This is a genomic window from Paenibacillus sp. SSG-1 (assembly GCF_002224835.1).
GTDB classification, from domain to species: Bacteria; Bacillota; Bacilli; order Paenibacillales; family Paenibacillaceae; genus Paenibacillus_AQ; species Paenibacillus_AQ favisporus.
In genome coordinates this window covers 5,277,685-5,335,355 of sequence record NZ_MBRK01000001.1, presented here as the reverse complement: position 1 = coordinate 5,335,355, position 57,671 = coordinate 5,277,685, and the positions used below count along the sequence as shown (strand labels likewise).

The following is a 57,671-nucleotide window of genomic DNA, read 5'->3' as shown; positions in this document are numbered from 1 at the left end:
CCTTAAAGAATACGATTATCAATCAGGCAAACCAAGTGATCTTGCTGGATTGGAATGCAAAAGTAAGCGTGGTACCACATGCAACTGTTGCTCAATTGATGCATTACCAAATCCTGGGGCTGGATGAAAGCCCAAATGCTGAAGAATTCGAAGCGTTTATAGATGGGTACGGAATAATTGGAGAAGACCTTTCTGGCATAAGGAATTATCTGTTATTACGGGCTTTTGATAACCTTAGGTGGTCTATTGATCAAAGGCCGGACCTAGTCAAACCCTATGCTGCATTCGCGAAACAAGTAGTAGATATTACGATGGATTAGCAGATTGTGCGGAACACGATAGCTTAATGAAGACATTTTAAGGCAGCCGACCCAAAAGCGGCTGCCTTATTCCTCATCTAACGGGTAGGATAGATCAGTAAAAGGATCGAAAAGTAAAACTATTCCATAATCTACGGGTTTATATATTTCGACTGTATACTTTCAAAACGCTCTAAAGGTAGTTTGGCAACTTAGTAATTGGAGTTGGTAAATTATCGAGAAAAGAGGAGAAGTATGGCCATCTTAAAGGATGCAGCGTACCCATTTAATGGTTGTGAATTTGAGATTATATTAAAAGAAAAAGAAGAAGAAGGGATAATCAGCACTGTCTTTTTTCGTTTTGGTACTAACTTTCCAGAATTGAAAGCCGATATTTCTTGTTTACAGAAGGATCTAATTTCTGCTTTTTTGGATATGAAAAATATAGATACAATCACTCCAAAGGTATTTACAACACAAGATCCTGGCCTATCTATATATTACACTCCTGAATCACCAAGAAACGGTATAGATGATGTTCTTTATAGGCTAATATTTGTACTAGATGCAGGAGAAATAAATCAATATATAGCTACTGAAACTGGACCGGCATTATGTTTACTAGTTACAAAAAAACAGATTGATAGTTTTGTTCAAGAATATATTAATGAAATGAAATAATAATATAATAAGTCATTGACGAGTCAGGAAGCGCAAGAGCAGAGACTGAAGGGTTAAAGGCAAGGCATCCATTTATTAGGCATTATCGCCTTAGATGTACATATAAGTGCTTCGTAAGAATGAAGGATAAGTTAGAAGATATAATAACAGGGTAAAGATGAACCTGGTCGAAGATCCAAGTGGAATTGAAATTCTTCATTAAATTCCTATCAGAACTTTTTTATTCTGCCGATAATGAAGGAGCATATATTTTTTCTTCAGGAGGAATCTTCAGTGAAAAAAACAGTCATCTTGCTAACCAGTCTGGCATTAATACTTGCGTCCGCAGGCACTACCTCAGCCAAATCGGGAAACACTCCACCCGGGAAAACAAAAAACGAGGTATCGTCAAAAGCACCTGAAAAAAAGGAATCTCAAATTGAGGTGAAACAGACCCAGGAAGTCGAGTCTCCAGTAACGGTGGTCACTGACGATGGCCAAATTAAGGATTCATCAACATCGGAGACCGAGAAGTCGGACAACAACACATCAGAATCTGAGAAGAAGGGTTCCCAAGGATACAAGGGTTTGCTAAATGCTATTCAACATGTGAAAGATAAACCTGCAGGTGCCGTATTGGCAGACATATTGCTTACAACATATGCGACTGAGCTGACAGAAGAACAAAAAAAGGAACTTGAAGTCATCAAAGAACAGGATAAAGCATTGGAAACAGCAGCGAAAATGCTTGAAGAAAATGGTAGCGTGACGGACGCAGTGTATTTGCAGGAAGAAGCCATTAAAGCAAATTTTACAAATTTGGACCTGTACAAAACCATGGGAAAACTTCAAGAAAAAGCGGGTGATCAGGAAAAAGTAAAGCTATATGTGAATGGAGAAGCTTCTGCCACTGAGCCTTTTCTCAAAAAAGGCAATACGTTTGTTCCCTTTCGCACCATAGCTGAGTCTTTGAATGCGGAAGTAGCATGGAATCCTGAAGAACGCTCCATTATGGTTATGAAGGATGGGGTGAGCATCAAACTGGTGGTTGACAGTAAGACTGCAACAGTCAATGGCACCAACGTCTCTTTGGATGCGCCAGCCACTATTACAAAAGGCAGTACTTATGTGCCAGTGCGTTTTATAAGTGAGGCATTGAGTGCAACCGTCCAATGGGAAGAAGAAAGTAAAACCGTTGTGGTTTATGATGAACCAAAGGATGAACGTTAAGTGAACCGCCTCGTCTCCAAGATGGCCCCGTATTTTGATAAGATTAACGGAACTGCCAAGCCATAAGAAAAGAAGCAAGGGACCATTCGAAATGAAAGGGGCCCTTTTTTTACTCTGTTCCTTTATTCATCATCATGTCCACACCATACAAAATGTTGTCTCGTTCGTTCAAAGAATGATGTCGTTTGGGCGTTTATCATATCAGATAACACGATCAAAATTCATATTCTCGTTAGTAGATATTCACGACGTATGATGACTAAGAAAGGCGTGAGGATAGCAATGAAAAAAATCTATGTGGTCAACAAAACTCATTTGGACATTGGTTTTACCGATTTAGCAGAAAATGTCCTGCACAAGTATTGCCATGAATACATTCAAAACGCAATCACTTTAGCGGAAGACTTAAGAAAAGAGGGCAAAGACTTTGTTTGGACAACAGGCAGCTTTATTATTGAATATTACTTCAAAAACATGGATGAAGAAGCTTGTCAAAAGCTGGACGACGCCATCAAGAAAGGTTACATACGCTGGCACGCCATCCCGTGTACGTTTCACTCTGAAGCGATGACACCTCAAACTTTACATTACATCATTTCAATCTCAAAGAAGTTAGATGCTCGTTATGGATACACAACAACAAGCTCAAAAATGACGGACGTCCCAGGACATACGATCGGGATTGTGGATGAGTTATATCGTCAAGGAGTTAAATTCCTGCACATTGGTGTAAATGGCTCGAGCTCCATTCCAGAAGTTCCAGATACATTTTTATGGAAGCATGGCGAAAGTGAGATCATTGTCTCTTATTCAGACGACTATGGCGGCGTCATCGGAGTGGATTGCATGGATAACAAGCTGGCGTTTATGCATACTCATGATAATAGTGGTCCAGGAACAAAAGAGAAAATTAACGCATACTTGTCAAAAATGGCGAATGCGTATCCGGACTATGAGCTTGAAATGACTTCCATGGATCAGTTTGCCAATGAACTTTGGGAAGTACGTGACCAACTGCCAGTGATTACAGAGGAGATTGGGGACACCTGGATTCACGGAACGATGTCTGATCCGAAAATCATTCGGGATTACCGGATTTTAACGAATTACATGTCTGATCACCAAATCGAAAATGATGAAGCGAATTTCTATGCGATGTTAGTTCCAGAGCATACTTGGGGAATGGATATCAAACGCTATTTCAGTGACTATACGAATTATGAAAAGAAAGACTTCCAGCGAGCGCGCAGTTTAGACCAAATTACCGATGCTGATTTAACCTACGCTTATGGCATTGTTAAAGATGCAACGGTTGGCGAAATGAAATTCACTTATAATGAGTGGAGTGATCGTTCGTACAAATTTTATGAGTCTTCATGGAAAGAACAACGCAAGAACATTGATCGTGCAATCGCTTGTTTGGAGCCTGAAGATCAACATAACATTAAAAAACGGATCGAAGTTCCATATCATATTTTTGAAAACCAAGGGACTGAATGTGGTTTGGAAGAATTGATTTCGATAAACGGGTATCAATTGATGTTTGCTAGCGATGGTTCTATCAACCACTTAGAAAAGGATGGAATCCTCTACTTTGATCAGGACAACAAACTCGGGGTTCTGAGCTATACCATTGCCGGGCAAAATGACTATGATAACCTGCGTTACAACTATTTGCGTGAGCTGCAGCATAATTGGTGGGCCATTGACTTTTTAAAGCCAGGAATGGAGATTCAAAAACGCATTCAATGGAATGAACATTTCACACCACATGTTGTTAACTTAGTTAAGGAAAATGATTCGATAATTGCCACTTTAAAATATAGCCAAAGAGCTGTGGAGGAGTATGGTGCTCCAAGAGTGGTGAAGGTTAAATATCAATTTGGAGATAAAGTTGAAATTGCACTTTTATTACAGGATAAAGATGCCATTCGTTATCCGGAAATTTATTCTTTTGACATGACACCACGTCTGAATTCGCCGTACTTAACGAAGATTCGTAAAATGGATACCGTGATTTCACCTTTTGCTGTGGTAGGTCACGGAAATAAGCTGCAGCACATGATTGAAGAGTTAATTTACGATGGCAGCGATAAAAAAATCAATATTAAACCTATTGATGCCCCTCTTTTGGGAATCGGAACACATAACAATCTAAGCTATAACAACAAATACCATCCAGACAACCATAAATTTACGTTTACACTATTGAACACCACATGGGGAACGAATTTCACGATGTGGTATGAAGAAGATATTTTTGCTCGGTTTGAGTTAGTGCTGGGATAGAAAGTCCAAAAGAAAAGAAGACAACAGGATCCTCCTGCGTGTCTTCTTTTTGGTTTAGTTGCAGAATCAGGCACCCAGGAACATGTGCATGTCATCTTCCACATTGGTAATGCCGCCGATCCCGAAGTTGTCCACGAGGACCTTGGCGACGTTAGGCGACAGGAATGCAGGAAGCGTAGGGCCCAGGTGGATATTTTTGACGCCAAGATACAGCAGGGCAAGCAGCACGATCACCGCTTTTTGCTCGTACCAGGCAATGTTGTAGGAAATCGGCAGTTCGTTGATATCCTCAAGGCCGAATACTTCCTTCAGCTTCAAGGCAATGACGACTAGGGAATAGGAATCGTTACATTGCCCGGCATCCAGAACCCGCGGAATGCCGCCGATTTCGCCTAAGTCCAGCTTATTGTATTTGTATTTGGCACAGCCTGCCGTCAAGATGACCGTGTCCTGTGGAAGTGCAGCCGCAAAATCGGTGTAATAATTCCGGGATTTCATCCGTCCATCGCAGCCGGCCATGACGAAGAACCGGCGGATCGCGCCGGATTTCACGGCATCGACGACTTGATCGGCCACGTTCATCACAGCGGCATGGGCGAAGCCGCCGATGATCTCGCCAGTTTCAAGCTCCGTTGGGGGCGGGCACTCTTTTGCCTGCTCGATCAGTGCGGAGAAGTCCTTGGCAACGCCGTTCGTCCCTTCCGGGATATGGCGGACGCCCGGAAAGCCGGTGTTGCCCGTCGTATAAATACGGTCCTTATAACTGTCCTTCGGCGGAATGATACAGTTGGTGGTCATCAGGATCGGTCCGTTAAAAGAGGCAAATTCGCTGTTCTGCTTCCACCAGGCATTTCCGTAATTGCCTACAAAGTGCTCATATTTCTTGAAAGCCGGATAATAGTGGGCAGGCAGCATTTCACTGTGCGTGTACACGTCCACGCCGGTTCCTTCCGTCTGCTTCAGCAGCTCTTCCAAATCCTTCAGGTCGTGGCCGCTGATGAGAATGCCGGGCCGGTTTCGAACCCCGATATTCACCTTCGTAATCTCCGGATTTCCGTACACGGATGTGTTTGCTTCGTCCAGCATCGCCATGGCGTTTACGCCGTATTTGCCGGTTTCCATCGCCAAAGCGACCAGATCCTGCACTTCAAGGCTGTCGTCCAGCGTAGCCGCAAGCGCACGGCGCATAAACCGGTTCAATTCGATGTCATCTCGCTCCAGATGAAGCGCGTGATACGTATAAGCAGCCATTCCCTTCAAGCCGTACGTAATCAATTCGCGCAGCGAGCGGATGTCTTCGTTGCGGGTGGAGAGGACACCAACCGTACGCGCTTTTTCATCCATTGCGGTTTCATGATCATCCGCTTCCCAGACGGCAGCATCCGGGAGATGAGCCGTTCCTTCCGGATATTGTTCGTTATAATAGGCACGCACCTCGCCGCGGAGCGCAATCGCTTCCCGGATTCTCCCCACAAAAACCTCGCGGTCAAAGTTGGCGTTCGTAATGGTGGCAAACAAGGAGTCCATGATAAACAGCGATACGCGCTGTTCCAGCGCTTCCGGCAGCCGGACATCCAGACTGAGATAAGAGATCCCTTTCAGTAGATAAATCAGCAAATCTTGCAGGTTCGCTACGTCATGCGGTTTGCCGCATACGCCGACAAGGGTGCAGCCGGTTCCTTTGGATGCTTCCTGGCATTGAAAGCAGAACATGGACGGCTGATGATTCAAGGACGGTTCTGTCGCGTTGTTATTCATGATTCTCCCCCGTTTCGTGAGTGATTGGTCGCCTAAGGTCAACATACTTCCACGTTGTCATTGGACTGTCAGAAACAGTATACTCCGCTGCGATCACCGGAAAAGTGATAAAAATCACTAGGAGACAAACGAACATGACATACGATCCGGGGGCGAAGAACAAACGGGTACTGCTCGGCGACTGGCCGAAATATACGGGCAATCAAGACCCTGCTTAAGGAAGAAAATAAAGAAATGCTCGGCAAATTTGAAAAAGAGGTGGAGCGGCTTTGGTTGATTTTGAAGCGAGGGGCCTTGATGTTTGTTACGGTTCGTACTGAAAAAGTGTGACACCGAAACGAAGGAGAATAAAAGTGCAGGCTTTGTGGGTTGTTTTTTGGCATGGGGTTATTCATACTGAACAGAGGCACAATGAAACGAGAGTTATTTTTAAATAGAAGAAAGCTTAGTTGAGAATATAGGAGGAACCATGTCCTGGAGTAAATTGAAGCAGCAGCTGGAGAGTTTTCTCAGTCCTGCGTTAGTTGGAAGGGTTGAATACCGTGCAACGGGTTATCGTTATTTACCGGATAAAGCAGGGCTTTGTTATATTTCTGTAGATAAAAAGGACGTCCTCCGAATGAATGATAAAGCGAGTCCAATAAGGTGGTACCAGACGGAGCTGGAAATTAAGAATGACCCCGATATCCAAATTCCGATCAGCGATGAAGAAATGGAAGCGGTCAGAAAGGATACCCAGGGAAACGTTCCGGAGGATCGTCTAAAAGTCATTGCCAGAAACCGAAAAATAACAGGATATGCCAAGGAGCTTATGTCAGCACAGGCTTCATTAAGCAAATCCAATTTTGTCGCTGTAGCTAATCAATTTTTATCTACTTCTATAGAAGAAAACATCGAGAGCAAAGATATCCTATTGAATATTCTAGCTTTGGTGGACAGACGCGTTGGGAAAAAGCGGATTTTGAACATGTCCGAGAAAATGAAGTTAAAGCATCCTGTTGTGCAGTATTTTTATGAGCTGCGGCGCAGCACGTGTTGAGAATCCATAACTTTCGTATTTGACGAGAACCCCGTCTATATCGATTGAACTAGAGTTTGGCATCGAACTTCTTGTTATTAGCGCCGGATCGCGGCCTATAACATGGCTTTAGTTCATTCTATATAGCGAAGGGTTTTTGTTTCGTTTATACTGATATAGCCAATTTTACTTTCTAGGAGTTGTCTGACGAACTATGAACAAGAAAGAAATCGCGCACATCCGCAAGCAGTTTAAGATGGATAATGAATTAATGAAGATTTTCGATATTCTGAACGTGTACATTATGAAAGAAACGAACGAAGTTTATCATTGGGAGCGAAATCCTTTTGAGTTAGTGGACCGGGAGAAGCAGGAGCTGTACATGGGCAATTTTAAAAAGCTGCTGACCGGTGAATTGGATCATAAACTGTTCGAGCTCAAGTTTCAGGAGGAAGCGGAGGACCCTTCGAAGGTGCTGCTTCACCAAGCGATCCAGACGGGAGATCCGGAGGAGTGGCAGGATCTGATGATGCTGCTCGTGAACAAAATGTTGGCGGACACGACGTATGAACGGGATACGGTCATCACGTTCGTACGCGGACAATACTACCGGCCGACCAAGGCGAGGAATGATGAAGCGGAGGAGACCGGGAACGACGAAGTGTTCGGGCATCCGTTCATCCTATGCAGCGTGAACTCTACGGAGAAGCAGCGGAAGGCGCTCTTGTTCGACTATGTGGAGAGAGAGTTTAAGTACAATGTCATTGTCGATCCCATTATCAAGCTCAGCACACCGGAGCAAGGGTTCTTCTATCCCAGCGTAACGGACAATTATTCCGACGTGAACCGGGTTCTCTATGCTACGGGGAAATCGAATGATCCGAATGAGCGTTTCATCTCTGATGTGTTGAATGCGGAACGGTCTGTGACCGCCATGGAAGAGAGAGAGATCTTTGAAGACATCGTGAAGGAAGTGGCAGGTGAACAGCTGGATTCAGCCACGATCGCACATGTGTACGAGGAGATCCATCAGGTGATTGAATCCCACCAGGATGAGGAAGAACCGGCGAAGCTGGATTATACCGACGTGGAACGCGTACTGACGGCAAGCGGCGTGGATAACGTGACGAAGGAAGCCGTGGAACGGGCATTCGAGACCATCGTTGACGATAAGAACTACGAACTGAAGGCGAACAGCGTGATCCCGAAATTCACGTCCAAATCGATCAAGATCGATACCAAGGTAGCCACGATTACCATCAGTCCACAGGATTTAAGGTACATTAAACAGGTGAGCTTTCAAGGCAAACGCTGCATTATGATTGAAGTTGACGAAGATGCTGTTATTGAGGGTTTTACGCTTACGACTGAGACGTTGTTGGAGAAGGCGGATTGAAGCAATAAGACACTAGTGGCTAAGGGGATGCTCTTCTTACGGGGATAGGTTTTATGGTTTCACCTGTCTAGCGTAAGGGGAGTATTTGTATACTTTTTATTAAGTCTGTTAATTAGTTGGTCTTTAGCTCTTAGTGTTTGTAGTGGATCTTCAAATGATAGTAATGCGTCTGCCACCAAACAAACGACATGCAGATTATGTCTTCGACATTCGATGAAAAATCAACAGGCATATTTGAGCAAGAGTTTGCAGATGAATTTATGAGGCAAAATCCAGACATTAAGATCGTAATGGGTCTGTCACAAAATTGATGCATTCACGAAGATTACGACTTTTGCTACAGGAATCAACTTCTGGATATCTTCGTAAATACTTCAGATTTCTACGCAACAGCAGAGGATATAGGGATCACAGTAAATCTAACCGTACTTTTGGGAAAGAGTATATAGGGATTATATCCTAATGTCTTAGTTGAGGCGATGATCAAATTTCAGGTGGGGATGACATCCGCGGACGCCCCTAACTGCGATCCAAGCTACTACGATTTTGGAGAGGAAGCTGAACCCGGTCGTATGATGTGAGCTGCAACCCTTCTAGGCTGGCGCGGGACTTGTGGGTACGAGGACGCGTACCGGAGGTGGAAGTGATGCCGATGGATATGTTCTCGCATATGTACATGTGGATGTACAGTGTTACTTAAAGGGAAAGGGACTTTTGATTAAGCTCCCCCCATAATAAATCGCCCATCCCCTGAGGGCGGTTGCCCTATGACCGATATGAATGAAGAAGCTAGATAAGGCAATAAAGCTACCCGAGAGCGGAGAATTTACTGTATTGAAGAAATAACGGGAGAAAGTAATGGTCACTATACCGCGAGTTAAACAGACGGATATAAGAAAGTAAACAATTAAACTGCTGGGTTAAGTAAGTTCCCGTTGAGTCGGCCAGAGAGACATTTAGGGGTAGAAAAAAACTAAAAGCAGGAAGCAAGATATCACTTCAATATTTCCTTTTGTTTAATACTCAGTCTGGGGATATAATTGATCATAGTGAGTCATTAGAGTTTAGAGATGGAAATGCTCTAATTCCAGACTAACTTTTATAAAGTTTATGAATACCTAATATCCCAATGTTATATCTTCGGGAAACGTTGGTTATGTTACATATTATTATTTTAATTCGATTCCCCAATACCGTTATTATCAACGTTTTATTAAAAAAATCCTTAGTCCTTTTTATTTAAAAAAGATAAAATTTATATAAGGGCTGTGTTACATGAATAAATATAATAAATTTCTTACTGATTTATTTAAGGAGCATTCTAATGTATTAGTTGCTCATGATTTGATTGAAAAATTAGTAACTCAGTTTGAAGTTACTAATAACTATGCACGTCAACTAATTAGTCGAGCAGTTAAAGAAAAAATCATTAAGTCTAGCGAGCCATTTAGCTTTGAAAAAAGACAGTATTTTTACATGAATCAAAATAGAAGTATTGATGTAAGAGCATTGCTTGATATCAGCCAGAAGTATCGCAAGCCATTGTACAGATTGCTTACACTTCTTTATCGTACAGGTGGTATTTGTTCTTATTATGAAGCTGTCAAAATTACAGCAACACCGATGACAAATAAAGAAAAGTATCGCGCTATTTCTTTAGAAGATGATATAAAACGATTAAATGATAACAAGATCATTAAAAAGATTGAAGATAAGGAAACTGGAATTCCTTTTTTAGTATTATTACAAGATCAAATGGATGTTGAAGATTCATTCGTTATAAGACAAAAAATAAAAGCTCATATTGCTAACATGAAGCGGGATGTCATGTTTATAAACGATATTATTAGATGGCTTGTTAATCATGGATTTATAACCGATAAAGTATTTTATCGGAGAAAAGATAATCCCAATTTGGGAGCTATTAGAAATGATTTTCCTTTTGATGCTACAACCATTTCTAAAACCACGGGTTTTACCATAAATACAGGTAAAATAGATGAAGATTATACAATTGTCGTTATGGAAGTTCTGATTTATCGTACCTACGAAAAAATAGATTTAGAAGCATTTTATGAACGTATTCAGTCAATCAGACATAGTACAAAACAAGAAGGCGCTCGTAAAGTAATGCCAATTATTTTTTATCTAGATGTAGATGATAACGTAAAAAGGGAAATGAATAATTTGCATATTCTAAACTTTTCACTTAAGTCAATAATGGGAAGTAATATTGTTCAGGTTATTGAAAAGTACAGAGATGTGAAAAAAATAATTGATGAAGCATTCATGATAGATGAAGAATCTAGTAGTTCAGTTATTGAAAAGATCGGAGAATCCCTAACAGTTATTGAGGAGTCAGGACAAACGGAGAACTTGCAAAATCTTAAGGGAGATTTATTTGAGACATTAATGTATACTGTTTTATCAAATTTATTTAAAGGAGCACACTTAGAACATTCGAAAATCATTAAAAGTTTTAATGATACTAATAAATCGTATGAGTTCGATGTCATCGTTCACGATAACAATGAGGATGAAATTATTATTATTGAATTAAAGGGATTAAAAAACTCCACTATTATTAATTTAGGAGATACAAATACACCAAATTCTATACGTTGGTTTTTTGGTAAGACATATCCAATTGCCAAAGCGTATTACGAAAAAAACTCCGAGTATGATAAGGCAAAAATAAAAGGTTGTTATATTACAAGCGCTAACTTTTCACAAGAAAGTTTACAAAAGTTAGATGAATTAAACAAGAGCAATAAAATTAAACCTTCATTTTTAGATTGTTACTACGATAGAAAAAAATTACTTGATTTATTGAAAAATCATATTAATTTGAAATCATTAAGAAACAAAACAGGGTTTCTAGAGATTTTGGAAAAATATTATTTAGTAGATCAAATTAAAATTTGATATCGTGGTAATATTTTAATTAAACACTATTCAATGGGCATTTTTGTTGTCACTGTATACTCTTCACATGTAGAGTGTTACTCACTGTTGGTCAAGAAAGTGTAACCCGCAAATTCGTGGCATTACAAATAAACTCATGCTAAAAATCGAATAATAGAATCGGGGGCGCAGTTCGTTTGTGAGAAGTTCATTATATGCTTGTAAAGATTAGAAGGGTTAGAGCTGCTATGTAGAAATTAAAGAATACTCAGGGATTTATAAAAAATTGTGTGTGTGCTATGTAGAAAGGCTGATATATTATCTAAGAATTAATGTCATTACTAAAGGAGCTAATATGATAAAGAATTGGACATTAAAACAATTTAAATCTGTATTTGAGCAAACCAATTTAGATATAGCACCTCTGACTATCTTTACTGGCGCAAATAACTCGGGGAAAAGTACAATAATTCAGAGTATGTTATTAACTGCTCAAACCATACAAAATCCAGTTTATTCAAGGGCAGTTGTATTAAATGGTCATATTGCCCGATTAGGTACATTCGAAGACATTGCAACTAATAAAAGTGAAACAAAAGAAATATCGATTGGCTTCGAGTTATCTCCCACAGCAAAAGGACCTAGAGCAGCAAGAGTTTTTATGGGGAATCAACACAAAAAAAATATAGATGAAACATTTATAAGCTGTAACTATACCTTCACCACGGAAGGTACTGAAGATGTTGAGGTTGTGAATCTAAATCCAATTTTAAATTCATGTAGTATAAAACTACATTCTGATTCGGGTAATCGCGTTGAAGAAGTTAAGATTGAAAGAAGAGATAATCTGGATTTTGTAAAGGGTCTTGGGGTAACGGAGAAATACATAGATTCATTTGAAGATGCGCTACAGTATGAAGTAATTAAAATGCCATCATATAATAGGGATAGGATGCGTTACTATAGAAAATTTCCGAATAACGGAAAAACCGTTGGTGCAAGTTTGCAACACTTTTTGCCGAATAAAATTACACTTATTTATGACTTAATAGAAGAAGATATCGATAATTTGGTGAGAATGTGTATATACCCTGGCAGCTATTATTATAGGAGTACTGAAGTTAAGGAAGTGAATGAGTATCTAAATGATAAGTTATGTAATTTTATATTGGATGTAATAAAGGACATTTTTAAAACAAGTGAAGAGAAATATTCGCAAAGACGATATGAACAGGTGGAGAAATCTATTGAACGATTAACATCAGATTTTAAGCTGGACAGATTAATTCGTTGTTATAATACTTTAATGGCTCATGATCAGAAAAAATATAGTTCCCTAATGGAAGAAAAAGAGAGTAAATTAAAAGATTTAGCTAAAGCGAATAAATTATCTGAACTTGCATTGTTTAGTGCCGATCTACCGGATTATGCATACTTTGCTACTGATTATATAATCGAATTCTTTGCTAACAATGTAAAATATTTAGGGCCATTACGCGATGAACCTAAACCTATTTATCCTCACACAGGGACAACTGATTCACGTGACGTGGGTTATAGAGGGGAGCATACTGCTGCAGTACTCGAAATACATAAGAATACAAAAGTAAATTATATCACTCCACCAGAATTTAATCAGAGTGCTAACGTCCCAGAGTTAAAAAGTGATGAGCTAATTAACGCCGTACTTGATTGGTTAAATTATATGGGTGTAGTTAGTAATGTAAAAACAATTGATCGAGGAAAATTAGGGCACGAATTAAAGGTCAGTACTAATGATGATGATGAATGGCATGATTTAACACATGTTGGTGTGGGGGTAAGTCAGGTCCTTCCAATATTAGTGCTATCTTTGCTTGCACCAAAAGGGTCAACTTTAATATTTGAGCAACCAGAATTGCATTTGCATCCAAGAGTACAAACAAGATTAGCTGATTTTTTTGTCTCGATGTCAAACTTAGGAAAGCAATGTATTGTAGAAACTCATAGTGAATATCTAATCAATAGACTTAGATATCATGCTGTCGTTTCAGAAGATAGCAATTTTACAGAAAAAATTATTATGTATTTTGTTGAGAAAGAACTTGGGAAATCTAAATATAAGCCTGTAAAGATTAACAAGTATGGGGTTATTGAAGAGTGGCCAAAAGGTTTCTTTGATGAAAATGAAGAAACATCGGCTGCAATTATAAAAGCAGCAATGAATAAAAGAAAGAAGGAGTCTCAGCAGAAGCAATGACAAACATTTACTTAGATTCATATCTTTTAGCTTACCCTTCCTCCAAGAATGAGAGTGTGACAATAGAAGATTTCGAAGAATATTTGGAAAACCTTCTTTCGTGGAGAGAATTAAGAGATGTTAATTGGTCTGATATACTGATACCCAAAAACACACCTAATATCCTAATGCAATATAATAATTATCCGCATTGGGATGATTTGAAAATCTCACTTTCCCAGACAGGATTAAATCAAATCTACCAACCTAAAGATATCATTGAATTAGTTGATAATTTTCTGCATTTAAAAACAATTGAAGATGCTATAGGGATTAATGATATTCTATTTGATAATGTTGCAACTTCTGTTGATGAAAATGTTGGACAAAGACCAGCAACATATCTACACGAACTAAATAGAGTGTTGATGCTAATATCACTTAACAAATATTTATTTCCATCTCAGAATGAGAATTATCTGATAACAAGAAATATTGGGAATTCATTAGTAGAAGTTAATGGTGAAATACACGATTGTGAATTCGTTAATGAAGGATTAATAAATTCGTTTCCTTTAACGATTAATGGTGAAATTATTTCTTGTGCTACATTAAAAGATATTATATTAAATATCGATCCTGTGAATATGTGGAAAAATTCAAGAAGCATTGCGGGATATATCGATGCTTTGTTTATACATGTATATCAAAGAATGTGTTTTACGGGACTTGATCCTGAGAATATGCCGAACTGGTCATTTGGAAAAGAATTCATAGAGACTTGTCGGGAACATGGTTTTTTAAATAATGAAACCAAAATTCGAACATTATTAAGGACATGTACGGATACTATTCTTGAAGTAGATTTACCAGCTACTCATGCTCTTAGAACTGGTAGTGGTGGGGATAATCCACAAAGAAAAAGAGGAGAAGACAAGGCATGGAGAAGAGATGTTGACTACGAATACCACTTACATTACTGGCAAACAGGTAGGGGACATGAATTAGCATCCGTTGTAGTTCATAACGATATGTCTATACCTGCTTAGTGTATACTTCTATGGTCAAGATTTGGTCAAGATTCTCTAACAGTTCAGAAATTGAAATTCGCTGAGATAACGGAACCGGGTCGGCATTTAGCAAGTACGGGGATATCAAGAATCAGGTCCAGGATTATATTATTGATTGGCAGTACAAGGAACGGATCCAGCAGAAGCTGGCCGGCAACTGAGATGAAGGTAGTGACTATTTTGGTATCCCGCTCTAGAACGGCGACCCGGACATCGGCGCGTTCGAGTATCAGGTAACGGGCACCTGCCATCGGCAAAACGCGGATTCATCTATACACCGGCTTCAGTGATCCCGATGCTGAAGCTGCACGGACCGTACTATGGGAACCTAGCGCCGCTTGCGACAGCAACAGCCCCCGTGGCAACGATGTCCGACATCTCCGTCAAGGGCCTGACCGACGGATCGTATGACAAGGCGTAGTGGGCAAGAGGTGAACGTTATTGAACGAATTCAGGCCGGATTTTAGCACGGAGTCCGTCACGGCTAACTAGTTGAAAGTGTTGACGAGATTCAGAAAGAGCCAAGGGGCCCGACCTGGATTATTGTACCGGCACCGCCGGGGTACCGCTCAAGCAGGGAATCCAGCGCATACGGTGGACTTCGCGCGAACGACTGTGTTGACACTCCGTCTCAAAATCCAAGCGGCCAATCTGAAATGGGGCAAATTCGCGATCAACGAGCTGGAAATGTACGATAGACCTAGAATGAAGCAGAGAATCCTGTGAGGAAGTTCCCTTCTCGGATCTTTCATGTATAGATTGAATCTTCCATAGGGATGGTTCTTTTTTTTTAATATCTATAGTTAGGATATTGCGATATCGATGATAGCGGAACATGAAAGACAAGCGGGGGGAAAGTACTGAAGCTGCAGGCTGCAAGAAAATCGTCCATTGGTGTACCAAAAAATCGTGATCGTGTTCGTTTATTTTTGCTTCCTGAATTTCTCATAGGCAGGCGCATCTTTTTTTTTCAAACAGCTCGACAAGGAAGTTTAATTCATCCGGAATTTGCAGCTTCAGCTGCCGAATGACAAGGATCTCCAGAAGCTCGGATTCAGAAATAAGAGGAAGTGTAACTAATCGGACCCTGGTCAGGGACACGCCGGCGCTAACAGTAATAATGGCGAAGATATCAAAAATGAAAAAACATTTAAGGTTAATATAGAGATAATTGATATAAATATGTAATTTATTACCATCAGAGGAAGTTGCTGATTCTATCCGTGGCGTACACAAGAATGCTTGGGTATAGATGGTGACCGCGGCATCTTCACATTGCTTTAAACGAGTTAGAGATAGTTTAGAGGAATGGGCCATGAACAAAGAAAGCCTTTTACAATTGTACCTGATAGAAGGCATAGACTGTGACCGTACTTTGATTAACAGTATCGAGTCAGATAAGAATTTTATTCAAAAGAACTACGAAGTTCATCTAGTAAAAGAAAAATGAAAAATGAACTTCGGTTTGAATAATTAATCACTGAGAGCTTTCAATTAGGCGCAGGCAAACTTGTACTGAAGGATGAACAAGTTTTTTGGGTCAGCCACCTATTTAACAATCTCATTTTGTCCTTCAAATTTTTCACATTGATCTCATTGCTCTAGGTCGATTCATTGATATGCCATAGATAATAATAGTACATCTGAACTTAAAGTAAGTTCATTAAAATAATTTCCATCTAATTTATTCTTTATATTTAATATCTTGGGAGGGTACTATAATGGATGAGCTTACAACAAAAATACTCAAATTTAGGGATCAAAGAAACTGGGGACAGTTTCATAACGCTAAGGATTTAGCTATATCACTATCACTTGAAGCGAGTGAACTGCTAGAGCTTTTTCAATGGAAGCGAAGCGAAGATGTTATTAAGGATAAAATAGAAGATATTAAAGATGAACTTTCGGATGTCTTATATTATGTGCTTTTAATGAGTCATGACCTGGGGATTAATATAGAGGAAGCTCTTGAATCTAAACTTGAAAAGAATGAAAAGAAGTATCCTGTGGATAAGGCGTATGGTAGTAATAAGAAATATTCTGAGTTATAGTGTATAAGTTAATTAGAAACCGTTATATTGCTTTATTCCACGATAGCACTGAGATAAGCTGTTTGATTGTTTCTGTACTTTCTATGAATATGTAACTTATTACTTATTTAATTCCAATTGAAGGATATGTCAATGCTCTGTCGAAGTGTGTAATTTATTAAAACGGAACTATTGATCTATTTCTTTAGCAACACAAAATGAAGAAAATTAAAAGAGCATTAAGGCGGTGCCAACAACTATGATTATCTACAGCAGTAACGCATTACAATTTAGAGAGGCTGTTGAGACCAATCAAATCACTCTAGATATTGAACAGGCTTATATTCAGAAAATGGGGAAACGGCCAATCCAAGGTGAACGGATGGCATGGAATAATTCCATGCAATTTATGGAGCGAGTGATTCGAAACTCGGAAATACCAGATGATTGCGGCATTCTAATCGAATATAATATTCCTTCAACAAGCAAGAGAATTGACTTCATTATTGCAGGTAAAGATGTACAAGAACAAGATAATTTTGTCATTATTGAGCTTAAACAATGGGATTCTGCTAAAGCTACAGATAAAGAAGATGTTGTAGTTGCATTTATTCGTAGCCGAAACCGAGAAACACCTCACCCATCTTACCAAGCATGGTCCTACCGACAGTATTTAACAGACATGAATGAGGCCATCCGAACCAATGACTTAAAGGGACACTCATGCGCTTACTTACATAATTACCATGAACCTAAAACGTATGATCCTCTTAAAAACGAAGTTTACAATTCTATTATTAAGGAAGCTCCGTTATTTTACGCAAATGATACGAAGGAACTTCAGAAGTTTTTGTATAAACATGTTGGTAAAGGGAATGGAATTAACCTACTTTATTTAATTGAAAATGGGAAGATACGTCCCTCGAAGAAATTGATTGATCATATAAACGGACTGTTCAAAGGTAATTCAGACTTTATTATGCTGGATGAACAGAAAGTTGCTTATGAAACAATAATGTCCTTAACTAATGATCTAACATCTAAAAGGACTATTATCGTTAAAGGTGGACCAGGAACAGGTAAATCCGTTATCTCAATGAACGCACTTGGGGGAATACTTTCTAAAAAGAAAAATGTTAAATTTATCGCTCCTAACGCTGCTTTCCGTACTGTAATGGTGGACACGTTAGCTAAACAGCAAATTAGAGATAAAACTAGGACTAGAGTGTTATTTGCTGGATCTGGACAGTTCTATGATTGTGAATCAAACTTTTACGATGTTTTAGTCGTAGATGAAGCGCATAGACTGAAGGGGAAAGGAGCCTATCAGTATAAAGGTGCTAATCAAATCGAAGATATCATTAAAGCCTCTAAATTAAATGTATTTTTCATAGATGATAATCAAAGAATTAGGCCAGATGATATCGGCTCAGTCGAAGAGATTAAAAGAATAGCAGCGCTTCATGAGTCGGAAATTCATGAAATTGAACTTACTTCCCAGTTTAGATGTGCAGGGGCTGATGGTTATTTGAACTGGGTTGATGATGCTCTTCAAATTAAGGAAACAGCTAATTTTAATGGTTGGGATAAATCAGCCTTTGACTTTCAACTATTCGATAGTCCCCATGAGTTGTTAAAACAAATTAAAGAAAAAGAAGATAATGGATTCAGGTCTCGAATGCTGGCTGGATTTGCTTGGACATGGACAAAAGTAGATGAAGGAAACCATAACGGTGAAATCGATGACGTCATTATCGAAGAGCATGATTTTAGCATGCCTTGGAATGGACGAGCGATTTCAACTACTTGGGCTATTCATCCCGATGGTATCGATCAGATTGGTTGCATCCATACTTCCCAAGGCCTTGAGTTTGATTATGTTGGTGTCATTATTGGCAAAGATCTTAAGTTTGATCCCCAAACTATGACGCTTTATGCCGATTATGATGAATATAAAGATACGGTTGGCAAGAAGGGATTAAAGAAAGATCCCGCAAAGTTAACTGAACTGGTCAAGAATATTTATAAAGTGCTATTATCTCGGGGGATGAAGGGGTGCTACGTTTACTGTAGAGATAAAAACCTTCATAACTATCTATTGGAAAGAATTCAACTTACCAACTCTTAAATTACAGATACGAAAATTGGTAGATCCATTGAACCATATTAGTAGTTCTAATGCACCCGTTGAAGGGTGTATTTCTTTTTACCTAAATTAGAGGGAATGTAGGATCAATTGTCGAAAAATGGATATATACATAACCGGAAGGATGAGTGGCAAATGGCTAGGACATACAAAGCAGAAGGCAGGCAGCTTGCATACGTTTTGAGAGGTTTATTTGTTATCGGTGGACTTACGCTTTATTTTAGTATTCCAGGATTACATTGGGGTTTCTTCTTTGGCATTATTCTTGTTGCTGTTCTAGCAGCAGAAATTCTGGGTGCGATGTGGACAAGGAAGAGACGTACGAATAAAAAGCAATACTCTGCTAAACCAAATCAAAAGAAAAGCCCAACCACAACAAGACGTGCCAGCAACTCAGTGAGATCAGACGAGATTATCCTTACAAGCCAATTAGACGATTTAACTGGAGCTGAATTCGAAAGATTACTTGCTCTTTATTTCCGCGATCAAGGTTATACCGTTAAGGAGGTCGGTGTGGGAGGAAGCGACGGCGGAGTGGATTTAGTCGTTATTGACCGTCACGGTGAAAAGACCGCAGTGCAAGCAAAATGTTATGCGGACCATAACCTGGTTCCCGTCACGACCATACGTGAACTAGTTGCAGCAAAAAGAAATCATGATTGTATTTTATCCTTGCTTGTCACCACCTCCGACCTGACTCCTCCTGCGAAGAAGGAAGCGGAACAGTTTAAAGTGGATTATTGGCATGGCGGTCTTGTAGAGCATAAGCTCAGAGCTTGGGGAAGGTGGCAGCCTAGTAAAAAACGAGGCCCAATTGAAAAAAATGTAGCCACGGCTAAATCCGAAATAGTTAAGACAAAAAGAGAGGTGGCGGCAACCAGCAGTATAACATGCAAATGTGGTGCCCCAATGGTTAGAAGAAAAGGAAAACAAGGTACGGAATTTTGGGGTTGTAGTAACTTTCCGAAGTGTCGAAATACAAGAAGTGTCTAGCCAAGGGAATAGAAAGTTTTGGAATTGCTGAAAAACAAATACTTGGGGGTTGACTCAATGAAGATTAGCGACATATATAAGTTGGGAGTAACACAGGTTCAGTTGGATTTTGTCGATATTAATATTAATCAGGATTATCCAATATAAATTGATCCCTACTTAATATCAACTAGAAGTGATCCTTGGTCAGTTGAAGTGAATAGAACTATAAAAAACTTTTTCTCTAAAGTAGCAGAGTATATTCGTAATGATAAACATGAAATGGCTATTGAATTATTTCAATTTATGTCTGAACCAAAAGAAACTTGTTTAGGGATTAGCAAAACAGGTACAGACAATGGAAGAGGGGTTGGTGTTGAAAACGCAACTGATATTATTAAAGAAATTATTAGAAGTAAAGCAATTGAGACAGGTATTGTTCAGAATATAGAAGACATTATTGTATTTGTGGATGATGTTGACAAAGATAAATTATCAGATATGACTACAAATATTATTCGGAAGCATCTTATTGATTACACAAAAGAACAATGTAATATTTGGGGAATTCCATTAACAATAAATGAAACTCTCCCTTACTGGGATCCTGTTAGTGAAGATTGGACAACATCCAATGAAGAATTACTTTACTACAAAGGAAGAGAATTATTATTAGTACCTAAAGCTATTGTGACATTTATTTCTGAATATAATGCGCAAAAATATGGGTGGCACTATGTAATTAGTGATGAAAGAGATGATCAATTAAGAAGACGCTCGGTACTTGTTAAATATAGAAAATACAAAAACGGTAGAGAGGAATATTATCTTCCCAAAAAAGATGTAGATAAAGATATAGGGAACAGGATTGAAAATGGTGAATTTGAAAGTAGGAAGGATTTTCTAAAAATATACACAAAGAAAACCTGAACTGTTTGAGAGGTTTAGAAAGTCAAGATCAGGAGCAGTGAAATCGCTCTCTAATGATGAAATTATGCAATTTACTGGATTTGAGGACATTAATAATATAGTTGATGCTTTGATATTAAGTTTAAAGAGTATTCCAGTTGGAACCAAAACTGCGTCAGAATATCATAAATTCATAAAATCAATTCTCGAAATTCTCTTTTATCCTCATCTAAACAACCCAACGATTGAAGAAAAACTGCATCAGGGTAGAAAAAGAGTTGATATAGTAATGAATAATATTACGCAAAGTGGATTTTTTTATAGATTGCAAGATATTAATAAAATTTTCTGTCCATACATCTTTATAGAATGTAAAAATTATGGAAAGGATATTGCAAATCCGGAAATAGACCAACTCTCCAGCAGATTTGCATTTAACAAAGGAAAGTTTGGAATACTAATGTGCAGAAAAATTGGAAATAAGGATTTATTATATCAGAGATGTTCTGACACTTACAAAGATGATAGAGGACTTATTATTCCATTAGATGATAAAGATATTGTCGAAATGCTCGAATCAATCAAAAATAATGAGAAAGACGGCATAGAAGAAAAGCTAGAAAGTATTAAAAGGAAGATAATATTGAATGGATAAATGTATGGAACATCAGCTAACAAGGTGCGAGAGCAGTTGCAATACAATTCATTTGTATATTTATCATCATGAAAATAAAAAATCACGATAATAATGGAAGTATTATCTTTGACTGATCCAGCATGATAGAACTAAACTCAGCCTGGAGGAATTCAATATGCTACCTAATGAACTTTCTACAATCTTTAGAAACAAACAAAAATCCTATAAAATGGTCCTTATCCTTTCTCTACTAGAATTTCACAATCAAACCCAATTCTTTAACGCCCCGCTTAGCAACATTGCTGAGCGGTTTTTGGCGTATTACCAGCAGAAATCAAAAGAAGGTCTTAAAATAGATACCCCGCCGCAAAACGAGGCTGTTAGTTGGGATCAGTTTACGTTAGGACAGACCAAGTCACTACTTAGAACGCCTATAGATGCTCTATCTTCCATCCTTGAGGTAGACCAAGAGAATCAGACTATATCATTCACAACTGAGTTAATCGAAAGGCTTAATGAGGATGTGCTAGAAGAGTTGGAGCAATACGCTCAGACAGAATTACATCATTACAATGAAAAGCTCGAGTCTACTGGCATTCAACCCGCCTTTTCACTCCATGAAGCTCTTTCCGAAATTTTAAACAACTACCTGACTGCCCGAACAGAATCTTTTGCCGGACATTCACTAGGAATGCTTTTTAGACAGACAATCCCAGAACAATTAAGAGCTCTTCCTTTCATGGACGAACAATACAAAATTCAGGGTTCGATTGGCCAAGGCAATTGGGCGAACATCCCGTGGATTGCAATCATGGATAAGCGTATAACTGAAACAACGCAGCAAGGTGAATACATAGTGTATTTGTTTTCCGAGGATATGAAGTCTGTATATCTCACCCTAGCCCAAGGGGTCACATTACCAACTAAAGAACGTGGGAAGAAGGATGGATACCAGTATCTCATAGAAAAGGTAAATGAAATCAGGGGCCTACTTCCCCTCGAAAACATGCAAAAAGACGACCAGATTCATCTTACCACTAGTGGCTTAGGACGCGACTATCAGGTCTCCACAGTAGCCTATATACGTTATGATCGAGACGCTCTACCAGATGACGAACAGCTATGGACTGATTTAGAAAATTTCGTGTCAAACTACAAGATATATGTGGAGCATGTCCTGAACAACAATCATGACGAGCATAACTCTATTACGAATAAAGAGGAGGCAGAGCTCTTGAGTTCATTAAGCGTGCCTGGGCAAGTGCAGCAGATTAAAGCCTTCATCGAGCAAAAAGGATTCCACTACCCGAAGAGCTTAATCGAGAACCTATACCTCTCTCTGAAAACCAAGCCTTTCGTCATCTTAGCAGGGGTGTCGGGTACCGGCAAAACCAAGCTCGTGAAGCTATTTGCCGAAGCGCTTGGCGCTACGGGGGATAACCATCAGTTTACCCTGATCCCAGTACGACCGGACTGGAGCGATCCTTCGGATTTATTAGGATACAAGGACTTATCGGGTGCATTTCGGCCCGGTCGTTTAGCTGAGGTACTCGTTGAAGCTTCTCAGCCGGCGAATCAGCATAAGCCATATTTTATCTGTCTGGACGAGATGAATTTGGCTCGGGTGGAGTACTACTTCAGCGATGTACTCAGCGTGATTGAGACGCAGGAGTGGAAGCAAGATCGGATTGTCACGTCCAAGCTTATCAACCGGGAGTCCTTGCTACAGGAGGACCAATCGGTTTATGGGGACTTGTCCATACCGGATAACGTGTATTTGATTGGTACAGTGAACATGGACGAGACGACGCATCCTTTTAGCAAAAAGGTACTGGATCGTGCGAACACGATAGAGTTTAACTATATTGATCTCCAGCAATATCCGAGCCTTGCGTTGCAAGAGGAGGAGACGCTGCTTCCCGTGCATAACTCATTTCTGCGAAGTGAGTATTTGCAGCTAGTTGACGTGTACGCCGATTATACGGACTTGGTTCACGCGACGACAGAGAAGTTAGTCAAGATTAATCATATTTTAGAAGAGATCCATTCCCATGTGGGATTCCGGATTCGGGATTCGATCTGTTTTTATATGGTTTACAATCAACGCTATGAATTACTTGCTCCCGACGAAGCTTTTGATCTACAGTTGTTGCAGAAAATCTTACCACGCGTTCAGGGGAGCAGTTTATCCGTGAAACGCGTCCTATTAAAGCTTCTAGAGGGGGCACTAGGAAGAAAGCTCTCTTCGTTCTCCGACCTCATGGAAGATGCGTCTAACATCGACCAAGAATGGAATGACGATCAAGAAGAAAAGAAGGCTAAACATCCACTTAGCGCCCGGAAAATCGCCTTTATGCTGCGGAGGTTAGAAGAAGATGGATTCACCTCTTACTGGCTCTCTTAATCAGAGCGTTGAATTGCTGCGCATCGAAACCAACCTCTTCAATCTGTATATTCAAGGCAAGCCCTATCATCCTACGGTGGAGTCATTGCAGTTGCATCGCTGCCAGGATGGAGAGTGGATCGATACCAGTCTTTTGGTTCGCTCTCTTTCGAGTAAACTTCAGATCGAACAAATTTCGATATTTTCACCGGAACAAGGGGGGCTTATCCCATGGCAGGTGGGAGAGCGGAGTTGGCCGCTATTTTTCGAAACGCAGTCTTATGAACTAGTGGTGGAGAAGAAGCAGACGTTGGCGATGACCTTTCATCACGATAATGCTAGCGTCAGACAGGCGATTAAGCCGCTGGGTCAGACGATCCTATCGGGGATCCTGAATTTTCAGAATGAGGTAGGGCTAACCGATCTGGAGCTTCGGTTGAGTGGGGAGGCGATTTTTCAACTACAACTCGAGATCTTCCCTTCTAAAATGGATTACAAACAAGATTACCAAATGATTCTAAACGATGTGAATCGGCAGATCTATAACTTGTCCTTTGATTTTCTACGGAAGACGTACCATTTAACCGGGTTAAAAGAAACGAAGCATCAGAGTTTGACGGAGTTTTTTACGATTTTGCAGCATGTATTTGACCAGCTTGTCCAGGCCGTGGCACGAATTGAGACTTCGCCTAATTATAGGTTAGAGAAAGAGATGAGAAGGGTCGAGGCAGCTAGAGTAAAGAAGACCGGGAAGGAGAACATCGCTTATCTGACGAAGCATCCTCAGTTGCTTAGACCCGATGACAAGATCGGATTTATTCCCATCAACGGGCAAACGTTATATCCAAGCCATGCGTTGGAGACGAAACGGCGGATTCAATATGACACGTTGGAGAATCGTTTTGTAAGGTGGGTTCTCGAACGCATATCAAGTAAATTGAAGGAGCTGAAATCCAGACTATCGGGAAAAACGCGGATGCAGGATCCTCTCCTAATGAAGCGAATCGACTCGATGCAGAATCAATTGCAGCGGCTGCTGAGGCTCGATTTTCTCAACGTTGGCGGAATGAAGCAGCTCTCGGTGTCCTTAGTGTTACAAATGGCGCCCGGGTATCGGGAGGTATATCGCAATTATTTGATGCTGATGAAAGGCCTATCGATCCAAACCGACCTGTTCCGGCTCTCGATGAAAGACTTGGCGCAGCTGTATGAGTATTGGTGCTTCCTGAAAATTCACGATCTTCTCAGCCAGAAGTACGAGCTTCTTAAGCAAGATATTATTAAGGTCCAGCGGAATGGGATTTTTGTGACTTTGGACAAGTCTGCGAAAGCCAAAATGGTGTACCGCAACCCGAAGAACGGAGAGCTATTCACCCTATATTACAATGCCCTTCCGAAAGGCGATAAAAGCGAGACGCTCGGCCAGAGGCCGGATAACGTACTGACGCTAAAGAAAAATGAGGCTTCGGTAGAGTACAAGTATATTTTTGACGCGAAATATCGTTTGAACCCGGCATATGAGGGGACTTCCTATTATGATAAATACAGTCAGCCCGGTCCGGAGGAAGACGATATCAACACCATGCATCGGTACCGGGACGCGATTGTGTATGCGGATGGGGAAGGACAAGACCGAGAGTATGAACGGAGCATGTTTGGAGCGTATGTGCTCTTTCCATACCATGATGAGGGGCAATTTCGGGAGCACCGTTTTTATAAAAGTATCGAGCTCGTAAATGTAGGGGCCTTTCCGTTTCTTCCGAACTCAACAAGTCTGATGGAAGCCTTCGTGGATGAGATCATTATGGACAGTCCCGAAAAAGCCTACGAACGCTCCACAAGACCACGAGGCACGAAGAGTTACTACCAGGATAAAATGTCTGGCAAAAATGTTTTAGTAGGCTCGCTGCGAGAGCCTTCACAGTTGGAGCAGGCGCTGGAGCTTAGGTTCTACCATATGCCGCTTGAAAACATCACGGATCACAAGATCCTAACGCAGATCGAATATATTGCGCTCTATCAATCGAAAGGGAAGTTTGCTTCTACTGGGGAGACCGGTATCCATTGGTATGGGCGCATTGTGGATTGGAAGGTTCTACGACGCAAAGAAATCACTGAGCGTCCTGCGAGGAGAGGTTCAGAAGAGGAGCTTTACGTCAAGTTTACGATCGAGCAATGGATCAGGCGGGATAAACCGATCGTTCCTGGTGGGCGGGGGATCTATACGGCGTTGTATACATCGAAGTACATCTTTGACCGGGCTGCGGAAATTGCTGAGCTAAAATTAGAGACAGAAGAGGATATCATCAAATGGCGTGAGCAGAGACGTACAGGTTCGGTGAAGGTGGAGCTGGATCATGAGCAGGTGGATTTGGCGAAGCGGGTGTTGGGGATTCGGGGATTGGAAAAATAACGATGTATTTAAAAAGCTGCGTGTTTACGCGGCTTTTTTGTTTGAAGGATTAAAGGACTCGAATTATTGTTAACTGCACACGCAACGGCAAGTTCTTGCAAGCCTTTAGCTTCTTGAATTCGTCATATTTAGATGGAAATTATACACATAAAGTTAATGATGGAGGATTCATTTAATATTAAAACTCACAAGAGAATTAAATTCAGTAGGGAGGAGCTTTTCACTTACAAAGGATAAAAGATTACTATTTAAAAATAATTTCACAAAAAAATAATGACGGCATATTACCATTTCCAGCTTTCCATTATCAATATTCGCCAGAGTAAACGTAAGCGAGTATGTAAACAATTTATTAAATAGACATAAACTAACAACATTCGACATGTATAGGGGATTATAATGGATATATGTAATTTGTCCTAGTTATTAAGAACTGATTATTCGTTTGGTGTAAGTGATAAACAGGTCAAAATGGCTATGGAAAGAGGTTGGGTATATGTCTAGATGGGAGGAATATATATCAGATAATTCATGGCTTTAAATAATTATTTAATAATGGAGGGTTCGCATGGGAGCAGTACTATTAAGTCCAAATCTTACAATTGGAAATGATACGCTAACAGATACGTTTTACTATTTGTTGCGTTCGGAACTAGAAGATTATGTAGATGTACGAAGTCTCAAAACCACAATGCATCTTCATGAAATTTCATTACAAACAGATGATGTGTTGGTTATCTTTAACAATCAAAGTCAGGAATATTCTGAAAATATTTTACTTCTTCTTAATTGTGCTTTAGAAATAGGGTGTCAGATCATTCCGATATCATTATATGAGCCAACAAGAACACCTGCCTCGGTAATCTCTCACATTCAAAGTTTTGAAGTGGTTGATCAATTACGTCAAAGGAGATTGACAGATAAAAATATAGATACAGTTGCCTTTGCTCTTGTTCGATTAATCATGTCTAAAATCCAACCAACTATGTCAGTTGAGCAAATGAATCTTTTCATCAGTCATCGTAGAATTGATGGCGAAGAAATTGCTTCAAAATTTTACAATGAATTTAGAAGACGTGCCAATGAAGTAGAGGTATTTAGAGATCTAATTAGTATTAATGTAGGGCAAGACGCACAGGAAGAAATAGAGAAGAGCTTGTATAACAGCGACGCTGTTATATTACTTGATACTCCCCGATGTGGCGAATCAAAGTGGATAAAGAGAGAACTACAAATTGCTTTAGGTTTAAATTTGCCTATAGTTTGGGTAAAGTTAGGGCCTAACTCAGATAGAACTAATCTCGAAGTCTTACCGGGAGGAAGCCCCCATTTTAGTTTTGAGAATCTGGATGGTGTTGATTTAGAGGGATCACAAAATATTATTGATGACATAATTCATAAAGCCTTTCAGATAAGCAGAAATAATGCAATGACTGTAATTGATCACTTTAACCGTCTTCAACAGCTTGCTAGTTCAAAAAGAATAAAGTTAACTCCTATAAATAAAAAAAATATGGTCTATCGAGTGGAAGTCCCTAGAAAGGTAGAAGTATTACAATATTATCAGCGTCCACTAAGTCATATTTTTCAGTTATTTGGCCGTAATCCTAAGGATGTGGACAAAAGGAGTTTTGAACCGTTACTTTCGGAACTAGGTTATCAACCACATCCAGCTCTAGGTTATCACTTTGATTCTGGGTTACTTTTAGGGCCGAATACATCTCTAGATTCTTTAAATGTTAATGGTCCAATTTGTGTTGATTCGATTGATGGATATGTAACCTTCCTCCAAAAATATCTATTGTCGGACAAAAGAACTGCAACTAAAAAAGGAATTATTATTTCAGGGGCATTTCCAGATTATGAACCTGAATTCCAAAAACAATTGACAAATGCAGTTTACTCCTTTGCTAAAGCTGTATTAGACAAAGGTGGGACTATTATTTTTGGAAGCCACCCAACTTTTCAACATATGATTCTTGAATTGGCAAGAAGATTGCGTCCTAATGACTATATAAATGCTGTTCATATGTATATCTCGAAGCATTTTGTTACTCAAGCAGCAATAAGCGAATTAACTAGTCATGCAACTGTATTTGCAACGGAGAATATTAATAATGATCGAGAAGAGAGTTTAACTGCTATGCGGCAAGCAATGATATCAGACGAAGAAGCAGCTGGTATTGTTTTAATTGGAGGAAAACAACATAAGCATATTAAGCCAGGTATCGATGAGGAATTGGAATTGGCTCAGAATAACGGCATTCCAGCATTTATCATTGGTTCTGTAGGTGGACGTTCCTCAGAATTGGCTAAAGATAAGATCGAAAACGGTGATAATCTAATAAATGGATTGACTGAGGAACAAAACAAAAAGTTACTTACAAGTTTAGATTACAGGTCGTTAGCAGATGAAATTTTACAATCTTTAGGCTTCTGATTTGGAAAAAGTACCTTGTACCATTTTTATTAAAAAGAGGTGGAAAAAGTGGCATATAAAACATTTATTTCTTATAAATACTCCGAAGCTAGTCATCTTAGGGACCGAATTGTAGATTCTTTGGGGGAAAATGCAAGATATTATCAGGGTGAAACAAGTGATTCCCCTGATTTTTCTGATAAAACTACTGATTATATTAAAGAAAAGTTAAAGGACATGATTTACTCTACATCAGTCTCAATAGTTATAATCTCTCCAAATATCAAAAAAAGTAAATGGATTGACTGGGAGATAGAATATTCATTAAAACAAATTAAGCGAGGGGACAGGACATCAGGAACAAATGGCGTTCTAGGTGTTGTTATGAAATATAATGAAGACTATTCCTGGCTTAGACAAACTGTTATTAATGATGATGGTCATACATCAATTCAAACAAATAATCAATATCTCTATGACATTATTATTAATAATCGATTTAATCAAGATCCTACGATTTATGAATGCGACGCTTGCCAGACTATAAATTCTCTTAGCGGTTCTTATATTTCATTAATTAATGAAGAAGATTTCTTGGAGGATCCAAATAAATATATCGATAACGCTTATGAAAAAAGTAAACAACTTGATAATTACATAATCTCAAGAACTAGATAATGGAATAATTTCTTAGTTTACCAGACTAATCAGATTTTTTAACCAAAATGAAGAGTGGAGGATTCATAGTGATGAAAAAACCGCACTATGATATTACAAGGTATTTATGTGCAGCAGCAGAGATTAGTTCTAAATTCAGGACCAAAGTATTTGAACAAATAATCGACAATACCATTCGGTATATAGCACCTTCATATGGAGTTGATGTTCCTCTTGTTGCCAGACACTGTTTAAGAGCACATATGAGAGATTTTATAGTGGAGACCTTATTGTCCCTTGTGTTATTTGGAGCTCTTTTTTCATCGTTTAACTCCTATGGAGTTGTTCTTGGTATTTTGCATTTTGTAATGATTATTTTTACTTATCCCTGGTTAATATCAATCTTTTTACGTTGGGCTAATTTATATGTTGGGTATCGAATCGTTGCAAAAGATTTGAAAATCAATGATGCTCAGAGCGAAAAGAAATCCTGGATTGAATTGAAATATGAAAAACGTATTCAAGATTTGGAAAAAATTCAAGATGGTAATGTAGTATATTACAGCGGTTATAATCCATTTGTAGGTTCGGGAAATAAAGTGGATAGTTGGTCGTTTGTTTGTAGTATTGAGAGAAAAGAGGGAGAAGTAACAGACCAGGTCTCTTTATATACTTTATATGACCTTATTCGCAGGAATATGGAGTCTCTAGTAATTCCGAATCTAACAGTTAAAGATATGCTATACGTAAATGGGAGAGAAATTCGGGATGACGGACGGTTTCTTTTTGACCCCTACCATGCTCCTCTTTCTGTAGTATCGGATGCAGTAATTGATCAGTATAAAGAGATACAGGAAGAGAATATTCGTTATTACCAGTCGGTACAAGTGGTCGGATGGCAAGGCAATCTCGTATTCTCTTCTTTTTTTAGAGTGAGTAAAAATGACAAACATCTATTTGTAGAGGCTAATTACTATGCTTTACCACCACTGAAATCTGAATATTATGAGATTGATAAGTTTAGTTCTTCTATTCCTTTTGGACGCGTTCTGAAAATGGGTATATCTTCAATATTACCCGCTCTTTATTATCTACCATTATCTCCTTATCGGGCCGTTAGGAGTGGTATGGCTTTCTTTGCCGGCTGGAAGGATAAAAGGAATTTTGCTAAACAGGTAGATGATACTCATAAATTTGATTATGGCGCTTTCGAAAGCATTAGGGAAATGGCCGCGAATGAAAAAATGCAAAATTACTTTCAAAAAACTGACTCGGACATGTACAAAAAACAAATAGAGCGTTGTTATACAGACAGCATTGTGGAGTATCTAGAGAGCATTGGCGTCGATGTATCTGAGTTTGTTCAACGAAAAGAAACTGTTATAAACAAGGGCGTTATGATAAATGGCGGGGAGTTCAACGGAGATGTGGTTTCAGTAGGGGATCAAACAAACAAATTTATAAGGCAAGTGAAAAATGCTTTTCAAAGTAGTTAAAAAAGGAGTGGCATATGAAAACTAACAATGGGATTGTAATTAATGGAGGGCAGTTTCATGGGAAAATAGTATCCGTAGGAAATATGAATGTAAATAATTATCGTAGCGAACAAGCTCCAGATAAAGTCAACAGTCAAAGTCATAAATATGACGTTGCCTTATCCTACGCTGGAGAAGATCGGAGCTATGTGGAGATCATCGCAAAAGAATTAAAGGATAAAGGCATTAGGGTGTTCTATGATGAGTTTGAAGAAGTATTCTTATGGGGAAAAGATTTACCAGTATACCTGGACCAATTGTTTAGCGATAGCGCTAATTATTGCGTAATGTTTATATCTGAAGTATATACAAAAAAGGCTTGGTGTAATCTTGAACGCAACAGTGCTATGCATCGGCAATACAGAAATGGCGAATACATATTGCCTATTTGTTTAGATCATACAACAATTCCAGGAATTACGGACAGGTATGGGTATCTTGAAGCTAAAGATTACAGTCCTGTTCAATTGGCTGAAATGATAACTAAGAAATTGAGTGAAGGTTAAAATACTCATTTATAGAGGGGATTTCCTAGCTGGGCAAGTTCAGATTTGAAGATTTTGCGACCTGAATAAATTAAGAGCACCCCGCAAAGAAAGATCTGAAGAAAAGTTGTATGTCAAATTTATAATCGGCCAATGGACCAATCGCGATAGCCGATCATTCCTGGTGGGCGAGGGATCTATACGGCGATGCTAGTGAGCTAGACTCTCCATTGGTATTTTATTGAATAGGAGGGTTTATATAACTAGTTTGATGTTAGTGAAAATAAATTCTAGGAATATGAGGGAGAACATTGAGAGGACACAAAAAAATTATTGCAACATCAGTATCTTTAATAGTATTAGGAAGTTCCTTTTTAGGGATTGGAAGCCCCAAAGTTAGTGCTGATGTAACGTTTGAAAATGAGCCATCTAGTCAAGCTATTTCATTAAACGAGGATTCTAGTCTTACAAATGCGAACTCTTTAACTCAACTACCAGACAAACCGAATTATGTTCCGTTTGGTGAGATACAAGCCCATACCACTAGTGTGGAACTTTCTTGGAAACCAGTCATAAATGCAACTTCTTACGTACTAACCCGTGATGGAATTATAGTTTATCAAGGAACAGATCTAAGCTTTAAAGATATCGGACTTATTCCCAATACGCGTTATACATATGAAATATCGGCATTGAACGGTAATATTTCTAGTGATACCAATGGAACTGCCGTTACAACATTAGTTGAGGAGCCTTTATTGCCCCCAACCGATTTTCGAGTTTACCCTCAATCTCCGAGTGAAATTATGATGCATTGGGATCCCGTAAATGATGCTACTTATTACGAACTTAAACGTGACGGGGCTGTTATTTATACTGGGCCTCAAAATTCTTTTGAGGATATAGGTCTTAGCCCAGAAAAGGAATACACATACACACTGATAGCAAAAGATGCTAAGCGAACTAGCGAAGAAAAACTTGTTAAAGTATTCACGATTTCACCTGACAATTTACCATTCCCAACTGAGATTCCAACGAATGTTAAAGCAGAATGGGATGGGAGTAAAGTCGTGATAAGTTGGATACAACCCGATACATCTATTGGTATCCAGGTAGAAAGGACTGGTGGCCTCGTAGTCGAGACAAAATCCAGCCCTTATTACGATAGTAATGTGGCAAAAGGTTCTACAGTCAGTTATAAAGTCCGTGCTTTAAACGGAACGATTTATAGTGATCCTGTTGAGGTACATGTAAATATTCCAAGTAGTTCGACGGATCCACTTCCCGAAACCATTTCTGCACCAAGTGAATTAAAATTATTAGGAAGAACACCTACATCCCTCAAGTTGGGGTGGGCAGCTGTGCGTGGGGCAACTAGTTATGAATTGAAAAACGGGGATAAAATTGTATACACGGGAACAGACATGGAGTATAACGACACAGGGCTTGTTCCGGGACGAATGTATCAGTATTCGGTAGTGGCAATAAAGAATGGAGTCAAAAGTATTGAGAGAAGGTTGAATGAGCTAACATACACAGAAGTTGTTTCTGCGCCCGTGGGACTAAAGCCTATTGATATAACTTATAATACCGTAACGATGGCTTGGGATGAAGTTAGTGACGTAGAAAATTATACTATTCTCCGTAACGGTGAAGAAGTCACTACTGTGACATCAACAACGTATAAAGATAATAGTGTTAGCGAAGGTTTAACGTATGTATATGGTGTGATCGCCAACAAAAGTGGTATTAAAAGTAAGAAGGCGATTAAATCAGTTTCAGTTCCGTTACACGCTAATCCTGGCGAAGCCCCAAGCATTCCAACAAATATTTCAGTAACTAGTGTATCCAATGACACAGTTGAAATTAAGTGGGATAGATTATCAACAGCAACCTCATATAAAGTAATTAGGGACGGTAAAACATTAGTTTATCAAGGACAAATAACTGAGGCTATAGATCACACAGTTGTTCCAAACAGAATGTACCAATATGAAATAATTGGATTAAACAGCGAAGGTGAGACCTCAAGTGGTCCATTACTTGTACACACTTCTGGATTGCCGCTATCTATTAATGTCTCTCCAGCTGATTTAGAGCCAGCCACGGTTACATTTAAATTTAGATTAGTCGATTCAAGTGCAAATTATGTGGTAGATAGCCCATTCAAAACGACTTTTGTACCTATTAATGACGGTACCAATAGGTTTCTTGTTTTAAGATATGATACAGAAACTGATAGAAACCAACCTATTGATAGTATTGTTCCTGATAAGAACGGATATTTATCTTATAAAGAATTTGGGATCGCCCCTGGTAAAACCTATAACTATACTGTTTCTGCTTTGAGTATAAATGCCTACGGAATGCCTGAAGTTATTGCTAGAAACAGTGTAAGTATTTTAGCACCGGCCGATGGAAGTGGAGCTACTATAAATGTCAATACCACACCAAATCCTGGTCCAGTAACTACCGATCCCGGAAACGAAAGTAAGGATACAAATCCAGAATCTTCTACATCTCCACAAAATGGGCACGGAGGATATGATGGGGATTTATCCGAAAAGGCTCTTACTGATTCAGGTGAAACTGGTTCTAATAAAAATTCGACTGAAGAAGACGATAAAGTTCCATCGATAACTACTGTTCAGTTTACTGATGTACCAACAACACATTTTGGATATGAAGCAATAATGGCCCTTGCAAAAAAAGGAGTTGTTAAAGGCTATTCAGACAATTCCTTCGGTATCAACAAAAAAATTACTAGGGCTGAGTTTACTGTTATGCTAACCCGGGCAATGAATTATAATCCAAATGAAAAATATAATCTTAATTTTTTGGATGTGGAAGCAAATGCCTGGTATGCATCTGATCTGAATGCTGCTTTTAACAAAGGTATAATCCAAGGATACAATAAAAATAGCTTCAAACCCGATGAATTTATTACCCGGGAACAGGCTGCCGTTGTTTTTTCTAATACTGCTAAAGAAAAGTTAATTTCGTTTAAACCTTCGGTTACATTGTATGCCGATAATGATTTAATTAGCAGTTGGGCTCGGAAAGATGTTGATAATATAAGTGGAATCGGGGTAATGAGAGGATACGATGATGGGTCCTTTGGGCCTAAGGGAGAAATTACAAGAGCTGAAGCGGCAACAGCCATCTACAAACTTACACAGATGTTGCAGTGATTTTGGCAGGTAGGCTTTTATAAATATTAAAAGCTGCGTTTTTACGCAGCTTTTTTGTTTGTTAGATTAAAACTATTAAATTTATCACGCTATAAAGACTTAATACATTTAACTATTTGCACTCCCTCGAACAAAAGGTATTAATATACTGGCTTCATAAACTGCTTATCCACATACTTATAAGAGTCGAATAACCCTTGCGATCCATAGGGTACCATAAGTTCCTTGCCAACAAGCTCTACATAAGACTGCCCAGTAATTGAAAGCTCTTGGTTAATAGGGTTAATTTTTCTCAAGTCCCCGACAGTAGTAAAGGAATATACCCAGATGCATTCATCAATTAAAGAGTCGCCAGCTGCAACAATTAACTCATTTATACCATCCTGGTCGAAGTCATGGAGAGCAGCCTGCATTTTGTAACCTTCCTGCAAATCACCGTAATCATCGAATGCCTCAGAGCCATCAGCACCAGACATATCAAGAGACCAACCTACCGAAGATGAAGGGAAGTAAACAATGGCTTTAGTTCCATTGGGGTGATCCAAACCAATCACTAATTCCGCTTTCGTTTTACCAAATTTCATTGGCAAAGATACATCGGGCGCACCGGGAGTCCACTTTACTTGAGATAAATTTTTCCCTTCAGGAGATCGGATTAATGAGTCAGTGGCGGAAATATCCATGGAGGTATTCTCTGGTTGTGATTCACTATCCGACGTCTCAATCTCTTGCTGATCGTGTCGTGATGCAGCCATATCGGTCTCTTTATTAGGCGAATTGGCCGCATCATCGTTACTTACCTCCACTCCTTCTTGTTTATCTGTAGTATCTAGTGGTTGGGATGTATTTGATTGGACTGGTGAGATAGTACAAGCTGATGATAATAGTACGGTGCTAATCAATGCAATTAACAAGGCCACCTTTTTCATTCTTTAGATTGTTCCTCTCTGGTATTATAATAGGTATAATTGCCCAAAAGTTTATTGAGTCAGCAACTCCTATTATATGTAAAACATCGTACTTAGTGTAGTGTTACATGAAAAATACTCCAGCTAACTTTATCTATTATTCAAAACGAAAGGAGCATTCCCATGCCCATCGAACTAGGAGTCTGGAAAATTAACGGAGTTGTTGAAAGAATTCATTTTTCCAGTATTGAAACGGAGCGTAAGCTTGAGGATATAATTACTCATGATGTTAGCATTATCGATCCGTCCTTAATGCTAATAGGGAGACAGGTCCTCACAGCGTTTGGCAAATTCATTGATATCCTGGCCATGAACTCCGAAGGAAATTTGGTCGTAATCGAGCTCAAGCGTAACAAAACCCCACGGGAAGTTGTGGCCCAAACGCTGGATTATGCTTCATGGATTCAACAGTTAACTTACACGGAAATCATCCAAATCTATAGTGAGAAAAATCCAGGCGGGCAATTGGAGCAGGATTTTGTGGATCATTTTCAGACCGACTTTCCGGGAACCTTAAACGAATCTCATCAATTGATTATCGTTTCTGCTGAGCTGGACCCAGCAACGGAAAGAATCATCGACTATCTCACGGGCTTTGCAGTACCGGTAAATGCAGTCTTTTTTCATTATTTTAAAGATGGAGATAACGAATATTTGGCCAGAAATTGGCTCATTGATCCCCATAAATTGGAGGCTAAGTCATCCAGTGTGAACAGCCGGAAAACGGGAAAAGCCCCATGGAACGGCAAAGATTATTATGTGTCCTTAGGAGACGGCATTCACCGGAACTGGGAGGATTGCAGAAGATATGGCTTTATATCGGCAGGGCAAGGGAAGTGGTACAGCAATACGCTGAACCTCCTGAAGCCAGGCGCTAGAGTTTTTGTATGTATTCCTAAAGTGGGATACGTGGGCGTTGGTATCGTTACCGATGAAGTCGTGCCGATCAAGGACTTTCAGGTCGAGATCGATGGCGAGAGCGTGCCGCTGCTGGAAACGGACTTACATGTCAAAATGGATAAAGATGTCGATGATCCTGATCTGTGCGAATACGTCGTACGGGTAGAATGGCTCAAGACGGTTCCTAAGCAGGAGGCCATCTGGGAGAAAGGCATGTTTGCGAACCAAAACTCTGCTTGTAAGCTGAGAAACCAGTTTACGATTGAACGTCTCACAGAACATTTTCAACTCGAAGAAGAATGATAGATTTGAAAACATAGAGGGAAGTATGAATGATGAACACGGCCAGCTCGATGAAAGTCAAGAGATATACATACCTATAATATGATCTTGAGACGGATAAGAGGGGGATTTCGGTTATGCATTACAGTGGAATAGGAGCCACTAACGAGCATGCAAGATTGATCATGGAGAGCTATCAAAGATTGACCGGACAATCGCTTCTGGGTGAGACAGCCTCAGACAGCCAACCGTTCGAATAATTATTTAACGCACCCTGTGTGGTGCTTTCCCACGGAACAGAGACCGACCCGGTCCTGAACTTCGGCAATCGGGCGGCGCTGGAGCTATGGGCAATGGATTGGGACAAGTTCACGAGCACTCCGTCAAGACTCACCGCGGAACCGATGGAACGGGAGGCGCGGTCGGTTTTTCTTAGAACGGTAGGCGAACAAGGCTATATTGATAACTACACGGGAATCCGCATATCCAGCACAGGCCGGAGGTTTCATATCTTGGAGGCAACCGTATGGAATTTGTCGGACGAAACCGAAAAGATTCACGGGCAGGCCGCTGCATTCCGAGAGTAAGGTATTTTTCTTTTTTTTGATTTGGAACTAATTAGCTTGAATAGTGGTTATTCAGAATATTTAAAATTATTAATATTACCTCTTATGCTACAAACAAGAGTAGTTAAAGCAATTATTGGAGTTCGGCTTAAATTAATATTTAAAAGAATAAATTCATAACTTAACTGACAACAAATCTATATTTATTTCAGTAAGTGGACAGGATGCCGATTACATCTGATAACACCAGATTCAAGCTGCGGGCTACGCCCTTGGTTGGAAGAAGATATAAAAGCGAAAAAGTAGCTCACCAACACATTCGTTTCTGTGGGATAAAGAGCTAACTAAGGGAAACGAAGGTCGTGAATCCAAGAAACATTATCGGAAATATTCAGAAAGATTATTTCAAACAATTCTAAAATACATTTTGAAAATCTTGAAAATTCAAAGTTCAAGATTAATTATCAAAACTAGAGAGTAATCTTATATGAAGTCAAAGAGTAGCTATTAGAAAAAAAAGTTAGTTTAGTAACTATAAAGGATTAATTATAACCTTTGATATCATATTTTAATTTGTTCGAAAGGGGGTGAACAAGTTGATCAAAGGAAATAAAGCTGACTTTATTGAAATTATTAAGGAATTAGAAAAAAGCTTGGTTGAGTTTTCAAAGTTAGAGGCGGGTATCTTAGAAAGAATTCAGGGATATCATGAAAGAATGGCACGTTTTGGTGCTGAAGATTATTATGAAAAACAGATTGCTCAGGAAGAAGAACTTCTTTCTCAGGTCAGAAAAATTAATGATTCTAGAAAAGCATTTCTGGAAGAATTGAAGAAGTCATATAGTGAACAAAATCGAGATTAGTGAGTCTAAATATGAGGCCACACTTTATCAAAGTGTGGTCATTTTATATAGTTAGACGACACTATAAATTATATTTGAGGAGACTGGATATCATCATATAACATTATACTCATTATCGGCATGTTCCTCGGTCAGGCGTGGAAGGAATTCGTGAAAGCAAAAGCAGCCAGACACACTCGGCATTCGCCGCGTCCTCAATACGGGAACGTTATGCGAAATTCATTTTAACAAGGAGTAAGGTCTATGTAGAATTTCATTGAAGAAATAATAAAAAATTGCAGCAGTATTTGCAATTTTAAGATTTTAATTAGAACCCTCAACAAATCAATCATAGAAGTACTTCTAACACCAAATAATACAAAACTATATTGCGAAACTGAGAAAAAAGCTGCAGGAAGAGCACGCAAAAAAGGGGCAAGTTTCAGGATCGTATTCTGTTGATTGAGGCGGAAAAGTAAATGACGTAAAAACGAATGATCACCGAGAATCTGGCCGATAAATTTATTTAGCATTCGCCGGGGCGTCCGCAATCTACATCATAATTTCATTCGCCATGAAATCCGCTTAAAGATTCTAGCCCCTCATCGGAAGATGAGGATTTAATTGATTTATAGAAAAAATGGAAAAGGATTTGAGACGATTGTATCAAAGAATAAAAACTCGCTTTTTTTATTGTGCTGCAGGAATATACATAATTATTGCAATTTTTTCTTTTAATCCTTGGATACCAATAAGTAATAAAATAACTGCTTACACTAGTATTATCGCACTATTTTTAACAATTTATGATTTTTCTAAGGTTAGTTATAAAATCGCTGAAAAAAAGGGGAGCAAACAAAGACGAATTGGTCAGTATATTTTTATGATAGTGGTGAAATTTTTGCTCATAACATCACCATTATTTTCATTATATGGTCTCTACTATTTAAATGAAAATATTGTAGGGAAAATAAGTAATTATGTAACTTTTGCCGCAATTGGCGTCGTCTTTTTAACGTGGGGCGTGGATTTAAAAAACAGACCTAAACGTCTTAATTAATTTGATACAATTCTTTCGTAATTGCGGAAGATATATGGGTAAATTAGACGCCATTGTTGATTTATTGGGGAACATAGCAGACTGAACTGTCTATTAAAATAGACAAACCTAAGGACCAGGTTTTCCAGGGTCCTTTTTTTAGTCCTACTTTGTAAGAACCTCCTACATCTTGGCCATCCCCTCCAAAACCCTCGCAAACATTGCGCCACCAATCAAAAAATGCGCCTTACTTGTAATCCGATTTTGATGCTTCCCTGAAACCCCACATTACATCCTGGCAACCCCCACCCCAACACGCCTTTTTCCTTACCCCAACCCATCTTCCCCACCCCCGAAAATATTGCGCACCCCATCAAAAAATGTTGCTTGCCTGAAATCTGGGGCTCGGCATATCATGAGTCCATGCGGAAGCGGGCCTGCAAGTTCCGTCGAGATCATCAGGGAAGGGGAAGATCATGAGAGCCATTCGTCAGCCGAATCAGCGAAAATCTTTTCGAGTGCGTGACAACCTCCAGCTGTACTTAATAATGCTTCCCGTTCTGGTTCACATTTTTATTTTCAGCTATATTCCGATGTACGGGATTCTGATCGCGTTTCAGAATTACTACCCGGGCAAACCCTTTCTATCCCTTCACGGAACGGATTGGGTCGGCTTTCAGCATTTCATCGACTTCTTTAACGGCCCGTATTTCGGGCGATTGATGCGGAACACGTTTTTGCTCAGCTTTTATTTTCTGGTGTTTGGCTTCTGGGTGCCGATCCTGTTTGCACTGCTGCTGAATGAACTCAAAAGCGGCGTATTTAAAAAATACGTGCAGACGGCAAGCTATCTGCCCCATTTTATTTCGAATGTGGTCGTGGCGGGGATGGTGTTGTCTTTTATCAATACGGACGGCATCGTGAACGCCATCGTCAAGCTGTTCGGCGGCACGCCGGTGGCGCTGAATACGGAGCCGGGGTATTTTCCGGCAATCTATACGATTACGAGCATCTGGAAGTCGTTTGGATGGAGCAGCATTTTATATTTGGCCGCCATGTCCTCCGTGGACCCGCATCAGTACGAAGCCGCGAAGATGGACGGGGCCAACCGCTTCAAGCAAATGCTCCATATTACGCTGCCGGCCATCCGGCCGACGATTTTTATTCTGCTGATTTTTGCGATCGGCAATTTGCTGTCGGCCAACAGCGAGTTTATTTTGCTCATTTATAACCCGATGGTGTACGAGACGGCCGACGTTATCGGCACGTATTTGTACCGCGATGGCCTGCTGGGCGGCAATTTCAGCGCAGGGACGGCTGTAGGATTGTTTATCTCGATCATCAATTTCACGCTGCTGTACACAGCCAATACGCTCAGCCGTAAATATTCCGATTACGCCTTATGGTAAGGGGGAGTCCCATGGCCGCCTTGGTCAAAAGAAATCCGAACACCATCAAGCAAGGCTCGGTTGTCGTCGACGTCGTGTTGTATGCGCTGGCGCTCGCCCTTTGCTTAATCACGCTGTATCCTTTTTATTTCGTGATCATTATGTCCATCAGCAATCCGACGGAAGTCGCGGCCATGAATGTGTTCTGGTACCCGAAAGGATTCTTCCTCGATTCGTACAAGCTGATCGTCAGCGATACGAAAATGTGGTGGGCTTATTCCAATACGCTGATCTATGTGAGTGCGGGGACGATTTTAAACTGTCTGACAGCCGTGCTTGGCGCCTATCCACTCACCGTTCGCAATCTCATGGGCAGGAAGTGGGTCGTGTCGTACCTGCTGATCCCGATGTATTTTGGAGGCGGTCTCATTCCGTCCTACCTGCTGGTGAACAAGCTTGGACTGTATGACACGATGTTCGCGGTCATCATCCCGGGGATGGTCAGCATTTGGAATATCATCCTGGTGCGAACGTTCTTTGCCAACATTCCGGACGGGCTGAAGGAGTCGGCTTTTATCGACGGCGCTTCCCATTTGCAGCTGCTGTTCCGGGTCATTATCCCAATATCCAAGCCGATCCTGGCGGTCATCGCCATTTATTCAGTCGTCGGCATCTGGAACAGCTGGTTCGACGCGCTCGTGTATTTGCCGAATGAGAAGCTGCATCCGCTGCAAATGTACCTGTACCGGGTCGTGGTCCAGCAGTCGGTCGATTTGAAGATGCTGTCCATGGAGGATGCGAAAAATGCAGTCGCCAACATGCTCTCGAACATCCAGCTGAAATACGCCATCATCGTCTTTACGACGTTACCCGTCATTTTTACATATCCGTTCTTTCAGAAGTATTTCATCAAGGGAGCGCTGCTGGGTTCATTAAAGGAATAGGCTAGGCCATCCGAAGGGGGAAGAGTTGTATGAAAAAAAGGAAAAAACCGTTCATGACCGCCATCGTCGCCGTTGTTCTCATCGCTTCTGTAACCGCTTGCAGCGGTGGGGACGGCAAAACAGAGGAAGCTGACAGTAACGCCCCGGCCGGGCAGCAGTCCGCCAAGCTGCGGCTTCTCGGGCCGACGGGTTCGAACAAGTTCATCAAATTCGAGGACCGAGAGAAGTACCCGGTCTGGAAGGAAGTCGACAAGCTGCTGACCGATGCGAATCTGCAGCTCGATTACGAGCTCGTTCCGAACGAGCAGTATAACGTCGTCATCAAAACGCGAATGGCGTCCGGCTCCAATCTTCCGGATATCGTCAACATTTCGGCGCTGGACAACACGACGGTGCTCAATTTGGCGAAGCAGGGCGTGCTGCTGGACCTGAATCCGCTGATCGAGAAGTACAGCAACGGCAACATCAAGAAGATGTATGAGCAGGAGTTCCCGTATGCGAAAAAGACGACAACGACGTCGGACGGGAAAATGTACTGGTTCAGCGATCTGCACAAAAAGACGTATCAAGGCACCGATCCGGCTCCGGTCTCCTTAACGATGCTGCTCCGCAAGGACTGGCTCGATAAGCTGAGCCTTCCGGTTCCAACAAGTGCGGAGGAATACCTGCAAACGCTGAAGACGATGCGCGATAAAGACGCCAACGGCAACGGGCAAAAGGATGAGGTGCTCGTCTACGATCCGGGTGCCTTCTCAGGACCGATCGCGCAGTGGTTCGGGCTGGGTACCAGCATTTCTTCCGTGGACGTGGAGAACAAGAAGGTCGTCTCCCCGTGGTACCAGGACGGCATTAAAGATTACTTCCGCTACCTGCAGCAGCTGGTGAAGGAAGGCGTGCTCGACACAAGCCTGATCGGGGCGACAGGAGAGCAGAAGCAGCAGAAGATGACGGAAAACCAGGTTGCTTCCACAGGAGATTACAATCTGGAGACGTATCTGGAGCCGACGATCAAGGGGGGCGGGGAATATCTTCCGCTCATGCCGCTCCAAGCGGTAGACGGCATTGCGCCAGCAGCCCAAATTGAGCCGCCGTTTCTGGTGTGGCAGAAATACGCGATTACGAAAGACAGCAAAAACGTAGAAGCGGCGATCAAGTATTTTGACACGATCTATTCGGATAAGTATGCGGAGCTTCTGTATTGGGGCATCGAAGGACAAACCTATAAAAAGGATGAGAGCGGCGCGAATGTATTCATCAACAACGCCTCGGACGAAGAACTGGCCAAAACGGGCCAGGTTCCCGGACTCCGCCTGTTCGGCGATACGGTGTTCCCGCGGGTTCAGTTCGCCAACCTCGAGTTTGAGCTGTCCGGTGTACCGAAATACAAAGCCGACAACGAGCTCAATATTTTGAAATACAAGCCGTATTTCGTCAATATGAACGACAACTATTTGGCGATTCCCGATGATCAGCAGCTGGAAGCGAAAACGAAGATTTTGACCAACCTGAACACGTATTCCACGGAGCTCGCAACCAAGCTGGCTTTAGGGCAAAAATCGCTCGACAACTGGGATCAATATATGGCCGATCTGAAAAAGCTGGGGCTGGACCAGCTGCTGGAAATCGACCAGCAATTGCTCGACAGATACAACAGCATCCAGTAACGTTGACTGTAACCGTATGACTTTGGAAAATGGCAGGCTCCATATCGCTTTGGAGGCTCTGCTGTTTTCCTGTTTTTGCTTATCTAATGGGGGAGGGGTAGTCTGTGCGCAATGGCAGCTTCGGAAGCGGCACGTTTCGTAAAATTCTGTTGTCTTATACCGCGATTTTGATCATCCCGATTATTGTGTTCAGCGCATTAAACGTGCAGCGGAACATTGTCGAGGAGAAACGCCGGCAGCATGAGGCGCATGCTTTGGACGCCAAGCGGATCGCCGATCTGGTCGATAATAAACTGAATGAGCTCAAAACCTTGGGCAAAACGCTGAGCAACGAATCTTGGGTGAAAAAGCTGATGCAGGATACGAACGTTTACGATCAGGAATTCGATATTACGAAGATGCTGGACATCCGCACCAGTCTCGGCAACAGCGTGAGTTCGCAGGGGATTCTCTCGTTTGGCATGGTGGTGTTTCCGGAGCAGCAGAAGGCGATGACTTCGTGGGGGATGTTCCCGCTGAAGGAATTTTTCCAATCAATTGTCGCATTCGACGAAGCTGCCGAGCAGCAGCTGCAGAGCTCCTTTGCGCAGCAGCAGTATTTTACCATGATGCCGCCGGTCAGCATGACGCTGTGGGGCAGCGATAAGCGCGTGATTCCGGTACTGCAAAGCCTGGAGGTGGTGAATCATCCGCGCGCGGTTTTGGTATTGTTTATTGATAGCGCTTACTTTTCGGAGTATATGCACCGGTTTGGAGGGATTGAATCGCAGGAGATCGTTATGACGTCCCGGGATGCGCTGATTTACAGCCAAGTCCGAAATGATCCGGCAGCCCGCGGCGGAGCGGCTTCCTACCCCATTCATTTGTCTTCGGAGGCCAGTGATGTGCAGTATGCGATCTCTTACGCGGACAGCAGCGTCATCGGTATCGGCAATTTGTTCAGCTCGCTGGCGGCCATCCTGATCTCCATCGTTATTGGCGCGTGTATGGCTTATCTGCTGGCCAAAATCAGTTACCGTCCTCTTGGGGCTCTGCTAAGCAAGTTGAGCGCCGCGGCGCGGGTCGAGGATTCCCGAAGCGGCAAAGTGACGGGTTCTGAATACAATTTTATCGAAAAATCGTTCGACCGGCTGCTGCACGAAAACCGCAAGCTTCAGCAATCGATGCAGGATTACGAAAACGCCGCCAAGTCGAATTTGTATCTTCGTCTGCTCAAGGGATACTTTATGGACGATCAGCAGAAGAACGAGCTGGGGAAACTGGGGATCGGTTATACCGAGGACATGTATTACTGCACGATGCTTGTCAGCTTCCACGCGATCCGCGACTTTTCCGACTTCGAGAAAATCCGGAAGATCGAAATGCTGATGATGGTAATCGTGGAAAAAGCGATGAGCCGTTACGGGCTGGACTATGCGCTGTTCGAGGTCACGAATGCGGATAAGGCAATGATCGTGTCCTCCGGGCAGCCGTTTGGAGACGATGATATGCTGGAGCGCATCGCTGCCGAAATGGCTGACGAAATCGAGCGGCTGAGCGGATTTCATCCCGATATTTTATACGGAGGGGTTGAGCAAGGGCTGGTCGGCATCAGCAAATCGTATTACACAGCCAATGAAAGGCTACGCTACACCATATTCTCGCGTGAGCATTTTCAGGTGCTGCAGGAGGAGACGATTCAGGCCAGTGTCGATTACTATTATCCGACAGATTGGGAAGTGCAGCTGATCAATAACCTCAAGATCGGGAACCTGGATACGTCCCTGCAAATTTTGCATGAAATCCATGCCGAGAACGACAAGCGCGAGCTGGCCGAGGCCAGCGTAAGCAGGCTGCTCTCCCTGCTGATGGAAACGATGCTGCGGGTGCTGCATGAGCTGAATCTCGATACGGATATCTACACGAAGCAGTTTTGCAGCCGGGCCAAAGCGGCGAACATCGAAGAAATGTGGAGCTATATGTTCGAAGTCGGCACGCTCATTTGCGAGCGTAAGCGGTATGCCAACACGTCTTCGGCGGTGTCGACCGGCAGCGAGCTGCTGCAATATGTGAACGACAACTATTCGAGCGCGGACATCTCATTAAAGCAGCTGGCGGAGATGTATCATATGTCCCTATCGAAGGTGTCCAAAATATTCAAAGAGGTAACCGGCATTAACTTCTATGATTATGTATGCCGTCTGCGCATGGAGAAGGCGAAAGAGCTGCTACGGGAGCGAAGCTGCGGCATCGATCACGTCGCACGGACGGTGGGGTACGAAAATGTGTATTCCTTCAAACGCGCCTTTGCGCGGTATGAAGGGATCAAGCCAGACGAGTATGTGGAGTCGGCGGAATGCCGGTGAGTTAAAATAAAGAGACCATAGCTCATTACCATGGTCTCTGGTCTCTTTATCGTCTCACTCACTTCAACTGTTCGTTCACGACCTGCCGCTGAACCGTTTGATCGCTTCCTCCGTCACCGGCGTGAAGAGGTTAATCAGGTTGCCGTCGGGATCCCGAAACAGCACAGCACGGTTCCCCCACGGCATTGTGGTTGGTTCCTTGACCCACTCGCTGATAAACGGCTTCAAGCGCTCGTATTCGGCGTCGACATCGTCAACACGGAACTCGAGGATGACTGTGTGATTGTCGGCCGCCACGGCGGAACCAGCGCCGAACAGCTGCACCGTCTGGGAGTGGCCGATCGCCAGGGTGCATGATGACCCAACGATTTCGGCGAAGACGGGCGCGGGGCGTTCCGCCGACACGCCTATAACTTTCTCATAAAACCCGACAAGACGATCTACATCGTCGGTAATGATGCGTACAGAAGCAAAATTCATGAAATACCATCCTTCCTATAATCCGTGATACAGAACCGTATATTATCATTTTGGGTCATAAACCTTCGCATTGATCTCCCATTTCTTACGGTTACATACTCCGAGTATAGAAAAACGCTACTGACAACAGTATGTCAGTAGCGTTTTAACATTCTTTTTTGAACTAACAGGCAGAAATGTTCATTGATCCGATGGGGCTTTTATTCCATGAACGAGCGCTCGTTCGTGATATCGTATTTTAGAATGTCCATTTTCATTCTGCGTCCCCACTTATTTAAAAACGGCGCCGACTCATGTCTTTCAACATGGGCCGACAGCGATTCTTGATCTTGCCACCGTTGGACCGTCAGCATGCGTCCGGCCAGCGCATCTTCCGTAGTAAAGGCATAAAAGAGACATCCCTTTTCAGCTCTCGTGCTGGAAACGACAGACTGAACGTCTGCAGTGAACTCATTCACATCAGACGGGTTTAGGTGAACGTAACCCATGAGTATAATCATGGTTACACGACCGTGAGCACAATCTTGCCTTGAATGTGCCCACCGGCTGCACGTTCATGCGCCTTGCGAGCATCGGCAAGTGGAAACGTGCTGTCGATAGCGACGCGAACCGTCCCGGCATCAAGCAAGCGCCCTAATTCCGCCAGCTGCGGGCCGTTTGAGCGCACTTGGGTCATCGAGACCGTGGCGCCCAGCTTCGCGGCCTCCTCGGCGTCGGAGAAGCCTAGGAACACCGGGAACAAAGCGCCGCCACGCTTGAGCGTACGCAAGAAACGACCGGTGGTCGGACCGCCGAGGGTATCAAGGACGAGATCCATGTCATGCGCGACGTCCTCGGGAAGGCTCTTGGTGTAGTCGATGAATTCGTCGGCACCGAGCTCACGCAGGAACGACTCATGTGACCCCGATGCCACCGCGATGACGTGCGCACCCTTCCATTTGGCCAGCTGTACCGCGAAGTGCCCCACGCCGCCCGCAGCACCATTGACGAGCACCGTCTTGCCGTCCAGCGGCACCGGGCGATGCATCTCCGGTTGAAGCGGGTTCGGTTCATTGTGCCCCAGATCGATCAGAAACTGCCACGCGGTGAGGCCAGCCATCGGCGCCCCAGCAGCGTGCACGTGATCGATGCCAGCCGGCTTGAGTGCAAGGTCCGACGCTGGGGCGGCGACGTACTCAGCATAAGCGGCGCTCTCTCCAAAGCTAGGAAAGCGAACCATGCCGAAAACTTCATCGCCGACGGAGAAATCCTTCACATCCGTGGCTAGCGCCTCGACAACTCCCGACACGTCCGACCCCAGAATGATGGGAAAGGGCACAGGCGGCCGCCATTCAGGAGGAAGCGACTTATACCCGTCACGCAGGTACCAGTCGGGGGGATTCATGCCAACCGCGTGAACGCGCACAAGCACCTCACCTGGCTTCAGCTCGGGAATCGGCGCCTCCTCGTAACGCAGCACCTCGGGGCCGCCGAATTCATGCAAACGAATCGCCTTCATTGTATCTATAGACATCTTGCTTTCTCCTTTCATGTAGATGAGTTATACTTACCAGAGCAGTGCTCCGTATAATCGGATCACTGTTCCGTTTATAACTATACGGAGCGCTGCTCCGATTGTCAAGGAGGAATTCTATGCGAGCCGATGCAATGAAAAACTATGAGCACATACTCGAAGTCGCGAACGTCGTTGTAACCGAGCAGGGTGTCGATGCATCGCTGCGCGACATCGCTCGCAGAGCTGGTGTCGGGCTAGGCACACTGTATCGTCATTTCCCGACGAGAGAGGCGCTGCTCGAAGCTTTGCTCCGCTCAAGCTTCGACGAGTTTACGACAAAGGCACGTGAGCTCGAAACTGCGAGTAGCCCCGATGATGCACTCGTATCGTGGCTGCGCGACGTCGTTACATTTACGGGCAACTATCATGGTGTTGTGGACGTGATGATGGCAGCCAAGGAGGACCCGGAGTCCGCACTACACGCTTCATGCGTCACGATGCGCTCGGCAGGCACCCGACTTCTCACTCGTGCTCAGGCCGAAGGTCTGGCGCGTAGCGACATGGATGGGGATGACCTGTTCTCGCTAGCTGCTGCGCTTGCGTGGCTCAGCAACCAGCCCTCGTCCGCGCCACGGGCTGAGCATCTCTTCCGTATTATCGCGAGCGCGATTTTGACGAATTGATCGAGTAGCACGAGATTGAACTAACGGGGAACAATAGCTCCATCATGACACGACGGCAGCCGGCCAAATCGGCTGCCGTCGTTACGTTAACCCTAGCTTGAAGGGCATGGGGTACGACCCCTTTAAGGCAAAAATAATCTATATATTTGCTCCCCGTCGATCATGAACAGGGGAGTTTTTCGTTATGTCGGCCTACCACCTTGCAGCGATGTCAAGAATAGATGGTCGCCGCAAAAATTGCTGATGGACGATGAAAGCGTTTTAAAATACCATAACGGCAAAGGGGCCCCTTGAAGAAATGTTAGCGACACTCCCGAATTGGAAGGAAGGTGAAGCACTCTTGAAGCATGCTCCTCCGGAAGCGGCTTCCGCGCAGACCGCCATTGGCCGCAGATCGGCAATAGGCCGTTCGCTCAAGAAAAACTGGGATTTGTATATGCTGCTTTTGCCGGTCGTCGCCTATTACTTGATCTTTCATTACATCCCGATGTATGGGGTGCAGATCGCATTCAAAGAATTTATTGCTTCCAAAGGGATAACCGGCAGCCCTTGGATCGGTTTCGCCCATTTCCAGCGTTTTTTTGACAGCTACTATTTTTGGCGGCTCATCCGCAACACGCTTGGCATCGGAATATATGAGCTGGTTGTCGGCTTTCCCGTCCCGATCATTCTCGCGCTGCTCATCAATGAAGTGAGGGCGAAATGGTTCAAGAAAACGATTCAAACGGTAACGTATGCCCCTCATTTTTTATCGACTGTCGTGCTCGTCGGCATGCTGATGGTTTTTTTGTCGCCGCAGCATGGAATCGTGAACCTGTTCATCGGGTGGTTGGGCGGGGATTCCATTTCGTTCATGACGGAGGCGGGCTGGTTCAAAACGATCTACGTTTTCTCCGGGGTATGGCAGCAGATGGGCTGGAGTTCGATCATCTATTTGGCCGCCTTGACCGGCATCGATCCGCAGCTGCACGAAGCGGCCAAGGTTGACGGAGCTAGCCGGCTGGCCCGCATCTGGCATATTAACCTGCCGGGCATATTGCCTACCATCGTGATTTTGCTCATTATGAATGTCGGATCCATTCTTGGCGTCGGCTTCGAGAAAGTATTTCTGATGCAGAACAGTCTGAATATGGAAAGCTCGGACGTCATTTCGACCTACGTATACCGAAGCGGCATCCTGGAAGCACAATACAGTTTCTCTGCCGCCGTAGGGCTGTTCAATTCGGTCGTTAATTTCATCATGCTCATTACGGTCAACTACATTGCACGGAAAGCTGGTGAAACGAGCTTATGGTAAAAGAGACGTTTGGCGACAGAGTGCTCAGTTTCATCATCCACACTTTGCTCGTTCTCGCCCTGATCGCCGTCCTGTATCCGCTGTTGTTCGTGCTGGCCGCCTCGATTAGCGATCCTTCCAAAGTTTTGGGCGGAGAGGTGTGGCTGTGGCCGAAGGGCATCACGTTCCGCGGATACGAGAAAGTGTTCCAAAACAACGACATTTTGCAGGGCTACGGGAATACGATCCTGTACACCGTTATCGGGACGGCTATTAATATCGTTATGACGATACTCGCCGCCTATCCGCTGTCGCGCAAAGATTTGGCCGGACGCGGCTACTTTACCGCCTTTTTCGTATTTACGATGTTTTTCAGCGGCGGGCTCATTCCGACCTATTTGCTGGTGAAAAATCTCGGCATGGTCAACACGATGTGGGCGCTTATCATCCCGAATGCGCTCGCCATATGGAACGTCATCATTATGCGCACCTTTTTCCAGCAAAATATCCCCATCGAAGTACAGGAATCGGCGCAAATTGACGGCTGCTCCAACCTGCAAATCTTGGTTCGCATCGTCCTTCCGCTGTCGATGCCCATCCTGGCCGTCATGACCTTGTTTTACAGCGTCGCCCATTGGAATTCATTTTTCAGCGCGCTTATTTATTTGACCGACCGGAGCAAATACCCGCTTCAGCTCGTGCTCCGGGAGATTTTGATTCAGAGTAATTTGAAGGATATGGTGGAAACAAACGAGGAATCGCTTGCCAAAAGCGTTATGGAAGGTGAATCTATCAAATACGCGGTCGTTATCATCGCCAATCTGCCGGTCCTTCTGCTGTATCCGTTCCTGCAGCGCTATTTTGTCAAAGGACTTGTGATCGGCGCGGTAAAAGGTTAATCCTACCCAAGAAGTGAAAAGAAAAAGGAGGTTTTTTCTTGAAATCTAAAAAAACGACAGCGGCTTTGCTATCCCTCTTCGTATTGCTTAGCATGCTCTCGGCTTGTTCGGGGGGGGGATCGAATGAAGCGGTAGGCGACAAACCGAAAGAATCCGGCATCAATAAGACGGGCATGCCGATCGTAGCCGAAAAAATCAACCTGAAGATGGTGGCCGGGAAAGCGCCGACGACCGCCTCCAACTGGAACGAAGTGATGCTCTGGCAAGAATATGAGAAGCTGACAAACATACATGTCACCTGGGAGATGGTGCCAAACGACAACTTAACAGAAAAGCGTAACATTATGCTGGCCGGCGGCGATTATCCGGATGCCTTCTTTACGGCAGCCATCCCTTCGACCGATTTGCTCAAATACGGTTCGCAAGGCGTATTTATCAAGCTGAACGACCTGATCGACCAATATGCCCCGAATCTCAAAAAGCTATTGGATCAATACCCGGAGGTACGCAAAGGGCTGACAATGCCAGACGGCAATATTTATTCCTTCCCGACCATCTACGACCCGCAGTTTACGTCCGTGCTCGCCGGAGGCAAAATGTGGATCAAGAAAGAATGGCTCGACAAGCTTGGCTTAAAGGAGCCGGAGACGACCGAAGATTTCTACAACATGCTGAAAGCGTTTAAAGAAAAAGATCCGAACGGCAACAACCAAGCGGACGAAATTCCGTTCGAGAGTGTTGGGCTGCCGGTCATCATGAACTACTTCAAGGGCGCTTGGGGGCTCGGTACCCGGGGGGCAGGCCACGCTAACGTAGATATGGACAACGCCGGGAAGCTTAGATTTATCCCTACCGATCCGAACTACAAGCAAATGCTGGAATATTTAAACAAACTGTACAGCGAAAAGCTGATCGCGGAAGATATTTTTACGATCCAAGCGAATCAATTTTATGCAACCGGCGCAAAAGGATTATACGGAGCTACCATCACGACAAGTCCGTACACGCTGATGAACCAGACGGGATATATAGGCGCAAGCGCGCTTAAAGGTCCTCATGGCGACCAATTGTATTCCGCCGTCGGCTCCCCTCTCGCTGGTCTGGGCGCGTTCGTCATTACCGACAAAAACAAAAGTCCGGAAGCAACGGTTCGTTGGATGGATTACTTGTACGGCGACGAAGGCAGCAAAATGTTCTTCATGGGCTTCGAAGGAAAGTCGTACGAGAAAACCGCCTCCGGCGAGCTTCAATATACAAAAGAAATTACGGCCAATCCGAATGGCCTGACGTTCGAGCAGGCGCTTGTGAAATACGTCGTATGGCCGGGTGGCGGTTACCCGAACATGGTGCAGCAAAAGTTTTTCAAAGGTGCCGAATCGCAGCCGGAATCGATCCAGGCGGCGGAGAAGTTCAAGCAGTACATGCCGAAGGAGGTTTGGCCGACATTCAGCTATACTGCCGAGGAAAGTACGAAAATGTCCGCGTTAACCGCCGACATCAATACGTACGTAACCGAAATGGCCGCCAAATTCGTCTCCGGCAAAGCGCCATTCTCGGAGTGGGATAACTATGTGGCCACGTTGAAAAAAATGCGGCTCGACGACTATATGCAAATTTATCAAGCCGCGTATGATCGGTACAAGAACTAATAAAACGCGGCGCCGGAGCGGTGGGGCCGGGTAAAACGGACCATTACCGAGCGGAAAACACGGCCGCACAGCGAAAGTGTTAGGGATCGTAGACGGGAGAGCAGTGCCCGGCTGGAAAGCCCGGGTACCGACTACTCCCGGAACCGGTATGGAGGAGCGCCCGATGAACATGATCCGCAGCCAACGATTTTACAACTTCCTGTTCTCCTATATTGTGCTGGTCGTCGTTCTGCTCGTTGCCGTCAGCAGCGTCGTGTACCAAAACTTTTTCGATACGCTCCGCAAAGAAGTGGAGCATACGACCGTTGGCGCCCTCGGCCAATTTCGGGATGCGGTCGATCTGCGCATGAACGAAATGAACCGGCTTGCCTCCCAGCTGTCTTACAATCCGGTGCTGACCCCCTACATGGCCTCGGATGGTGGATACGGTTCTCTGCAAGCGGTTGCCGAGCTGAAGCAATACTTGTCCACGAACCTGTTTATCGAGGATGTCGTGTTATCCTTCAACGGATCAGGCACCAAACAGCTTTATGCCGCAAGCGGAACGTACAAACTCGATCTGTTTTTCAATTCGATCTACCATTATCGCAATTGGAGCCAGTCGGAGTTTATGCAAACGGCCGTTACGTTGTCCGCTCCGCTTATGCGGGGGGTTGAACCGGTTCTGTTCAACCGGCTTGAGGAACGGCGGTATGCCACCTACATGGTGCCGATCCCGCTAAACGCGGAAGTCCCTTACGGTGTCGCGCTTTTCCTCATTCGCGAGCAGGCGCTGACAGATTTGGCCCAAGGCGTGCTGACGGAGTCGAACGGATTTCTGTTCATCCTGAACGAACGCAACGAAATCGTCTTCAGTCAATCACAAGGAGAATCGCCCGAATCCGGCAAACGCCTGCTCGAACGAATCAACGATATTCCGAACCGGTCTCCCTTCAGCGAGTTGTCCGTAGACGGCCGGAAATATTCGGTGCTTATCCATTCGTCAAGCAACCGTCAATGGTCTTACGTGGCGGTGCTGCCAACCGATCAATGGATGCGGAAAGTGAATGAGAAGCGCGGCATATTCAGCATAACCATCGCGGCCGTTTTCCTAATCGGGATCGCCATCGCCTTCGGCTTCTCGGTCCAGCATTACCGGCCGCTCAAGCGTCTGGCCGGGATCGTTTCCAGCGAAGCGCGGTCCGAGCCGCTGGTACGTTCGAGCGACGAGATCGATTACATTTCCCGCGCTGTCGGCCTCATGGCCAGCGAGAAGCAGAGCTTGCAGCATCAGCTGCGCAACCAAGGCCGCACGCTCCGCGAGCAGGTGCTGCTGACGCTGCTCAAGGGGAAGCTGAGCACGAAAGCGGAAATGAGCGATATTTTGCAATTTTCCAATATCCAGCTCGACAAACCCCACTACGCCGTCATGATTGTGCTGATTGACGATTACAACCGTTTTCGGCAGGACAATTCAGAGAAGATGCAGGAGGTGCTGACGTTCAGCTTGATGAAAGTGGTCGAGGAGCTCGCCTTGGAGTCTGGGGCAGGATATGGAGCCGAGCTGATGGACGGCCGTACCATTGCTTTTTTGGTCAATTTGAACGAAGGCTTTGACGATACCGACGTTTTGCGGGAACTGGCCGTGAAGGCAAAGGCGTTTTTCCGGCAATATTTCCGGCTTACGGTAACTGTCGGCATCGGGGGAATTTACGACGATTTGTCCTCCGTTCCGCAATCGTTCGTAGAAGCAAGTCATGCCGCAAGGTACCGGTTCGTGAAGGGAGGTGACCAGGTGTTTCTGTTTGCCGAGATCGTGCCCCGCTCAAGCGGAGAGTACGTCTACCCCGTCGAACGGATAGACCGGCTCGTGAAGGCGATCAAGCAAGGAAACATGTCTCAGGTTGAACCGGCCGTTCGCGAGGCGTTTGGCCATATCGTGGAAATGGACGTGTCGCTCGAGGCGGCGGAATGCATCTGCTTCGATATCGTCAACAATATGATGAAAACGCTTATCGAGCTGGAAATCGAAATCGACGACGATTTGGGGGAAACGATGCAGCAGTTGTTCGTTCCGCGCTTCGAAACGATCGAGGAACTGGAACGTCTCGTCGTCTCGATATGCCGCAACGTATGCCGGTACGTAGAAGCGAAGAAAGAGAGCAAGAATATCGAGCTGCTGGAGAATATCAAGGCTTACGTCGCCCAGCAGTATTCGGATCAGACGATTGATCTCGAATCGATCGCGAACCGATTCGGCGTCTCGCCGTCTTACGCGACGCGATTTTTCAAAGATCATACGGGCTGTCCGCTGATGAAATATATTGATTCGATCCGGATGGATCAGGCGAAAAAGCTGCTGAAAACAACAGATTTGCCTCTCAAAGACATTATGAACGAGGTCGGCTACGTAGACTCGACGAACTTCATCCGCAAATTCAAAAAAGCCGAAGGCATCACGCCGATCCGATACCGCAATATTGCCAAAAACTAAACTGCAAGACGACAGGCCGCCGAACGAAGAGATACGGGAGAAAGCCAAGAGGATGGACATCACCTCTTGGCTTTTGTAGTGTAAGGGACGGTATGCAAGTTCACGATAACGTTGGGTGATAAAACCCTATAGTTTAATCAAGGGTTCATGCTCAGCTTGGATGGGGAATAATTTCTGGGCGGTCTCGATAAAGGTTTTTACCGCAATGGTACAGTCCTCCACAGGACCGGAGACGATGTGAATATCCCGGTAGGCTGCTGGTGAGATGCGTTTGAGGATAAGTCCAGGAGGCAGGTCCAACAGGGACAGCTCAGACATGACGGCCAAGCCTTCGCCTGCAGCAATCATTTGAAGAGCCGTTCTGTAGTTGTAGAGAATGTATTGAATATTGGGTTCTTCCCCGGCACTTTCGAACCATTGCAGGACGGGAGGCTCGTAACCGGCTTTGCAGATCAGCATAGGCTCCTCCCGCAAATCTTCCGGGCTGATGATGGACTTTTCGCTTAAAGGGTGATCATCTCTCATCACGGCATAAATGCCTTCCCGGTATAGTGGGTGAGAGTGCGTCGTTTTATCCGAGGGGATCAGCAATCCGACATCAATGACCCGGTTATCCAGCCATTCCTGTATGTCCGCAATGGTACCTTCAAGAATGCTGAATTCAAGTTTTGGATATTGTTGTTTGATATGGCTGATGATCTTCGGAACAAAATAAGAAGCGGCAACCGGGAATGCACCGATTCGGACGCTGCCGGTTTCCATTCCTTTTTCACTGGCGATTTCCTGGTCGACCTTATCATACCCTTGAAGTATCTCGCGGAAGATCCGTACGATTCGTTCTCCAATTGGAGTAAGGGCAACGCCCAGACGCCGGTCTCTAATCAGCAGCGTTACCCCAAGCTCGCGTTCAAGGGCAGTGACCGCACGGCTGACGGCAGGCTGTGTCATATTCATTTTTTCCCCGGCGGACGTAAAGCTTCGGGTCTCGGAGATCGCCACAATCAATTGAAGAAGTGATTTGTTCATACCAAATTTGATATCTCCTTCATGATTTATATTCATTTTATTTATGATATGGTTTATTGTAACATGACAATAGAACAAGAGAAAGACTTGGAATCGAGTGGGGAGAGGTGTTGGGTAATGAAAGCTAAAGCGTGGCTTTTTCTAGTATTGGCTAATCTGTTCTGGGCAGGGAATTTGATCTTCGGCAAAGCGGTGACGGCCGATTTTCCACCGGTCTGGGCTTCCTTTCTGCGTTGGGCGATTGCAGCTGTCGTGTTAATCCCGATGGCCCAACTGGTGGAGAAACCCAATTGGCGGAAGGTGTGGAAAAATAACTGGGGTCTTTTATTATTCTTTTCGCTAGTAGGCGTTGTATTCTACACGCTGCTTACCTATACAGCACTTCAGCATACTTCATCGACAAACGGCAGTCTGATCAACAGCTTGACTCCAGCAGTGATGATCGTGTTGTCTCTGTTGTTCCTGAAGGACAAGATCTCGGTATGGCAGGGAGTGGGACTCGTCTTATCTTTCCTGGGCGTATTAACGGTATTGACGAAGGGACACCTCCTTGGCGTGTTCAGCACGCATTATAACCAGGGAGACGGCATTTTGCTCATAGCCGTATTCCTGTGGGCCATCTATTCCATCGTCAACAAAAGGGCGCAGCATCTGCCCCCGATTACTTTTGTAGCCTTTACAGCCTTCATCGGAGTCATCTGTATGGTTCCGCTGCTGTTTATGCAGCCTTTGCAAACCGGGCATATCACGGCAATCGGCATTACCGGGGTCATCTATCTGGGTTTGTTCCCATCCATCGGTTCGTTCCTGTTCTGGAACCAGGGAGTGAAGATGCTTGGACCGGGCAAAGCCGGGATCACGATGAATCTGATGCCGATTTTCACCGCGATCCTGTCTGTGATGACAGGCCAGGCATTGCTGGTCTCTCAGGTCGTTGGTGGCGTTATCGTGATTGCGGGGATGCTGCTGTCTGCTAACCTCATTAAATCGGGTAAAGCCGAAACGAAAACGATCGGCGAGCAGCGTACAAGCGTGGTTTAAAGGGGGCATCGATCCGTGACAGAATCCGTAAGAGGAATGGGAAAACCAAGAGGGTGAATAGCACCTTCTTGGCTTTTGTGGTGTAGTGGCGGTAGAGGGGAGTCTAAACTAAGGGTTACAGATCGACTTTCCAGTTGCCCATCATCTTGGCGACTTTCGGATCGTGGTACGATAAGAAAAGACTTTCCCGCAAATCGAGGGTGGAGATTTGTTCGATATCGTCCGCGCTTAACTCAAAATCGAATATGTTGAAGTTTTCGACTATCCGCTCTTTGCGCACCGATTTGGGAATAGCTACGATTTCACGTTGAACAAGCCAGCGCAGCACGACCTGGGCGACGGACTTGTTGTATTTTTCTCCGATTGAGGTCAGCACTTCGTTGCCGAACAAGTTGTTGCGTCCTTCAGCGAAAGGCCCCCATGATTGGTGCTGTACTCCCTGTTCTTTCATAAAAGCGGCGCTCTCGATCTGTTGGTAGAACGGATGCGTTTCGATCTGATTGACGGCGGGCACGACTTCGTTATGCACGATGAGGTCCATCAGACGGTCGGGCAGGAAGTTGCTGACCCCGATCGCCTTGATTTTGCCTTCACGGTACAGGTCTTCCATCGCACGCCAAGCGCCGTAGTAATCGCCAAACGGCTGGTGAATCAGGTACAGATCGAGGTAGTCGAGCTGCAGCTTTTTCAGGGATTTGGCAAACGCCAGCTTGGCCTTCTCGTAGTTGGCATCCTGAACCCAGAGCTTGGTCGTGATGAACAGCTCCTCACGCGGTACACCGCTGCGCTTGATCGCGCGTCCGACCGCTTCCTCATTCAGATAACCTGCTGCGGTGTCGATCAGGCGGTAACCGGCCATCAGCGCTTCATATACCGCATTCTCGCATTCTTCAGCATCGGGAATCTGGTAGACACCGAAGCCGATAATCGGCATTTGGACTCCGTTATTTAAAGTCACGGTTTGCATTGTCATTCCTCCCATGGGTTAAGTGTAAAACGGCAAACGGCCGCGAATCCCGGGAATCGGGCACCTCAGCGGGGCTTCCGCTTACGGCCGGTTTGCTTTACAATAAGCCTACTACCTTCGTGTAA

Annotated in this window: 42 protein-coding genes and 1 pseudogene (1 of these 43 running past the window's edge); 36 read left to right on the top strand and 7 right to left on the bottom strand. The window is 43.3% G+C overall.

Features of this window, described 5'->3' with window-relative positions; genetic code table 11:
- The 4 genes from BCV73_RS24500 to BCV73_RS24485 form a co-directional block, all read left to right on the top strand.
- Nucleotides 1-320, top strand: partial view of a phosphotransferase family protein gene (locus BCV73_RS24500; protein ID WP_089548899.1) — the 3' end only. It extends 619 nt beyond the left edge of the window; 320 of the gene's 939 nt are visible here — the last part of the coding sequence; the start codon falls outside the window, past its left edge; its stop codon occupies nt 318-320.
- 234 nt (nt 321-554) lie between these two features.
- A complete protein-coding gene (locus BCV73_RS24495; RefSeq protein WP_089548898.1) occupies nt 555-980 on the top strand; it encodes a hypothetical protein in 426 nt (141 codons plus the stop codon).
- 273 nt (nt 981-1,253) lie between these two features.
- Nucleotides 1,254-2,189, top strand: a complete 936-nt coding sequence (locus BCV73_RS24490; protein WP_089548897.1) for a copper amine oxidase N-terminal domain-containing protein — start codon at nt 1,254-1,256, stop codon at nt 2,187-2,189.
- 282 nt (nt 2,190-2,471) lie between these two features.
- Nucleotides 2,472-4,478, top strand: coding sequence for a DUF5054 domain-containing protein (locus tag BCV73_RS24485; RefSeq protein ID WP_179232057.1), 2,007 nt, complete (start codon nt 2,472-2,474; stop codon nt 4,476-4,478).
- 66 nt (nt 4,479-4,544) lie between these two features.
- Here BCV73_RS24485 and hcp read toward each other — a convergent pair whose 3' ends face one another.
- A complete protein-coding gene (hcp, locus tag BCV73_RS24480; RefSeq protein WP_179232056.1) occupies nt 4,545-6,236 on the bottom strand; it encodes a hydroxylamine reductase in 1,692 nt (563 codons plus the stop codon).
- A gap of 469 nt (nt 6,237-6,705) precedes the next feature.
- On the opposite strand from hcp, the gene BCV73_RS24475 reads away from it, so the two are divergent.
- The 18 genes from BCV73_RS24475 (at nt 6,706) to BCV73_RS24385 (ending at nt 34,619) form a co-directional block, all read left to right on the top strand.
- Nucleotides 6,706-7,275, top strand: a complete 570-nt coding sequence (locus tag BCV73_RS24475; protein WP_089548895.1) for an SF0329 family protein — start codon at nt 6,706-6,708, stop codon at nt 7,273-7,275.
- A gap of 193 nt (nt 7,276-7,468) precedes the next feature.
- Nucleotides 7,469-8,650 (top strand): DUF4317 domain-containing protein, encoded by a 1,182-nt coding sequence (locus BCV73_RS24470; RefSeq protein ID WP_089548894.1) that lies wholly within the window; start codon nt 7,469-7,471, stop codon nt 8,648-8,650.
- Nucleotides 8,651-9,227: 577 nt separating this feature from the next.
- On the top strand, nt 9,228-9,350 hold the full coding sequence (locus tag BCV73_RS35935; protein ID WP_256992976.1) for a hypothetical protein: 123 nt from the start codon (nt 9,228-9,230) through the stop codon (nt 9,348-9,350).
- A gap of 575 nt (nt 9,351-9,925) precedes the next feature.
- Complete coding sequence (locus BCV73_RS24465) at nt 9,926-11,575, top strand: hypothetical protein (protein ID WP_089548893.1); 1,650 nt, start codon at nt 9,926-9,928, stop codon at nt 11,573-11,575.
- Between the two features lie 334 nt (nt 11,576-11,909).
- Nucleotides 11,910-13,793, top strand: a complete 1,884-nt coding sequence (locus BCV73_RS24460) for an AAA family ATPase (RefSeq protein WP_089548892.1) — start codon at nt 11,910-11,912, stop codon at nt 13,791-13,793.
- Complete coding sequence (locus BCV73_RS24455) at nt 13,790-14,821, top strand: hypothetical protein (RefSeq protein ID WP_089548891.1); 1,032 nt, start codon at nt 13,790-13,792, stop codon at nt 14,819-14,821. Before BCV73_RS24460 ends, BCV73_RS24455 begins: the two co-directional genes overlap by 4 nt.
- Before the next feature lie 1,742 nt (nt 14,822-16,563).
- Complete coding sequence (locus BCV73_RS24440) at nt 16,564-16,893, top strand: nucleotide pyrophosphohydrolase (protein WP_089548888.1); 330 nt, start codon at nt 16,564-16,566, stop codon at nt 16,891-16,893.
- Between the two features lie 238 nt (nt 16,894-17,131).
- Nucleotides 17,132-19,000 carry a DUF2075 domain-containing protein gene (locus tag BCV73_RS24435; protein WP_089548887.1) on the top strand — a complete coding sequence of 623 codons (1,869 nt, stop codon included), beginning with the start codon at nt 17,132-17,134 and terminating at the stop codon, nt 18,998-19,000.
- Between the two features lie 153 nt (nt 19,001-19,153).
- Nucleotides 19,154-20,011, top strand: coding sequence for a restriction endonuclease (locus BCV73_RS24430; protein ID WP_089548886.1), 858 nt, complete (start codon nt 19,154-19,156; stop codon nt 20,009-20,011).
- Nucleotides 20,012-20,206: 195 nt separating this feature from the next.
- Nucleotides 20,207-20,920, top strand: a complete 714-nt coding sequence (locus BCV73_RS24425; RefSeq protein WP_218828185.1) for a hypothetical protein — start codon at nt 20,207-20,209, stop codon at nt 20,918-20,920.
- 37 nt (nt 20,921-20,957) lie between these two features.
- Nucleotides 20,958-21,554, top strand: coding sequence for a hypothetical protein (locus BCV73_RS24420; protein ID WP_143811895.1), 597 nt, complete (start codon nt 20,958-20,960; stop codon nt 21,552-21,554).
- Between the two features lie 157 nt (nt 21,555-21,711).
- A complete protein-coding gene (locus tag BCV73_RS24415) occupies nt 21,712-23,940 on the top strand; it encodes an MrcB family domain-containing protein (RefSeq protein WP_089548883.1) in 2,229 nt (742 codons plus the stop codon).
- Complete coding sequence (locus BCV73_RS24410; RefSeq protein ID WP_089548882.1) at nt 23,912-26,332, top strand: restriction endonuclease-like protein; 2,421 nt, start codon at nt 23,912-23,914, stop codon at nt 26,330-26,332. The genes BCV73_RS24415 and BCV73_RS24410 overlap by 29 nt, the downstream gene beginning before the upstream one ends.
- Before the next feature lie 568 nt (nt 26,333-26,900).
- Entirely contained in the window at nt 26,901-28,772 is a 1,872-nt protein-coding gene (locus BCV73_RS24405; RefSeq protein WP_089548881.1) for an SLOG domain-containing protein, read from the top strand.
- 48 nt (nt 28,773-28,820) lie between these two features.
- Entirely contained in the window at nt 28,821-29,429 is a 609-nt protein-coding gene (locus BCV73_RS24400) for a TIR domain-containing protein (protein ID WP_089548880.1), read from the top strand.
- 71 nt (nt 29,430-29,500) lie between these two features.
- The gene (locus BCV73_RS24395) at nt 29,501-30,904 is read left to right on the top strand and encodes a hypothetical protein (RefSeq protein WP_089548879.1); all 1,404 of its coding nucleotides are present in this window, start codon (nt 29,501-29,503) and stop codon (nt 30,902-30,904) included.
- 14 nt (nt 30,905-30,918) lie between these two features.
- Entirely contained in the window at nt 30,919-31,449 is a 531-nt protein-coding gene (locus tag BCV73_RS24390; protein ID WP_089548878.1) for a toll/interleukin-1 receptor domain-containing protein, read from the top strand.
- Between the two features lie 290 nt (nt 31,450-31,739).
- Nucleotides 31,740-34,619 carry an S-layer homology domain-containing protein gene (locus BCV73_RS24385; protein WP_143811894.1) on the top strand — a complete coding sequence of 960 codons (2,880 nt, stop codon included), beginning with the start codon at nt 31,740-31,742 and terminating at the stop codon, nt 34,617-34,619.
- A gap of 140 nt (nt 34,620-34,759) precedes the next feature.
- Here BCV73_RS24385 and BCV73_RS24380 read toward each other — a convergent pair whose 3' ends face one another.
- Nucleotides 34,760-35,548, bottom strand: a complete 789-nt coding sequence (locus tag BCV73_RS24380) for a hypothetical protein (protein ID WP_089548876.1) — start codon at nt 35,546-35,548, stop codon at nt 34,760-34,762.
- Nucleotides 35,549-35,710: 162 nt separating this feature from the next.
- Here BCV73_RS24380 and BCV73_RS24375 point away from each other — a divergent pair, with 162 nt between their 5' ends.
- The 8 genes and pseudogenes from BCV73_RS24375 to BCV73_RS24340 all read left to right on the top strand — a co-directional run bounded on the left by BCV73_RS24375 (nt 35,711) and on the right by BCV73_RS24340 (nt 45,557).
- Nucleotides 35,711-36,790 (top strand): endonuclease NucS domain-containing protein, encoded by a 1,080-nt coding sequence (locus BCV73_RS24375; RefSeq protein WP_089548875.1) that lies wholly within the window; start codon nt 35,711-35,713, stop codon nt 36,788-36,790.
- Nucleotides 36,791-37,041: 251 nt separating this feature from the next.
- Nucleotides 37,042-37,356 (top strand): annotated as a pseudogene (locus BCV73_RS24370) (MEKHLA domain-containing protein); the annotation flags it as partial.
- Nucleotides 37,357-37,931: 575 nt separating this feature from the next.
- Entirely contained in the window at nt 37,932-38,198 is a 267-nt protein-coding gene (locus BCV73_RS24365) for a hypothetical protein (protein ID WP_089548874.1), read from the top strand.
- A gap of 619 nt (nt 38,199-38,817) precedes the next feature.
- On the top strand, nt 38,818-39,237 hold the full coding sequence (locus tag BCV73_RS24360; RefSeq protein ID WP_089548873.1) for a hypothetical protein: 420 nt from the start codon (nt 38,818-38,820) through the stop codon (nt 39,235-39,237).
- Nucleotides 39,238-39,692: 455 nt separating this feature from the next.
- Nucleotides 39,693-40,625 carry an ABC transporter permease gene (locus tag BCV73_RS24355; RefSeq protein ID WP_076176627.1) on the top strand — a complete coding sequence of 311 codons (933 nt, stop codon included), beginning with the start codon at nt 39,693-39,695 and terminating at the stop codon, nt 40,623-40,625.
- 11 nt (nt 40,626-40,636) lie between these two features.
- A complete protein-coding gene (locus BCV73_RS24350; RefSeq protein ID WP_076176628.1) occupies nt 40,637-41,548 on the top strand; it encodes a carbohydrate ABC transporter permease in 912 nt (303 codons plus the stop codon).
- Nucleotides 41,549-41,577: 29 nt separating this feature from the next.
- Nucleotides 41,578-43,212, top strand: coding sequence for an extracellular solute-binding protein (locus tag BCV73_RS24345; protein WP_089548872.1), 1,635 nt, complete (start codon nt 41,578-41,580; stop codon nt 43,210-43,212).
- Nucleotides 43,213-43,316: 104 nt separating this feature from the next.
- Complete coding sequence (locus BCV73_RS24340; RefSeq protein ID WP_089548871.1) at nt 43,317-45,557, top strand: helix-turn-helix transcriptional regulator; 2,241 nt, start codon at nt 43,317-43,319, stop codon at nt 45,555-45,557.
- A 75-nt stretch (nt 45,558-45,632) separates the two neighbouring features.
- Here the strand turns inward: BCV73_RS24340 and BCV73_RS24335 are convergent, their stop codons facing one another.
- The 3 genes from BCV73_RS24335 to BCV73_RS24325 form a co-directional block, all read right to left on the bottom strand.
- On the bottom strand, nt 45,633-46,037 hold the full coding sequence (locus tag BCV73_RS24335) for a VOC family protein (RefSeq protein ID WP_089548870.1): 405 nt from the start codon (nt 46,035-46,037) through the stop codon (nt 45,633-45,635).
- A gap of 200 nt (nt 46,038-46,237) precedes the next feature.
- Nucleotides 46,238-46,525, bottom strand: coding sequence for a putative quinol monooxygenase (locus BCV73_RS24330; protein ID WP_218828184.1), 288 nt, complete (start codon nt 46,523-46,525; stop codon nt 46,238-46,240).
- A gap of 14 nt (nt 46,526-46,539) precedes the next feature.
- Nucleotides 46,540-47,535 carry an NADP-dependent oxidoreductase gene (locus BCV73_RS24325; protein WP_218828183.1) on the bottom strand — a complete coding sequence of 332 codons (996 nt, stop codon included), beginning with the start codon at nt 47,533-47,535 and terminating at the stop codon, nt 46,540-46,542.
- A gap of 134 nt (nt 47,536-47,669) precedes the next feature.
- Between BCV73_RS24325 and BCV73_RS24320 the strand changes: the two genes are divergently transcribed.
- The 5 genes from BCV73_RS24320 to BCV73_RS24300 all read left to right on the top strand — a co-directional run bounded on the left by BCV73_RS24320 (nt 47,670) and on the right by BCV73_RS24300 (nt 54,512).
- Nucleotides 47,670-48,215, top strand: coding sequence for a TetR/AcrR family transcriptional regulator (locus BCV73_RS24320; RefSeq protein WP_089548867.1), 546 nt, complete (start codon nt 47,670-47,672; stop codon nt 48,213-48,215).
- A 298-nt stretch (nt 48,216-48,513) separates the two neighbouring features.
- Nucleotides 48,514-49,512, top strand: coding sequence for an ABC transporter permease (locus BCV73_RS24315; protein WP_089548866.1), 999 nt, complete (start codon nt 48,514-48,516; stop codon nt 49,510-49,512).
- Nucleotides 49,506-50,390 (top strand): carbohydrate ABC transporter permease, encoded by an 885-nt coding sequence (locus BCV73_RS24310; RefSeq protein ID WP_089548865.1) that lies wholly within the window; start codon nt 49,506-49,508, stop codon nt 50,388-50,390. The genes BCV73_RS24315 and BCV73_RS24310 overlap by 7 nt, the downstream gene beginning before the upstream one ends.
- Nucleotides 50,391-50,428: 38 nt before the next feature.
- A complete protein-coding gene (locus BCV73_RS24305) occupies nt 50,429-52,039 on the top strand; it encodes a type 2 periplasmic-binding domain-containing protein (protein WP_089548864.1) in 1,611 nt (536 codons plus the stop codon).
- Nucleotides 52,040-52,115: 76 nt separating this feature from the next.
- Nucleotides 52,116-54,512: a helix-turn-helix domain-containing protein gene (locus tag BCV73_RS24300; protein ID WP_218828182.1), complete on the top strand. Its 2,397-nt coding sequence runs from the start codon at nt 52,116-52,118 to the stop codon at nt 54,510-54,512.
- A gap of 126 nt (nt 54,513-54,638) precedes the next feature.
- Here the strand turns inward: BCV73_RS24300 and BCV73_RS24295 are convergent, their stop codons facing one another.
- Nucleotides 54,639-55,538, bottom strand: coding sequence for a LysR family transcriptional regulator (locus BCV73_RS24295; RefSeq protein WP_089548862.1), 900 nt, complete (start codon nt 55,536-55,538; stop codon nt 54,639-54,641).
- A gap of 117 nt (nt 55,539-55,655) precedes the next feature.
- On the opposite strand from BCV73_RS24295, the gene BCV73_RS24290 reads away from it, so the two are divergent.
- Complete coding sequence (locus tag BCV73_RS24290; protein ID WP_089548861.1) at nt 55,656-56,579, top strand: DMT family transporter; 924 nt, start codon at nt 55,656-55,658, stop codon at nt 56,577-56,579.
- A 115-nt stretch (nt 56,580-56,694) separates the two neighbouring features.
- On the opposite strand, the gene BCV73_RS24285 is transcribed toward BCV73_RS24290, so the two are convergent.
- Nucleotides 56,695-57,546 carry an aldo/keto reductase gene (locus BCV73_RS24285; protein WP_089548860.1) on the bottom strand — a complete coding sequence of 284 codons (852 nt, stop codon included), beginning with the start codon at nt 57,544-57,546 and terminating at the stop codon, nt 56,695-56,697.
- Between the last annotated feature and the right edge of the window lie 125 nt (nt 57,547-57,671).

Excerpts from the sequence above, each read along its gene's own strand:
- BCV73_RS24495 (WP_089548898.1), top strand. The coding sequence starts at position 555 with ATGGCCATCTTAAAGGATGCAGCGTACCCATTTAATGGTTGTGAATTT.
- BCV73_RS24485 (WP_179232057.1), top strand. The coding sequence starts at position 2,472 with ATGAAAAAAATCTATGTGGTCAACAAAACTCATTTGGACATTGGTTTT.
- hcp (WP_179232056.1), bottom strand. The coding sequence starts at position 6,236 with ATGAATAACAACGCGACAGAACCGTCCTTGAATCATCAGCCGTCCATG.
- BCV73_RS24475 (WP_089548895.1), top strand. The coding sequence starts at position 6,706 with ATGTCCTGGAGTAAATTGAAGCAGCAGCTGGAGAGTTTTCTCAGTCCT.
- BCV73_RS24470 (WP_089548894.1), top strand. The coding sequence starts at position 7,469 with ATGAACAAGAAAGAAATCGCGCACATCCGCAAGCAGTTTAAGATGGAT.
- BCV73_RS24465 (WP_089548893.1), top strand. The coding sequence starts at position 9,926 with ATGAATAAATATAATAAATTTCTTACTGATTTATTTAAGGAGCATTCT.
- BCV73_RS24460 (WP_089548892.1), top strand. The coding sequence starts at position 11,910 with ATGATAAAGAATTGGACATTAAAACAATTTAAATCTGTATTTGAGCAA.
- BCV73_RS24455 (WP_089548891.1), top strand. The coding sequence starts at position 13,790 with ATGACAAACATTTACTTAGATTCATATCTTTTAGCTTACCCTTCCTCC.
- BCV73_RS24440 (WP_089548888.1), top strand. The coding sequence starts at position 16,564 with ATGGATGAGCTTACAACAAAAATACTCAAATTTAGGGATCAAAGAAAC.
- BCV73_RS24435 (WP_089548887.1), top strand. The coding sequence starts at position 17,132 with ATGATTATCTACAGCAGTAACGCATTACAATTTAGAGAGGCTGTTGAG.
- BCV73_RS24430 (WP_089548886.1), top strand. The coding sequence starts at position 19,154 with ATGGCTAGGACATACAAAGCAGAAGGCAGGCAGCTTGCATACGTTTTG.
- BCV73_RS24415 (WP_089548883.1), top strand. The coding sequence starts at position 21,712 with ATGCTACCTAATGAACTTTCTACAATCTTTAGAAACAAACAAAAATCC.
- BCV73_RS24410 (WP_089548882.1), top strand. The coding sequence starts at position 23,912 with ATGGATTCACCTCTTACTGGCTCTCTTAATCAGAGCGTTGAATTGCTG.
- BCV73_RS24405 (WP_089548881.1), top strand. The coding sequence starts at position 26,901 with ATGGGAGCAGTACTATTAAGTCCAAATCTTACAATTGGAAATGATACG.
- BCV73_RS24395 (WP_089548879.1), top strand. The coding sequence starts at position 29,501 with ATGAAAAAACCGCACTATGATATTACAAGGTATTTATGTGCAGCAGCA.
- BCV73_RS24390 (WP_089548878.1), top strand. The coding sequence starts at position 30,919 with ATGAAAACTAACAATGGGATTGTAATTAATGGAGGGCAGTTTCATGGG.
- BCV73_RS24380 (WP_089548876.1), bottom strand. The coding sequence starts at position 35,548 with ATGAAAAAGGTGGCCTTGTTAATTGCATTGATTAGCACCGTACTATTA.
- BCV73_RS24375 (WP_089548875.1), top strand. The coding sequence starts at position 35,711 with ATGCCCATCGAACTAGGAGTCTGGAAAATTAACGGAGTTGTTGAAAGA.
- BCV73_RS24360 (WP_089548873.1), top strand. The coding sequence starts at position 38,818 with ATGGAAAAGGATTTGAGACGATTGTATCAAAGAATAAAAACTCGCTTT.
- BCV73_RS24355 (WP_076176627.1), top strand. The coding sequence starts at position 39,693 with ATGAGAGCCATTCGTCAGCCGAATCAGCGAAAATCTTTTCGAGTGCGT.
- BCV73_RS24350 (WP_076176628.1), top strand. The coding sequence starts at position 40,637 with ATGGCCGCCTTGGTCAAAAGAAATCCGAACACCATCAAGCAAGGCTCG.
- BCV73_RS24345 (WP_089548872.1), top strand. The coding sequence starts at position 41,578 with ATGAAAAAAAGGAAAAAACCGTTCATGACCGCCATCGTCGCCGTTGTT.
- BCV73_RS24335 (WP_089548870.1), bottom strand. The coding sequence starts at position 46,037 with ATGAATTTTGCTTCTGTACGCATCATTACCGACGATGTAGATCGTCTT.
- BCV73_RS24330 (WP_218828184.1), bottom strand. The coding sequence starts at position 46,525 with ATGGGTTACGTTCACCTAAACCCGTCTGATGTGAATGAGTTCACTGCA.
- BCV73_RS24325 (WP_218828183.1), bottom strand. The coding sequence starts at position 47,535 with ATGAAGGCGATTCGTTTGCATGAATTCGGCGGCCCCGAGGTGCTGCGT.
- BCV73_RS24320 (WP_089548867.1), top strand. The coding sequence starts at position 47,670 with ATGCGAGCCGATGCAATGAAAAACTATGAGCACATACTCGAAGTCGCG.
- BCV73_RS24315 (WP_089548866.1), top strand. The coding sequence starts at position 48,514 with ATGTTAGCGACACTCCCGAATTGGAAGGAAGGTGAAGCACTCTTGAAG.
- BCV73_RS24310 (WP_089548865.1), top strand. The coding sequence starts at position 49,506 with ATGGTAAAAGAGACGTTTGGCGACAGAGTGCTCAGTTTCATCATCCAC.
- BCV73_RS24295 (WP_089548862.1), bottom strand. The coding sequence starts at position 55,538 with ATGAACAAATCACTTCTTCAATTGATTGTGGCGATCTCCGAGACCCGA.
- BCV73_RS24290 (WP_089548861.1), top strand. The coding sequence starts at position 55,656 with ATGAAAGCTAAAGCGTGGCTTTTTCTAGTATTGGCTAATCTGTTCTGG.
- BCV73_RS24285 (WP_089548860.1), bottom strand. The coding sequence starts at position 57,546 with ATGCAAACCGTGACTTTAAATAACGGAGTCCAAATGCCGATTATCGGC.